The sequence below is a fragment of the Silvimonas amylolytica genome, assembly GCF_014645555.1.
Classification (GTDB): domain Bacteria; phylum Pseudomonadota; class Gammaproteobacteria; order Burkholderiales; family Chitinibacteraceae; genus Silvimonas; species Silvimonas amylolytica.
In genome coordinates, this window is record NZ_BMLY01000001.1 from 171,318 (window position 1) to 228,988 (window position 57,671).

Below are 57,671 nucleotides of genomic sequence, written 5' to 3' on the forward strand. Positions count from 1 at the left end.
TTTTCATATCAGGCAATGCGATCCGGTCTTGCGGGCGCTTGGGCCCGGCCAGACTGGGCGTGACGTCATGCAGGTTCAGTTTGACCACCCGGGTGTAATCGATCTGCCCGTGCAGGGGCACACCAAATAAACCCTGTGCTTTGAAATAGGCTTCAAAGGTGGCAATTTCCTGTTCGGTTCGACCCGTACCCTTGAGATAAGCAATGGTTTTCTCATCAACGGGAAAGAACCCCATGGTTGCACCGTACTCTGGCGCCATATTGCCAATAGTGGCCCGGTCTACAACCGACAGACTGGCAGTGCCTTCGCCAAAGAACTCGACAAATTTGCCAACCACTTTTTCTTTGCGCAGTAACTCGGTGACAGTCAGCACCAGATCCGTCGCCGTGACGCCCTCATGTAACTTGCCGGATAGTTCTACGCCAATCACATCTGGTGTGAGGAAGTAAACCGGCTGACCCAGCATGCCCGCCTCGGCCTCAATACCGCCTACGCCCCAGCCCACCACACCAACGCCATTGATCATGGTGGTGTGGCTGTCCGTGCCAACAAGCGTGTCGGGATAAACCAGGCCGTCTTTGATCTGCACGCCGCGGAACAGGTATTCCAGGTTCACCTGATGCACGATACCAATGCCGGGTGGCACCACCTTGAACGTATCAAACGCTTGCATGCCCCACTTCATGAACTGGTAGCGCTCAGTGTTGCGCTTGAACTCCATTTCCATATTCAGACGTAGTGCATTGGGCGTGCCGTAGTAGTCGACCTGCACGGAGTGATCAACCACCAGATCCACTGGCACCAGGGGCTCGATCACCTTGGGGTCTTTGCCCAGTTTGTCTGCAACGTTGCGCATGGCGGCCAGGTCAGCCAGCAATGGCACACCAGTAAAGTCTTGCAGCACGACACGCGCTACCACAAAAGGGATTTCCTCAGTGCGCTGCGCGGTCGGGCCCCAATTGGCTAACTGCCGGACGTGTTCTGGCGTGATTTTTTGGTCATCGCAATTGCGCAAGACGGATTCCAGTACGACGCGAATCGATACGGGGAGGCGGCTGATCGGGCCAATACCAGCACTTTCCAGGGCCGGCAGGCTGTAATACTGCAATTGGCGGCCATCCATGGTTTTTAGGGACTTGAGCGTGTGATGCAGGTCATGCGGCATGAGAAAACTCCAGGGGCAGCAGGCACAGCGCCAGTACGAATGCGACCGTCATTTATGCTGCAGGTTCGACGTGGTTACAAACCATCTTTGTCGATGCCGCCGCAAAACCCAAGCCCTGACCGGCAACCCGGCCAGATGACCGAGCAGACAGAACGCCTGATGATCAATAACGACCCGCGCCCACGGGTGTTTCGGCCTCAAGGTCGGCCAGGCGGGTGGCCCATTCCTGCAGCCAGGCCTGTCGCTGCGTTTGATCCACCTTCGATGCGGAGTAGTAAATCTGTGGCCTGAGCACCTCAAAACCCACAAATTCCAGCATGCCGCGCTGGATCGGCCGCAATACGGCGTTGATATCACCGTTAGAGCCGTCCGGTTTGTAGGCGTCTGCGCCAGCGCCGGTGGTGACAGAAAGCAGCGCTCGCTTGCCCCGCAACATACCGTCTTCGTACATGTGGCCATAACCGTAGACGCTGCCCATGGCAAACACGCGATCCACCCAGCCCTTGAGAATGGCCGGCACGCTGAACCACCAGAGCGGAAACTGCCAGATCATCAGATCTGCCCACTTCAGTTTGGCAATCTCACTGGCCACGTCAGGGGCGAAACCTTCGTGTTCTGTGGCATGCATTTCTTCGAACTGCAGCTTGAGAAAGTCCGGATTCTTGACTGTGGTGAAATTGCGGCGACTGGAGACAGGGTCGAACTGCATGGCATACAGATCGCTGACTTTGACTTCGTGACCCAGTTCGGTCAGCGTTTTGACGGTGATGTCGCGCAGCGCACCATTGAAGCTATCGGCCTCCGGGTGGGCGTAAACCAGCAGGATTTTCATGATATTTCCTTTCTCTTGATTGGGTGACCTATCGCGCGCCCGATGCAAAAACGGGCGCGCGATTCGTTGTGGTTAGCGCGCGCCGCCATCGATATCGATCAGTGCGCCGGCCGTAAACCCGTTGGTGACCACAAATTCGATGGCTTGCGCCACTTCATCAGAGGTGCCCACGCGCCCGACATGCAGACCCTTCGCAATGCTGTCGAACAAACCGTTTTTGGCTTCTGGCGCAAAGTCGTCATACACCGGGGTGTCAATCAAGCCCGGGGAGATGACATTAACCCGGATCGGCGCCAGTTCCTTGGCTAGCGCCTGCCCCATCTGGGTGATTGCGCCATTGACTGCCGCCAGACCTGCAGTGCCTGCAATAGCGACGCGAGACGCCGCGCCTGCGAGCAGGGTGATCGATCCGTCCTTGCGCAGGTGTGGCAATGCTGCGCGGATGGAACGCCAATAGCCGAGCGCCTTTTGTTCAAACGCCTTGGCAAGTGCCGTGCCATCAATGTCGCGAATGGATCCCCATGCGGCACTGCTGGATGCGGTAATGATCAAGTGATCGATATGCCCCAGTGTGGCGAAGAGGCGTTTGAGGGATTCCTCGTCAGAGAAATCAACGGTATAAGCGCCGGCCTTGCCGTTGATGTGTTTCAGGGCGGCATCCAGCCTGGTCTGTGAACGGCCAGCGACAATCACTTCGGCGCCCAATAGGGCTAGCCGCTGCGCCGCTGCCAGACCCATTCCGTTGCTACCACCAATAATCAGAACACGTTGATTTTGCAGGTTTTCCATCATGACCTCCGGTGAGTGGCCCCGCGACTGGGGGAGTGAGGTCAGCATAAAATTCCGTCATGAATTCGTGAAATGGATTATCGTTATTTAAGGTATTCATCCAGTAAATAGTATGGAGCAGACATGAACCTTGCCCGCCTTGATCTCAATCTGCTGACATCACTGGATGTCTTGCTGGCGGAGTGCAATGTCACACGCGCGGCAGGGCGGTTAAATTTGTCGCAACCCGCGCTATCGAACCAGCTCAAGCAACTACGCGCCTTGTTTGATGATCCGCTACTGGTGCCAGGTGGTCCGCGCGGCATGTTGCCGACACCCCGGGCGCTAGCCCTGCAAGAGCCGCTGCGTGACTATCTGGCGCAACTGATTGCTCTGGTGGCCGAGCAGAAGGGATTTGATCCAGCCGCCGCAACCCGCACCTGGCGGCTGGCGGCTTCTGATGCCGTACATTCGGTGGTCATCCCCGGGCTGTTGCGGCGCCTGCGGGCCAAGGCCCCCGGGTGCCGGTTGGCCTTGTTGCAGCCCACGCCCAATCTGTTACTGGAAATGGCCAGCACCAATGAGGTTGATCTGGTGCTGGCCTCGCAGCCCTCCATGCCAGATCAACTAAAACACCGCGAGCTTTACAAGGAGCGCTTTGTTTGTGTGATGCGCAAAGATCACCCTTTGGCGGGTGCGCCGCTAGATCTGGATTCCTTCTGCGCAGCATCGCATCTGTTGTCATCCACTTCAGGTGGCAAATTTGAAGGTATTGTGGACGATACGCTGGCCGCGCTCGGGCGTACCCGCCACGTCATGCTGTCTGTGCCCAGCTTCTTGCTGGTGCCCTCGTTGCTGGCCAATAGCGATTTGATCTCAACCGTGCCCTTGCGGATGGCTCGCACCTGGCAAGACCGCGTCACCTTGCTGGCACCGCCTTGCGAAATTGCCGGGTTCTCAATGGAAATGGGGTGGCATCCGCGCAATCATGCCGATCCGGCTTTGCGTTGGTTGCGCGAACAAATCATGGAAGTAGTGAGCGAAGAACTGGTTGCCTAAGCCGTTGCCACAAGTTCCAGCCATTGGCAAAACGCGCCAATGGCGGGGTCGTCCATCATCAGTCGCGGCACAATCCAGCAAAACCCGCGTACTGGCACCACCGGCGCGGGCAGGGCGATCATGAGTTCGCCGCTGTCAATTTCAGACTGCATCATGGGGAGCGGGCCCAGTGTGACGCCCAGGCCGTTCATGGCGGCCTGCAAGGTAAAGTGAAAATGGTCGAACTGTAATGTGGCGGCAGGCTTGAGGTCTGGCACGCCTGCCAGCGTCAGCCAGCGTTGCCAGGCGGTTGGGCGTGCATCTGCATACAACAGGGTGTGACGCGCCAGGTCAGCCGGGCGATGGATGGGTGACTGTTTATACAGCGCCGGACTGCAGAGCAAAACTTCGCGCTCTTCCAGAAAAGGTTTGGCGACAAAACCCGGCCAGTCACCCGGGCCCCGGCGAATCGCCAGGTCAAACGGGGTATCGATCCGGCTGATGTCGCGATCGGAAGTCATGATGCGCAAGTCGATGTCCGGGTGTGCCGCTCTAAAACCGGCCAGCCGCGGCAGCAGCCAGTGCAAGGCAAACGTGGGTGTCGAGTTGATGGTGAGCCGGCGCTGCCGGTCTGGCTGTAGTAATTGCGCCGTGGCGCTGGAGATCAGATCCAGCCCGTCTTGCACCTGCACGAGGTACCGCCAGCCGGCGTCGGTCAGCTTGACACGACCACCGGCACGCTCAAACAACTGCACATTCAGCCATTCTTCGAGTTGTTTGATCTGCTTGCTCACAGCGCCATGCGTCACAAACAGTTCGTTGGCAGCGGCGGAAAAGCTTTCCAGGCGGGCTGCAGACTCGAATGCGCGCAATGCGTTCAGGGGAGGGAGGGCTTGACTCATGCTGTGAGTATATCTCACAAGCCGTGTAGCGATTACTCGTTTGAACAGCAGGGTTATTGCGCGTATTCTGCCACGCAGAACGGTTGTCAGAGCCTGCAGGAATATTGGCGGCAACCGTGCCACGTCTGGTTTTTGCGGCACCTTTACACTCAGGAAGAACACCATGCTTGAAGCCTACCGTCAGCACGTCGCAGAACGCGCCGCGCTCGGCATTCCGCCGTTGCCTTTGACCGCCCAGCAAACCGCCGACCTGGTGGCTCTGCTGCAAAACCCGCCCGCCGGCGAAGAAGAATTTCTGGTTGACCTGATTACTCACCGTGTTCCGCCAGGCGTGGATGACGCCGCCAAGGTCAAGGCCGCATTCCTGGCCGCCGTGGCGCAAGGCAAGGATTCCTGTTCGCTGATCAGCCGCGCCAAGGCCGTTGAACTCCTGGGCACCATGCTGGGTGGCTTTAACATCAAGCCGATGATCGATCTCCTCGGTGACGCTGAAGTGGGTACCGTCGCTGCAGAAGGCCTGAAGAAAACCCTCTTGATGTTCGATTATTTCCACGACGTCAAAGAGTTGGCTGACGCGGGGAATGCAAACGCCAAAGCTGTCATTCAGAGCTGGGCCGATGCCGAGTGGTTTACCAGTCGCCCGGAAGTGCCGCAATCGGTCACATTGACTGTCTTCAAGGTCACTGGCGAAACCAATACGGATGATCTGTCGCCAGCGCCGGACGCCTGGTCGCGCCCGGATATTCCGCTGCACGCTCTGGCCATGCTCAAGAACACCCGTGATGGCATCACGCCGGAAGAAGATGGCAAGCGTGGCCCGATCGCCTTCTTGCAAGACCTGGCCGCCAAGGGTCACCCGGTTGCCTATGTGGGCGACGTGGTCGGCACCGGCTCCAGCCGCAAGTCAGCCACCAACTCGGTACTGTGGTGGACTGGCGAAGACATCCCGTTTGTTCCGAACAAGCGTTTTGGTGGTTACTGCCTGGGCGGCAAGATCGCCCCGATCTTCTTCAACACGCAAGAAGACTCCGGCGCGCTGCCGATTGAAGTTGATGTCTCGCAACTGAATATGGGCGACGTGATTGAACTGCGCCCGTACGAAGGCAAAGTTCTGAAGAACGGCGCATCGGTTGCCGAGTTCAAGCTCAAGTCTGACGTGCTGTTTGACGAAGTGCGCGCTGGTGGCCGTATCAACCTGATTATCGGTCGCGGTCTGACTGCCAAGGCTCGCGAGGCATTGGGCCTGCCAGCCTCCACCTTGTTCCGTCTGCCACAAGCGCCGGCTGTTTCGACCAAAGGCTTCACTCAAGCCCAGAAAATGGTTGGTCGCGCTTGCGGTCTGCCGGAAGGTCAGGGCGTGCGCCCGGGCACCTACTGCGAACCGCGCATGACGTCGGTTGGCTCGCAAGACACCACCGGGCCGATGACCCGTGACGAACTGAAAGATCTGGCCTGCCTGGGCTTTAGTGCCGATCTGGTCATGCAGTCGTTCTGCCATACCGCAGCGTATCCAAAGCCGGTTGACGTCAAGACTCACCATGAGCTGCCGGAGTTTATCCGCAATCGTGGCGGTGTCTCGCTGCGCCCGGGTGATGGCGTGATTCACAGCTGGCTCAACCGCATGCTGCTGCCTGATACCGTCGGCACCGGCGGCGATAGTCACACCCGTTTCCCGATTGGCATTTCCTTCCCGGCTGGCTCTGGTCTGGTCGCGTTTGGTGCAGCTACTGGCGTGATGCCGCTGGATATGCCGGAATCCGTTCTGGTGCGCTTCAAGGGTGAACTGCAACCGGGCGTTACCCTGCGTGACCTTGTTAACGCGATCCCGTTGTACGCGATCAAGGCAGGCCTGCTGACCGTAGCCAAGGCTGGCAAAAAGAATATCTTCTCGGGTCGCATCCTGGAAATTGAAGGCTTGCCGAACCTGAAGGTCGAGCAAGCGTTTGAACTGACCGACGCTTCGGCAGAGCGTTCCGCCGCGGGTTGCTCGGTGCGCCTGGACAAAGCCCCGATCATCGAATATCTCAATTCGAATATCGTACTGCTCAAGTCCATGATCACCAACGGCTATGGCGATGCCAAGACGCTGGGTCGTCGCATCAAGGCCATGGAAGCCTGGCTGGCCAATCCGTCGCTGATCGAGCCGGACGCCGATGCGGAGTACGCTGCGGTCATCGAGATTGATCTGGCTGACGTCAAAGAACCGATTCTGGCCTGCCCGAACGATCCGGATGACGTGAAGGTGCTGTCTGAAGTCGCCGGCACAAAGATCGATGAAGTGTTCATCGGTTCATGCATGACCAACATCGGCCATTTCCGCGCCGCCGGCAAGTTGCTGGAAGGCAAGCGCGATATTCCGGTCAAGTTGTGGATTGCCCCGCCCACCAAGATGGATGCCCAGCAACTGACGGAAGAAGGCTATTACGGCACGTTTGGCACCGCTGGCGCCCGTACTGAAATGCCGGGCTGCTCGTTGTGCATGGGTAATCAGGCGCAAGTGCGTGAAGGTGCGACCGTGGTTTCGACCTCGACCCGCAACTTCCCCAACCGTCTGGGCAAGAACACCAACGTGTTCCTGTCGTCCGCCGAACTGGCCGCCATTGCTTCGCGTCTGGGCCGCCTGCCGACCGTGGCGGAATATATGGCCGACATGGGCGTGATCAGCGAGAAGGGTGCTGAGGTGTATCGCTACCTCAACTTCGATCAGATCGACACCTACCAGGCTGAAGCGGAAAAAGCTGCAGTTTGAGTGGTTTTGAGTTGAAAAAAAGCCGGCTGATTTAGCCGGCTTTTTTGTTGATGGTACACATCATGCTATTGCGTTGAGTTGGCTGTTTTCAGATTCACCGGAACAACCTCCTGCTCAGCGTGTTCAATACTGAGCGCTTTCATGAACTGGCGCACAGACTCTACGGTTGCAACATCAATCAGCCCTGCGGCACGCCGATCGCCAGGTTGCCCATCAAATGCAATATTGGCTTTGAACATGCGGCCACCCAGACGAGTCAGCATGCCAATTTTAATCGTGCCAGGTTGATAGCCATTTGCACGTAACCACGCCTGCGCCCTGTCTCTATTTACAATCCGTTCTCCGCCCAAAGCCTCTGCCAGCAATTCCAAAGGCCACTGGTTAGAGTTCTGATGCAGGGTAGAGAACGGGTATGAGACCACGCTGTAGCTGGGCTCATGCATACGTTGGAGCACAAGTGGATCGTGAAGCATTGGCCACAGTGCTTGCTGGGTTTTCTCGTCAGGAATCAGAATCAGTGAATCGAACGAGAACATGTCATCCAGGAAAAAATTACCCAGACCTTCATGCCAGAGCCGCGAAGTTGCCAAACCGCAATCGTTGAGCAGGTGTGTGATCCGCCATGGTTGGCCAGGCGCCTCCTGCGAAACAAAGCCCATGTGTGAATAGCGCAAGCCATACTGTGACAAGTCCTGACCGATGCGTGCGATCAGCGCAACACGAGGTTGCAGCTTGTCCAGTTGCTGAGACACCTGGAGCCCCGTTTCCAGTGCGTTTCGCACCACCACGCCATCAAGTGGCTTGTCACTGCAACTCTGTCCAGCCCAGGCAGCACTGCAAAATAAAGCTGTAGCAAGAATAGTTGTTGCTCTGAATAACCATAAACCCGCACGCATGGGGTTATTTTCCTGCCGTCGCTGGGGCGCTGGCATCGGCTGAAACAGGTGTGTGTTCCAGCAGGGAGGTGCCTACCGCATTGGGGACGAAGGCCAGAATCTGCCCAGAGTAGACCAGCGAGTACCCTGTGGCTTCAGAAACTGCAGTAATGGTCTGCCCAGTAACGACGCCAAGTTTTTTAACTGCACTAGCTGATACGGCGATCGTCGCTTTGCTGCCGTTTGCTGCATTTTCCACCGACATCTCCACGAGATCGTCCACGCCCATCACTAGTCCGACTAGGACCAGCACCGCGCCCCCTGCGCTGTCGGCGGAGGCCTCAAACGGCCTTCCACTTACCGATGTAACGGAGCCCTCTACGCTGGCCTTTGCACCGGAGGTGATGGCATCAGAGGCATCTTTGGCATTTGCTGCTGCAGCCAGACCCAATATGCTGATCGCAATTACCATCGCTTTCTTTATCATCATCGATTTCCCCTCTTGAAAAGAAAGCAAATCGTCAGCCTGTTGTCGTTGCTTTCCAAGGCAAATAACACAGATAGACAAGCCCCGTTTGGCAGTAGAAATGCTTTAGAAAAGGACATTTCTTTTTTCGAAATTGAATTGATCCTTTTGCAGACGAGGAGTACATTCCGCCCCGGAAATATCCAAATATTCAAACGGGTCCGCCCTTTACGTGGGCGACCACCTGGAGTTTTGCAATGACTGAACAATCCGCGCAGCCGATCGTGGTGGCGGCGCTCTATAAATTTGTCACCCTGACTGATTACGAAGCACTGCGCGAACCACTGCGCCAGTGCATGGAAGACCTTGGCGTGAAGGGCACGCTGCTGCTGGCCGAAGAGGGTATCAACGGCACAGTCTCAGGCACGCGTGAAGCCATTGACGGCTTGCTGGTCTGGCTGAAAAAAGATCCACGCATGCTGGGGCTGGATCATAAAGAGTCGTACTGCGACGAGCAGCCGTTTTACCGCACCAAGGTCAAGCTCAAGAAAGAGATCGTGACGCTCGGCGTGCCAGGCGTAGACCCGAACAAACGCGTCGGGACTTATGTCGAAGCGCAGGACTGGAACGCCATCATCTCTGACCCGGAAGTGCTGGTCATTGATACCCGTAACGATTACGAAGTCGCAGTGGGCACTTTTGAGCGCGCCATGGACCCGGCCACGAAGAGTTTTGGCGAGTTTCCTGACTACGTCAAAGCCAACTTTGACCCTGCAAAACACAAAAAAGTCGCCATGTTTTGCACCGGGGGCATCCGCTGTGAAAAAGCGTCCAGTTACATGTTGGGCGAGGGGTTTGAAGAGGTTTATCACCTCAAGGGTGGCATCCTCAAATACCTGGAGACGGTGCCGGAAGAAGAATCGCTCTGGAAGGGCGAGTGTTTTGTGTTCGACAACCGTGTCACCGTGCGACATGACCTCTCTGAGGGCGACTACGAACTGTGCCACGCCTGCCGTGAGCCCGTATCGGTTGAAGAGCGCGCTTCAGCCCACTATGTGCCAGGCATTAGCTGCCCGCACTGCTGGGATACATTGAGCGAGAAAACCCGTGCCGGTGCCCGTGAACGCCAGAAACAGATCGAGCTGGCTAAAAAACGCAATCAACCCAACCCGCTCGGTCGCAAAGTGGTGCGTGAGGAAGAGTGAATCACAAAGAACCAACAAAAAGCCCGTCTGATGACGGGCTTTTTGTTGGTCGCTCACATTTACTCTTCAGCATGCCTGACTGGCGCCGGTGGATTGGTGCGCACCCACTGCGTCAACCCGCGCAAGAAGTTGCGCAACAACTGGTCGCCGCATGCACGGTAATTTTTCTGACCTTCTTTGCGAAATAACGCAGACAACTCAGGACGCGAGACTTCAAAGTCAGCCAGCTTAAGAACTGCGTGCATGTCCTCTTCCTTCAGTTCAAAGGCCACGCGCAGTTTTTTGAGTACGATGTTATTGGTGACGGAGGGCTCCAGGGGCTGTGGCGGGCGGGCGTCATCACGGCCGCGACGGTAAATCACCAGACCATTCAGAAAGTGCGCCATGGGTAGGTCAGGGCAGGGTGTAAAACCCTCTTCGTCTTCTTTTAATAGCCACAGCGATATCTTGTCCAGAGTGACTTTCATGCCGCCCATATCAAAAATGGCAGCCAGTTGGGGCTCGCTCAGATCCAGCATGTAGCGCACGCCGCGCAGGATATCGTTGTGATTCATGTCTGGATTATTCCTTCAAAACAGTGATCTGCGCCGCCGCACATTGCCGCAGTGCGTTCAGGTAAACGCCGCATTGTACCCCCTTGGTGGTGACAAGCATGCACTTTGGGTGCGGTGAAGTCATGCCGGGCGACCTAGAAAAATTGACTTTCGTCCAACAAATTCCTGATTTTTCTTGCGTTTTTGGCGCAATGACACTTGCGTAACACCCCTGTTACGGGCAGAATCGCCCCTCTTGTGGCTCGGGGCGGACTTGCCTCGAATTTTTCAATGCTTGATGGCTTGCCCACCCATCCGCTGCGCACTTTGCGTCAGCAAAGTGGCAAGACGTCTTAGACCTTCTAGCCCAGGGGGTGTGGGATATTATGAATATTCTGGCTACGGCTGCGTCCATGCAGCTGGATATGTCCTCTCAATTGCCGATCTCGGCATATTTCGACGAAACCCTGTACCAGCGCGAGCTTGAACTTCTGTTCGAGCGCGGCCCCAAGTACATCGGTCATGAGCTTATGGCGCCGGAAGTGGGTGATTACCACGTCCTGGAAAGCACCAATGGCGCGCGTTACCTCAAACGTACGGCCAATAACGTCAAGGCGCTATCCAACGTCTGCCGGCACCGCCAGGCATTGATGCTGGAAGGACGCGGCAATGGCTCGCATACCGTGTGCCCGCTGCACCGCTGGACGTACAACAATGACGGTCATTTGCTGGGCGCACCGCATTTTGACGGCAACCCTTGCCTGCACCTGCCGGAGACGGAACTGGTGAACTGGAATGGTCTGCTGTTTGAAAAAAATGGCCGCGACATCGAGGGCGACCTTAAAAATCTGGGTGTCGCCAAAGACCTGGATTTCTCTAACTACGTATTCCACAGCGTCTCGGTCGACGAATATGAAGGCAACTGGAAAACCTTCATTGAAGTCTACCTGGAGGACTACCACGTCGAGCCATTCCACCCCGGGCTGGGCAAGTTCGTCACCTGTGATGACTTGAAGTGGGAGTTTGGCGATTGGTACTCCGTGCAGACCGTTGGAGTGCATAACGCACTAGCCAAGCCGGGCTCTCACACGTATCAAAAATGGCACGAGGAAGTCCTGCGTTACAACAACGGCAAACAACCGCCGTATGGTGCGATCTGGTTAACGTACTACCCGAACGTGATGGTGGAGTGGTATCCACATACCCTGGTGATCTCGACACTGATTCCGACGGGCCCGCGCAGTTACAAGAACGTGGTGGAGTTTTATTACCCGGAAGATATCGCGTACTTCGAACCGGAGTTTGTCGAGGCCGAGCAAGCTGCCTACCAGGAAACTGCGGTAGAAGATGGCGAGATCATTCGCCGCATGGAGCAAGGCCGCGAAGCGCTTTACACGGCCGGGCGCAACGAAGTGGGGCCGTACCAGTCCCCGATGGAAGACGGCATGCAGCATTTTCACCGTTTTTTGCGTCGCGAACTGGGCATGTAACTTGCCAATTGCACAAAGAAAAACCCGCCTGATGGCGGGTTTTTCTTTGTCGTCGCCACGCCGACGCGGGGTCATCCAGCCCCCACACGGACATATTGATCACGCTGACATGCAGGCTTGCTCTGGGCGAGTACGGTAAACCCACGGTCATCAAGACCACTCGTTTTTACCGTTGAACAGTAAAGGATTGCATCATGAAAAAAAGTGATCATCACGCTGTGCATGTCGGCCGCCACGTTGCTCGCCGGCACCGCGCTGGCTACCGACAACTCATCCGTTACCTCGCATCACGACTACAACAGTGACAACAACGCCAACATCAGCAGCCCGGCTGGCACCAACGTTCAAGACTTGAACAGCACAGATGCACCAAATATGGATTCGGCAACTCCTGGTGAGCAATCGCGCGCGCAGGCGCACGGCAGTTAACGGATATTGCAGTCAATATTGTCTGACATGTAATTATCTTCCGTCTGTCATGCCATCTGTGCAGACACCTGCACCAGTACGCAAAACAGAGGGGTAAAGTGTGAGTGTGTCCTCATAAAGGGCGCATTTGACGTCACAACATAAAGGAGATCGTCATGAAAAAGGCAATCATCACAGCCTGCACAATCGCCGCTGCCCTGGTGGCTGGCTCTGCCATGGCGGGTGCGACAGGCGAACACCCGTACCGCAACGGTGTTCTGGATAATTCGCCAGCGTTCTACAAGCATATGCAAGATGGAACCACCAATAACAACATGGGCCTGACCCAGCCGACCGCAACCGGCACCGACTCTTCGTCCAGCATGGATTCATCCAGCTCGACGAACTAATACATAAAATTGCTGTATCGATGACCCGGCCGAGCCATTTGCCGGGTCATCGTCGTTATAACGGCCGGATAGCGCGCTCACGCCTTGTGATTCAACGCCTGCGGCCATATGTTGTGCTGGTCAAACCCGGTACACATACATGAAACCTGACTCGCAACCTGTCGCACCCCGCAACGACTGGCAAACGCTTGGCACTCTGCTGCCCTATTTGCTGAAGTATAAAACCCGCGTGATTGCGGCCATGGTGCTACTGATTGCCGCCAAAGTGGCCAACGTGGGCGTACCGTTGGTCCTCAAAGGGATTGTTGATCACCTGGACGGCCACAAGGGGCCACTGGTGTTGCCGCTCGCCCTCGTTGGTGCGTACGGCCTGCTGCGCCTGTGTTCTTCCGTTTTTGGCGAAATGCGTGACGCGGTTTTTGCCAAGGTGACTCAAGGCGCAATCCGCCGTGTCGCCCTGCAAGTGTTCGATCATCTACATGCTTTGTCTTTGCGTTTTCATCTGGAGCGCCAAACCGGCGGCATGAGTCGCGACATTGATCGTGGCACCAAGGGCATCGCCTTTCTACTCAACTTCACGCTGTTCAACATCCTGCCCACGCTGGTGGAAATCTTCCTGGTGGCAGGCGTGCTGTTGAAGAAATACGACTGGTATTTCGCTGCGATTACCTTTGGCACCATCGTGATCTACATCGCCTTCACGCTGGGCGTGACCGAATGGCGCATGGTGTTTCGCCGCACCATGAACAATATGGATTCCGAGGCCAGTACGCGCGCCGTAGACAGCCTGCTGAATTACGAAACAGTCAAATATTTTGGCAACGAACGCTGGGAATCAGAGCGCTACGATAAAAGCCTGATGAAGTGGGAGGCCGCTGCCGTCAAAAATCAGGTTTCGCTCTCGTTCCTCAACGCAGGCCAGGCCGGGATTATTGCGATCGGGGTGTCCGCACTGGTCGGTCTGGCCGCACAAGAAGTCGTTACCGGCAAAATGACGCTGGGTGACCTGGTGCTGGTCAACGCGTTCTTGTTGCAACTCTATGCCCCACTGAACTTCCTGGGTTTTGTGTACCGGGAAATCAAGCATTCGCTGGCCGATATGGAGAAAATGTTCACCTTGTTGGGGCAGAACGCAGAAATCAAAGACAGCGCCGACGCTTTGCCGCTGCAGGCTCAGCGTGCCAACGTCCGCTTTGAGAATGTGGACTTCGGCTACGAAAACAACCGGCAGATCTTGCACGGCGTGTCGTTTGAAGTGCCTGCTGGCCATACGGTGGCTGTGGTGGGTAGTTCTGGCGCCGGCAAATCCACGCTGTCGCGCCTGCTGTACCGCTTTTATGACGTGAGCAGTGGCAGCATCAGCATTAACGGGCACGACTTGCGTGCACTGACACAAGGCTCGTTGCGCCAGCACATTGGCATCGTTCCGCAAGATACCGTGCTGTTTAACGACACCATTTATTACAACATTGCTTATGGCCAACCTGATGCCTCGCGTGAAGAGGTGATTGATGCGGCACGGTCGGCGCACATCTACGACTTCATCATGAGTCTGCCCGATGGCTTTGACACCATGGTGGGAGAGCGGGGCCTTAAGTTGTCAGGTGGGGAAAAGCAACGGGTGGCCATTGCCAGAACCATTCTCAAGAACCCACCCATTTTGATCTTTGACGAAGCCACTTCAGCGCTTGATTCAAAAACCGAGCGTAGCATCCAGGCTGAACTCAAAGAGATTTCCGCCAACCGTACCACGCTGGTGATCGCGCACCGCTTATCAACCATTGCCGATGCCGATGAAATCCTGGTGATGGAGGCCGGGCGAGTGGTCGAGCGCGGCCATCATCGGGCCTTGCTGGCGGCAAACGGCGTTTATGCCCGTTTGTGGTCCATGCAGCAGCATGAGGCTGAACACGCGCCAGGCGACAAACCCGTCGACGCCATCTGAGGTTTTTAGCTAACAAAAAACGGCGCCAGGCTACTGCTGGCGCCGTTTTTCATGTTGCGGCACACCATTGACGTTGCGCCAATGCGTGCATATAGATAAGGACAAGGTTGCCCAAAGTGCACACGTGATCAGCCGGGCTGCCTTGATAAACCCAGAAGCCACTGGAAACCCGGTTACGACCCTGCACGCGGCAAAACCTGTAGATGCCAGATTGTCACGGCACTGCATTTGCCGTTATCAGACACCGCCTTTCCATGCCTTTCGCTCTGGCAACGCCAACTTGTGGAGTGATATCGGTATGACTACGCGCAGAACCCTTCTGAAACTGTCTGTTGCCACCATGGCCGCCGGCCTCGTTGCCGCGCACGTCTGGGCGGACGCAACCAAACCCGTGATCGCGCTCTTGCCCGGCGTGGTGGACCCGTTTTATTTCACCATGCACCGTGGCGCGGAAAAAGCGGCCAAGGAAGAGGGCGTGGAACTGTTGTTCCAGGTGCCCAAGTCCTGGAATACCACTGAACAAGTACCGATCCTGAAAGCGTTCATTGCCAAGAAACCGGATGTGCTGCTGGTTTCTCCGGTCGATAAACAGCAGTTGATCCAGCCTCTGAAAGAGGCCGCCGACGCGGGCATCAAGGTGATTACGGTCGATACGTATATCGGCGACGGCAAGTATCAGACCGGCAAGGGCGATGCGGACTTCCCGTTGTCGTATATCGCATCCGACAATACCGAAGGCGGCCGCATCGCAGCACGTGCACTGGCCAAGGCCATTGGCGACAAGGGCGAGGTCTACTGTGAGGACAATAAACCCGGCATTTCCAGTACCGATGCACGCGTAGACGGGTTTCTGGAAGAAATGAAAAAGCACCCGAACATCAAGGTGCTGGACACCCAATACAACGAGGATGACGCCAACAAGGCCGCTGCGCACATTGCAGCCATCCTGGCGCGCAACCCGAATCTGGCAGGGGTCTTTGGCGCCAACACGTTTTCGGGCAAGGGCGCGGCCGAAGGGGTGAAGAAGGCGGGCAAGAGCGGCAAGATCAAGGTGGTGGTCTTTGATGCCGTGCCCGGCATTGATCAGGACATCAAGAGTGGCCTCGTTGATATTGCCATTGCGCAAAAACCGGCCGAAATGGGTTATTACGGGGTGAAATACGGCGCTGACGCTGCCCGGGGAAAGAAAATTCCGGCTCAAAAGGGTACGGGCTTTGTGGTGCTGGATAAATCCAATATTGATGGCGACGGCAAGCAGTACATCTACTCTAATTAGTCACGCCTGATTTGCACCTGTTGCTGGCGTCAAAACTGGCGCCAGCCCCGTCTGTCTTGATGGAACCCGCTCATGGAAGAATCCGGCAAACGGATGGATCGACTGGCCTTGATTACCAAGGTCTGGCCCTGGTTGTTTCTGGCCGCGCTTCTGGTGTTTTTTGAGGTCTGGGCGCAAATCGTGGCGCGCAGATCGTTCGTCTTTAATCTGTATAACGTGCAGTCAATCATGCTGGCTGCCAGCGCCCCCTTGTTACTCGCTATTGGCCAGACCTTTGTCATCATCACCGCGGGCATTGATCTGTCGGTTGGCTTTGTCATGGGTTTGTCTGCGGTATGCGTGGCCCAATTTGCGTTACTTGGTGGGCAATCGGCAGGCTCATTGGTGCTGGCCTCCGTCGGCACCCTACTGGTTTGCCTGATTCCGGGTTACGTCAACGGCGTACTCATTGCCCGTATGGGGGTGCCTGCTTTTATTGGCACGCTGGGTATGTACGGCGTGGCACGCGGCGCGGGTTTTCTGGCGGCAGGCAGTGGCATGACGGTCTCGGTGAATCATCCCGGGCTTGCCTGGCTAGGTACTGGCTGGGTGCCGATCGGGGTTACGGGCGTCTTGTTGTTGATCATGCATTTTGTTCTGTCGAAAACGCGCTTTGGCCAATACACCTATGCGATCGGCGGCAATCTGCAATCCGCTGCGCGTGCAGGGATCAACGTCAAGCGCCACCTCACGGTGGTTTATATGCTGGCGGCGTTATTCGCAGCCATTGGCGGCATTGTGTATACGGCGCGATTTGCCGCCGGCGCGGCCAACGCTGGCGAATCCATGCTGCTTGATTCGATTGCCGCCGTAGTCATTGGCGGTGCCAGCCTGTTCGGGGGTACTGGCAATGTCATTGGTACGCTGATTGGGTCGCTGATTATCGCGGTTATCCAGTTCGGGCTCATTTTCATTGATATCAACGCGTTCTGGCAGTTCATTGCCGTTGGCGTGGTCATTATTCTGTCGGTACTGATTGATCAGTACAAAGAACGGCTGGGGAGGGAGGGCTGATGGCCGTGACGCCGCTACTGGAAGTGCGCAACGTATCAATCCATTTTGGCGGGGTACAGGCACTGAAGAATGTATCGCTAAGCATCGTGCCTGGTGAGGTCGTCGCTCTGGCGGGTGACAATGGCGCGGGCAAATCCACGCTGATCAAGATTATTTCAGGTGTTTACAAAGCGACCGCCGGCGAGTTGTTTTTTGACGGCCAGCCACTGGTATCGCGTGATCCCCAGGATGCCCGCAGCAAGGGGGTCGAGACCATCTACCAGGATTTGGCGCTGGCTGACAATCTGGACGTTGGTGGCAATATTTTTCTGGGGCGAGAACCCATGCGGCGCTGGTTGGGTTTATCGGTTATTGATCGTGAACACATGCACAAAGTGGCGCGGGAAGTGCTGGACCGGCTGGATATTGTCATTCCCGAGCGCAAACTGACAGGGCCCGTGCAGATGCTCTCTGGCGGCCAACGCCAGGCCATCGCCATCGGCCGCGCCATTTACTGGAATGCACGCTTGCTGATCATGGACGAGCCCACGGCCGCACTCGGGGTGCCAGAGCAGCGCAAGGTCATGTCACTGATTCAGACGCTCAAGGCGCAAGGTGTTGCCATTTTGCTGGTGTCGCACAACTTGCATGATATTTTCGCTGTGGCAGATCGCATTGTGGTGTTGCGGCGCGGGGAGGCCGTAGGGGAGCGGCGTGTGGCGGATACACACGGCGAAGAAATTGTCGGACTAATGGTGGGGAGTGAGTACGCCAGCGCCGTGCCGTAACTCTGGATCTGACGCAAACAGAAATTGATATATCAAAATGTATGAGCTGCGGCGTAACTCGGGATAAAATGGATTGGATAGTCCAATCCAGGTTTATCTGTGTCAGCGAGTACGAGCTTCATGACCTCCGATATCAGCAATCATGATTGCGCCGAGCGCGTGCTGGAAGCCGCCATGCAGGTGTTTTGCGAATCCGGCTATCGCGCCAGCATTGATCTCGTCGCCAGCCGGGCCGGCGTGGCACGCCAGACGGTTTACAACCGTTTTGGCAGTAAACAGACGTTGTTTGAATCTGCCTTGTCAGCAAAAGTGGAAGAAATGCTGTCCATTTTTGAGAACGGGAAGGGCAATTTACGAGACCGGTTGATTGAATTTGGTGTGAGTTTCCGGGAGCGGGCACTGACACCGGAATCCGTGAACCTCCACCGGGTATTGATCAGTGAAGCGTCGCGCTTCCCTGAGCTGGGTCGTCACTTTTATCAAAATTGCGTACAGCGCTGCACAACACAAATTGCGGCTGAGCTTGCCCGTTCGATGCAAGCCGGCGACCTGCGCCACGAGGACCCGGCGCGCACTGCCAACATGTTGCTGGATTTACTGGCGAGCCGAGAGAAACTGGCCATGATATTTGGCGAAAATCCGCCGGCGCTTGAGCGAGAGACTGAGGCCGTCACCGAAACGATCGATTTTTTTCTACGGGCACTCAAACCGTTGTGAGTTTTCATTAGAAACAATGGCTTATGGAAAACCATGGTCTGACCCATAAAAAACGGCGCCTCATACGGGCGCCGTTTTTGTCTGCCAATCTGGCACGATCAGCAGGTGTGTTGTCCACCATTCATGGCAATGTTGGCGCCCGTCATAAAGCCGGATAAATCAGACGCCAGGTAAGCAATCAGGCTGGCGACTTCCTCTGGTTTGCCCAGGCGGCCAACCGGAATCTGCGCGACAATCTTGCCTCGCACCTCTTCGGGCACCGCCATCACCATCTCAGTCGCGATGTAACCTGGACTGATCGTGTTTACGGTGACGCCTTTTTTTGCCACTTCTTGCGCCAGCGCCATGGTGAAACCATGCATGCCGGCCTTGGCAGCCGAGTAGTTGGTCTGACCAAACTGACCTTTCTGCCCGTTGATCGAAGAAATATTGATCACCCGACCCCAACCGCGCTCGGACATGCTGTCCACAAATTGTTTGGTGACGTTGAACAAAGAGTCCAGATTGGTTGCCATGACGACATCCCAATCCACCTGGGTGAGCTTGCGAAAGCTGGCGTCGCGGGTAATGCCTGCGTTGTTGACCAGCACATCCACATCGCCTACCGCCTCCCGGATGCGCGTAGCCAGATTGACGCAAGCGTCATAACTGGCGACATCGCATTCGAAGGCATGAAACGCATATCCCGCATCGCGGGTTTCGCTGAGCCATTTCTGTTCTTTGCCGGGCCGGGAATAGGTGGTCACTACCGTAAAACCACCATCCGCGAGTGTCTTGCAAATGGCGGTGCCAATCCCGCCCATGCCGCCAGTGACCAGTGCGACTTTGGCCATGAGAGTCTCCTCGTTATTTTAAGACCGGAATTCTTTGCCAGATTCCGGCACAATCCTGTTCCTGTGGTCGCACCCTTGCCGGATACAACCAATTCAATAATAAAACCTCTTTTGGAAAAGGGAATTACGAATGAGCCAAGATAGTGAATTGACAAGGAAAGTTCGTGCGATTCTGGTTTCCGGCGCTTCAACGGGCATTGGCTATTGTGCAGCGCACGAATTAAGAAACCTGGGTTGGCGGGTATTTGCCACGGCAAGACAAGCCGATGATGTTGCCAGATTGGCGTCGGAAGGGCTTGAAGCACTACAGCTGGATATCGCAGACAGCGCATCCATCAAGGCTTGTACCAATGAAATACTGATGCGCACTGGCGGTACGCTGGATGCGCTGTTCAATAACGCAGGTTTTGGTCTACCCGGCGCAGTGGAAGACCTCACGCGTGATGCAATGCGTCATCAATTCGAAACCAATGTATTCGGCACAATTGAATTGACCAATGCCATTCTGCCCGCCATGCGCCGGCAAAAATACGGCCGGGTGGTGATCAATAGTTCAATTCTGGGTTATGCCGCCATGCCGTATCGCGGCGCCTATAACGCCAGCAAATTTGCGCTGGAAGGTTTTGCCGATACCTTGCGCCAGGAACTCAAGGGAAGCGGTGTGTTTGTTTCGTTGATCGAACCCGGTCCGATCACCAGCCGCTTCCGGCCCAATGCGCAGCAGCAGTTTTCCCGCTGGATCAATCCTGAGATGAGTTTTCACAGGCCATCTTATGAGGCCATGCAGGCACGACTGGCCAAACCCGGCCCCGCCGCACCTTTTACACTTCCTCCGCAAGCAGTGGTCAAAGCGCTTTTACGGGCGCTTGATCAATCGCAACCACCCGCACGCCAACCGGTGACAGTTCCGGCCGTCGTGTTCTGGTATCTGAAAAAATGGTTGCCAATCAATTTGCTGGACAGACTTTTACTGGCAGCAAGTGGCGACGAACCGGGCTACAGTTACGGCAGAAAACGCAGATAACGCGTTTATGCATCCGTCAAAATCACAAGTTTGCGGCCTTGTCCAGAATTGAGGGACAAGGGGTGTTCGTATAGAATACGGAATTCCAATCTGTACCCACTGCCATGACCAAGTACATCTTCGTTACCGGTGGCGTTGTTTCCTCCCTGGGGAAAGGCATCGCCGCCGCGTCTCTGGCCGCTATTCTTGAGTCACGCGGTCTCAAAGTCACCATGATGAAGCTCGATCCATACATCAACGTGGATCCGGGCACCATGAGCCCCATGCAGCACGGCGAGGTCTTCGTGACCGAAGACGGCGCCGAAACCGACCTGGACCTGGGTCACTATGAGCGCTTCATCCATTCCAAGATGAAGAAGCGCAACAACTTCACCACGGGTCAGATCTACGAATCGGTCATCAAGAAAGAGCGCCGCGGCGACTATCTTGGCAAGACCGTTCAGGTCATTCCGCACATCACCGACGAAATCAAATCTTTCATCGACGCAGGCGCCAATGATGCGCAACTGGCGGTGATTGAAGTCGGCGGTACGGTTGGGGACATTGAATCCCTGCCGTTCCTTGAAGCCATCCGCCAGATGGGCGTGAACCTGGGTAAGGAAAACACCTGTTTCGTCCATCTGTCCTACGTGCCGTACATCGCGGCCGCAGGCGAGATCAAAACCAAGCCGACACAACACAGCGTGAAGGAATTGCGTGAAATCGGCATTCAGCCTGACGTGCTGATTTGCCGTGCCGACCGCATTGTGCCGGACGACGAACGCAAGAAGATCGCACTGTTCACTAACGTGTCCGAACGTGCCGTGATTTCCTGCCCGGACATGCCGTCGATCTACCAGATCCCGAGCGTGCTCTCCAATCAGGGCATCGACGAGATCATCTGCAAGCAACTGCAACTGGATCTGCCGCCGGCCAATCTGGCGACCTGGGACAAGATTGTTCACGCCATCCAGAACCCGCAGCAAACCGTGCACGTTGCCATGGTTGGCAAGTATGTTGATCTGACCGAATCATACAAATCGTTGATCGAAGCACTGAAGCACGCGGGCATTCATACCGGCTCTGAGGTGAAGATCGACTTCATTGACTCCGAAAGCCTCGAAACTGAAGGTGTTGACGTTCTTAAGAACGTGGACGCCATTCTGGTGCCAGGTGGCTTTGGCAAACGCGGCGTGGAAGGCAAGATTCGCGCCGTGAAGTACGCCCGCGAAAACAATGTGCCGTACCTGGGTATTTGTCTGGGCATGCAGATTGCGCTCATTGAATACGCTCGCGACAAAGCGGGGATGAGTGGCGCCAACTCAACCGAGTTCGATCTCGAAACAGACTTCCCGGTTGTCGCCCTGATTGATGAGTGGGTTAACCACGACGGCAAGATTGAAAAGCGCGATGAGAATTCCAACATGGGTGGCACCATGCGCCTTGGCGCGCAAGAGTGCCGTCTGGATGAGGGTTCTCTGGCGGCAAAAATTTACGGCGCCAACGCAATTACCGAACGTCATCGTCATCGCTATGAAGTGAACAACCACTATCTGCCACGCCTCGAGGCGGCCGGACTGAAGATCAGCGGCAAGTCCACGGGCGCAGAACAACTGGTTGAAACCATCGAACTGCCAGAACATCGCTGGTTCTTTGCTTGTCAGTTCCACCCGGAGTTCACCTCCACGCCACGCGATGGCCACCCTCTGTTCAAGGCATACATCGAAGCTGCCATTGCCAACGCCCGTGAACACGGCCGCGAAGGCGTAAGCTGCTGATCAACCGATCAATGACTTGTCTGTGAAAAATGAGGCGCTCGCCAGTCTGGCGAGCGCTTGCTCACCGACACCTCACTGGAGCAAACCATGAAACTGTGCGGATTTGAAGTCGGGCTCAATCAGCCCTTTTTTCTGATTGCCGGCCCCTGCGTCATCGAAGGCGAGCAGTTCTCTATTGATGTTGCCGGTCAACTCAAAGAGCTCACGACCGAGCTGGGCATCAATTTCATTTTCAAGTCCAGCTTTGACAAAGCCAACCGCTCTTCGGGCAAAACCTTCCGTGGCTACGGCATGGAAGAGGGCTTGCGCATTCTGGCCAAGGTCAAAGAACAGATTGGCGTGCCTGTACTGACAGACATCCATGAAATCGATCAGATCAAGCCTGTATCTGAAGTGGTGGATGTCTTGCAAACTCCGGCCTTCCTGTGCCGCCAGACCGACTTCATTCGCGCCTGCGCCCAATCGGGCCGGCCAGTGAATATCAAGAAAGGCCAGTTCCTGGCCCCCGGCGACATGAAGAACGTCATCGACAAAGCGCGCGATGCCGCACGCGATGCCGGCCTGCCAGAAGACCTGTTCATGGCCTGTGAGCGTGGTGTTTCGTTCGGCTACAACAACCTTGTCAGCGACATGCGCAGCCTGTCGATCATGCGCGAGACCGGTGCGCCGGTCGTGTTTGATGCCACTCACTCCGTGCAACTCCCTGGCGGCCAGGGCACAAGCTCCGGCGGTCAACGCGAGTTCGTGCCGGTACTGGCACGTGCGGCCGTTGCCGTGGGTGTCGCCGGTGTTTTTGCCGAAACTCACCCGAACCCCGCCTGCGCAATGTCCGATGGTCCAAATGCATGGCCTCTGGGGCGCATGAAGGAACTCTTGACCACGCTCAAAACCATTGATGCCGCCGTCAAGGGCACGCCTTTTATCGAACAAACTTTGTAATTCAAATGGGCTATTCTGATAGCCGCACCGACCACTGGGTTTGAAAGAAGCAGCAGTACCAAGATCAATCACCTACAGAGGTAAAGCCAATGAGCGCTATTGTTGAAGTCATTGCGCGCGAGATTCTGGATTCTCGCGGCAATCCGACCGTTGAAGCTGACGTTCTGCTGGAATCCGGCGTGATGGGCCGTGCTGCAGTGCCGTCTGGTGCATCCACCGGCGAACGTGAAGCACTTGAACTGCGCGATGGTGACAAGAGCCGCTACGGTGGCAAGGGCGTGCTGAAGGCTGTTGAGAACATCAACACCGAAATCTGTGAAGCCATCATCGGCCTCGATGCTGCCGACCAGGCCTTCATCGACAAGACCATGCTGGATCTGGATGGCACCGAAGACAAGAGCAAGCTGGGCGCCAACGCCGTGCTGGCCGTGTCTCTGGCTGTTGCCAAGGCTGCCGCCGATGAAGCTGGCCTGCCGCTGTACCGCTACGTGGGTGGCTCGGGCCCGATGGCTCTGCCGGTGCCGATGATGAACGTGATCAACGGTGGCGAGCACGCCAGCAATAGCCTGGACTTCCAGGAAATCATGCTGATCCCGGCTGGCGCAACGAGCTTTCGCGAAGCCCTGCGCTGGGGTGCAGAGATTTTCCATACACTGAAGAAAATCCTGCACGACAAGCATCTGCCGACACAAGTGGGCGACGAAGGTGGCTTTGCGCCGGACGTCGCTAACGCTGACGAAGCGCTGGAATTGTTGATGCAAGCCATCGACAAGGCCGGCTACAAGGCTGGCGAACAAATCCTGATCGCACTGGATTGCGCTGCTTCCGAGTTCTTTGACAAAAGCACCGGCAAGTACGTCTACAAGAAGAGCGACAAGCGCGAACTGACCAGCGAACAGCAAGTTGACTACCTGGAAAGCCTGGTCAACAAGTTCCCGATCATCTCGATCGAGGACGGCATGGGCGAGCGTGACTGGGACGGCTGGAAAGTGCTGACCGATCGCCTGGGCAAGCGCGTCCAACTGGTGGGCGATGACCTCTTTGTGACCAACACCAAGATTTTGGCCGAAGGCATCAAGAAGGGCATTTGCAACTCCATCCTGATCAAGGTCAACCAGATCGGTTCCTTGTCTGAAACCCTGGCTGCGGTCGATCTGGCCAAGCGCTTTGGCTACACCTCGGTAATGAGTCATCGTTCGGGCGAAACCGAAGACAGCACCATCGCTGATCTGGCTGTTGCAACCAACTGCATGCAGATCAAGACTGGCTCGTTGTCCCGTTCTGACCGAATCGCCAAGTACAACCAGCTTCTGCGTATCGAAGAAGAACTGGGTGATGCTGCGTACTACCCAGGCTTTGACGCCTTCTACCAGGTGCGCAAGTAACATCACGCTCCGACAGTCGCCCGCAAAAAATGACGCATTGCGTAATGCCTCATTAGGTTTTGCGGTGCGGCTGTAGTAACATCCCAACCGGAGCAAATTGCTCCGGTTTTTATTTCTACACGCCCAAAATACATGCGGACACTCGCGATCGCTCTTGCCTTGCTGATTCTGTTGCTGCAATGGCCGCTCTGGATAGGCAAGGGCAGTTGGCTGCGCGTCTGGCAGCTAGACACCCAGCTCTCCACGCAACGCGACAAAAACGAAAAGCTCAAAGAGCGCAATGCTGCGCTTGAAGCTGACGTGGTGGATCTGAAAACAGGCACCACCGCTATCGAAGAGCGTGCCCGTAATGAGCTAGGCATGGTTCGACAGGATGAAGTGTTCTTTCAGATCCTGGATAGCCGCAAACCAGCACCATCCACCGCCAGTTCCAGTCTGGACGCCCCCATGGCCAGTACCGTCGCTACGGCATCGGCCGCACAATAAACAACCCGGATACAGAACAGAACGGGCGCCGCATTTGGCCAAACTGTTATCCTTTCATCTGTTTATTTTTAGTTTCCTGCAAAACTGTTCTGTTTTTGATCCAGGCACGATATAGTGCATTGACCTCCTTGCGGACGCGATGCCATGAACGACCTGAGCTTTGCCGCTGGCCGGCGCAAACCGGACACCCTCTACCACCAATTGGCGGAGGATCTCGCGCAAGCCATTCTGGCCGGCATGCTCAAATGCGGCGAGAAACTACCCTCTGTGCGCAAAATGTCAGCGCAGCGCCAGTTGAGTCTTTCCACCGTCATGGAGGCCTATCGTGAACTGGAAGATCGCGGTCTGATTGAGGCCCGACCGCAAAGCGGGTTCTACGTCCGCAGCGCAATGGCCTTTGCCGCGCCCGCTCTGACTCAGCCCCCGAAAACCCCTTCCAACGTAGTAACCCAGGCGGAGTACTGGCCGTATCAGTCCAACCAGTTTGCGGATGTCAAAGTTGATTTTGGTCTGGCGATTCTCAATCCGGAACATTTTCCGCTCCAGCCCCTGCAACGCCTGCTGTCACAGATCTCCCGGCACGAGCCTGAACTACTGGCCGACTATGGCACGCCCCCTGGAGACCCTGAACTACGTCGGCACATTGCGCGCCGGGCACTGGCATGGGGAGGGCACTTTGAAGCGGACGACGTCATTGTCACGCACGGGTGTCTCGAGGCGATCAACCTGTGTTTGCGCGCGGTCACCCGACCAGGCGATGTGGTCGCCATAGAGTCGCCAGCGTATTTTGGCGTCTTGCAGATGCTGGAGAGCTATCAACTCAAGGCGCTTGAAATCCCGACCCACCCGCAAACCGGCATCTCGGTCGAAGCACTGGAACTGGCTACGCGCAACGGTCAGGTCAAGGCCGCCTTGTTGCTGCCCAATTTCTCCAATCCGATCGGCAGCTTGATGCCCGACGAAAACAAGCGTCGGCTCGTCGAATTGCTGGCTGAGCGAAATATCCCGCTGATTGAAGACGACCTGTACGGTGAGTTTTTTCACCATGGCGAACGTCCGCGCCCGGCCAAGGCCTTCGATAAAACCGGCAACGTAATGCTGTGTTCGTCGTTTACCAAAACGCTGGTACCCGGTTTTCGGATTGGCTGGGTGGTTGCGGGGCGCTGGCGCAGAGAACTGGAAAAACTCAAGTTCATCAACACCTATTCGACTTCCACGCTACTCCAGAAAACAGTGGCCCGGTTCCTGGAAAATGGCGGCTACGATCATCACCTGCGCAAGTTGCGGCGCGCGGTGGCGGACCAGTTAAATTGTGGCGCAGCCGCAATTCAGCGCTACTTTCCGGCTGAGACGCGCCTGAACGTACCGCAGGGCGGCTTTGTACTTTGGGTGGAGCTACCGGCAGGGATCAACACCCAGACACTCCTGCAGCGCTCAATCGAGGAAGGCATTGTCTTTGCGCCTGGCGAATTGTTCTCACCCAGTCGCAGTTATCGCAATTGCTTGCGCATTTGCTGTGTCGAGACATGGACGACACGACACGAGCGCGCCATCCAGCGCCTCGGGCAATTGGCGCAAGCATTACTGGACGAGCAATCCACCGAAGAACTCGCCATCCCTGCCGCCTGATGCATCACAGTTGTTGTGGTGCGGCGGCCAGAAGGTCAGGGCTGTCTGTTGATGATCCGTCGGCATCAACATCTGTACCCATAACCAACGGGCAGCTCTCCGGACCATTAGTCTGGATTTCTTCGCAGTAGGGCGAGTAACTCATCATGCACGGCGGGATTTTATGATCCTGGTCGACCCAGACCACCTCAAACCGCTGGCCACACACACTATCCAGAATGGCTTCCAGCGTACCCACGTCGTCAACCATGTCGGCGCAGACGGGAGAGATGAGGCCCGCACTTAGCAGGCCCGCGAGGGAAAGACGGCGTAGCATACGGCCTCCTTCACCGGCCCGGGGTGTTAGTCGGGCGCGTCAGGATAAGACCGTAATGACAATGTCAAGTTCTGGCCAGGGTTCGCATTTTTCAGCTTGTTCTTACACGCCACGACGAACGGAAGACCGGCCAGCGCCATGCACCAGGCCAGTGCAATCGCCACCCGCTGCTCGACGTCACCAGGCTGAATCTCGCATCATCAATACCTTCGATCAAAACGGTCGACCTGCAGTTGATTCGCCAGGATTCGCCGCAACGCAGCACAATGTCTTCACCCGGCACGGAGATCCATATCTGGCCTTGTTCGCAACGAACCACCGTGTACTCAGCTTTTTTCAAGCTAACCAGCGAGGAACAGGCAATCAGGGTGGTTTTCATGGCAAAGACTCCGCATCAGCTTCAGACACGGCCAGAATACGGTGCCGACAAATACCCTGGTAGCTGCATCAATCAGTACAGTTCACCTTCGCAGTTGCACTAAAAAGCAGACTGTTATGCTGAACAGCAATGAAAGCTGTTATGCACTTCGCATCCAGCTTTAGTCCTCCTCTGCCTCTTGGGCATCTTGCTGCGGCCACGGCAACCCCTTGCGCAGGGCTCGCAGCAAAAATCTAGCCGGATCAATGGCTTGTGCGAGATCACGCTCCACCGGCAGGGGTTCGCCATTGAGTTGTGCTGCCAGCAACTCTGCCGCCAGGGGCGCAAAAGTCAGCCCTCGCGACCCCAAACCCAACAAACAATACAAATGAGGATGACGCCGGATGTGGAATAACTGATGCGCCTTGCCTTGTTCAAGGCCTGGAAGCGGCAGGGCGCCAACCAGCGGTAAACGATCAGCCGAACCCGGACGCACGCATAGACGCGTAGCGCCCGTTTGCTCTGGCGCAATAACACAATCAGCAAACAGCAACTGACTGCGCAGGACGTTCTCGGCTTCGGCCTGAGTTTCCTGGCCGGCTTGCGCAGGTGCTGCGCCGGTTGTGTGCCAGCCACCCAGTGCAGGTGTCACGTAACCCGCGCCTGATATGCCTGTTCGCACTTCAGGCAGCGCCCCTTCAGCGATCAATGTTGTACTGCGTTGCGACGCGGTGAGTGGCAACTCCGCCGCTTGCGACAACAGTTTTGCCGCAAATGCATTGGCCAGAACCACCACGGGCGCGCGCGCCAGCAATTGGCCATCCACACCCAACGCATGCCACTCGCTTTCAACATATTCGAGCCGCGCAACAAATTGATTGCCAGCAAACTGAATGGCATCGGGATGCCGCGCCAGGCTGGCTTCACAGAAGCTGCGTGGCTGCACCCAGGCGCCCCGTTCAAACCACCAGGCGCCCCAGTCAGTAGCCAGATTAAACTGCTGCGCCACCTCAGCCGGCTCTAGCCAGCGCAATATGGCCGCCGGCCATTCACCACTCGCGGCAATGGAGCGAAAGGTAAGCGCCTGGTCGGCCGTCCGCGCCAACTGCACCAACCCGGGCGTGCCCCATACAGGCCGACTGGATGCACTGGCAAAACCAGCCAGGTGCCGCAAGGTGTATTCGCTACCCGCGCGGGTTAGGCGCGCCAGCAGGTTGTCGTCACGAGTAAAGTGCGCGTGCATCAGCCCGACGTGATTGCCAGACGCGCCTTGAGCTGGCGCATCCGCCTGATCCAGCACTTTGACCTGCCACCCCCGAGCTGCCAATCGCTCTGCCACAGCACAACCCGCCATGCCGGCACCAATCACCAATGCCTGTCGCTTGCCGGCATAGACCGGACGCGAATGCGGTGGACGCGCCACCGTGCCGGCGAGCCGCAGCCGTTTGCTGCCATAACCAGTTTCTTTGCGCGCAGAAAACCCCGCCTCAGTCAGGGTATCGCGCACCGATCGGGCAACGGTATACGTGGCCAGCGTGGTATCGGATGTGCTGTTGCGCCACAACGCGCGCAATACGTCAGTCGACCAGATGTCCGTGTTTTTGCTGGGAGAAAAACCATCCAGGTAGATGGCGTCGAAGCGTGCATCAAGCTGATTAAGCAGAGTGATCGCCTCTCCCAGCAACAGCGTGAGCGTAACGCGGCCACCATCAAGGTGCAGACGATGAAACCCCGGCGTGAGTTGTGGCCATTGCTCACGCAATGCTGCCGACAACTCCGCCAGTGCAGGGTATCGCTGATGCAGAACGGCCAGATCTTCGACCCGGAAAGGGTGCTTTTCAACCGACACAAAATGCAGCTGGCGTGACCGTTTCGGGTCCGCCCGCCAGGCCTGCCAGGTCACCAGGAAGCTCAGCCCCTGACCGAAACCGGTTTCTGCAACGGTAAATGTCTCACGGTCGCGCCAACGCTCCGGCAAACCATTGCCCGCCATAAATACCTGGTGCACCTGACCTTCGCCACCTTCGTCCGAGTGGTAAATGTCGTCGTAAATACTGGACCAGGGAATATGGTCTTTTGAAAAGGCAAGCTCAGCCGGAACAATCGGTGGGTAGGGCATGGCGACGGTGCTGGTTTATTCGGTGGGGACCGGCGGAAGCGGCTGACCGGGTTTATCCCAACCCATGAAATGGCGCAGTGTTATCACAAAAGCCAACCCCGTCAATACGAAGGTGCCAGCAAACCAGCCCTCGCCACCCGCGCGGTAGATAGCCTTGAATATCTCGATCCCGACCGCGTAAATGCCCATCATGATCAGACCCAGCGTCGCCGAAACGGTCCCCTTGGCCACATCGCTGGCAAACAGGGTGAGCCGGAAAATGCCGGCATTACCCAGACCAAGACCAAAAGCATACAAACCCAGGCCGATTGCCATGCCTTTGAAATGGGTTTCGAACAGCAGAGTCAAGGACAGGGCCAGCACAGTACCTGCAAACACCAGTGTGCCGCCGACGCCAATCACCCGGTGAATTGGGAACCGATCACCAAGGGTCGCCAATGCAATGTTGCCTGCGATCAGTGCGCCAAATACGGGCAACTGCCACAAACCGTAATCCAGGGACGAATAATGTTCGCCCTCCATGATGATGACCGGCGACTGACCAATCCACGCCAGCAGTGGCAACCCAGCCATGGAGATCGCCATGACGCCAGACATGAAGCGGCGATTGGTCAGCACGGCTTTGTAATCCAGCCAGACCGAATGATAAGAGAATGGCGTTTTGCTGCGCGGTGCGGTCTCTGGCATGGTGAAATACAGACCAACACCCGCCACTGCGGCCAGACAGGCAATGGCTACAAAGATCATGCGCCACGTGGTAAATGCCATCAGCGCCGCGCCCGTCAGCGGACCAATCAGTGGCGCAAGGAGCGCCACATTGGCCATCATGGCCGTTACCTTGATGGCTGTTTTTTCTTCAAAGGCCTCCTGAATGGCCGCGTAACCGACGGCAACCAGGAAGCACATGCCCATTCCTTGCAAGAAACGCAACGCAAGGAACACGCCCATGTTATTGGCAATCAAGGCCGCCAGACACAACGACACAAACCAGACGACACCGCCCAGCATCACAGGTCGCCGACCAATGCGATCCGACAACGGCCCCAACAGCCATTGCAAAGATGCGCCACCAATCATGTACAGCGTCATGGAGGTGGGCACCCATGCTGAGCTAACGCCAAACTCCTGCGTTACGTGCAGCATGCCCGGCAAGATCATGTCGTTGGCAATGTAAGTGGAGAACTCATACAGCACGAGGCACAGCGGGAACAGCATGGCCCCGATATGCAGGCGGGAGATAGGCTTGTGTTGCATTTGTCATTATCTTTGGCCGGGTGCGAACCCGCCGGTAAAAAAGCAAAAGGCCCGCAATGCGCGGGCCTCTCTGGCTCAATCAAACCAGTGGATCTCGGTACACAAAACCCAGCGAAGCCGTGCCGGCAAGGCGTGCAAAGCGCAGTCAGCAGAGTTTTGCAGGCCGAGATCAGTCTTCGCGGCGCATTTGGGGAAACAAGATCACATCACGGATACTCGGCGAGTCTGTCAGCAGCATCACCAGACGATCAATGCCGATACCGCAGCCACCAGTCGGGGGCAGGCCATATTCCAGTGCACGGATGTAATCGGCATCGAAATGCATGGCTTCATCATCACCCTTGTCTTTGAGTGCCACTTGCGCCTGGAAGCGAGCGGCTTGATCTTCCGGATCATTCAACTCGGAATAACCGTTGGCGTGCTCACGACCGACCATGAAGAGCTCAAAACGTTCCGTAATGCCGGCCTTGGTATCACTGGCGCGTGCCAGCGGCGAGACTTCGGCCGGATAGTCGATAATGAACGTCGGCTCCCACAGTTTTTCTTCGGTGGTTTCGTCAAACAGCGACAACTGCAGGCCGCCAATGCCATCGGTCAACACCGGCTTGGCGCCGAGGCGCGCCAGTTCCGCCTTGAGGAACGCGCGATCGTGCAGTTGTTCCTCTGTGTATTGAGGGTTGTAGTGGCAAATGGCCTGCGCAATGGTGAAGCGCGCAAACGGCTTGGACAGATCAACTGTCTTGCCTTGATATTCGATCACGGTATGACCGCACACTTCTTTGGCGGCAAAGCGGATCACGCCTTCGGTCATCTCGATCATGCGATGGTAGTCGGCGTACGCCTCGTAGAACTCCATCATGGTGAACTCGGGATTGTGCCGCGTGCTCATGCCTTCGTTACGGAAGTTGCGGTTGATCTCGAATACACGCTCCATGCCACCCACCACCAGACGCTTGAGGTAAAGCTCGGGCGCAATGCGCAGGTACAGCGGCATATCCAGTGCGTTGTGATGCGTCACAAACGGCTTGGCCGTGGCGCCACCCGGGATCGGGTGCATCATCGGCGTTTCAACTTCCAGATACTGCTCACCGGTCATGTATTCACGGATCTTCTGGACAATGCGCGAGCGTTTGATGAAGGTGTCACGTGCCTGTTCGTTGGTGATCAGGTCAACATAGCGTTGACGATATTTCTGCTCTTGATCGGCCAGACCGTGAAACTTGTCCGGCAGCGGGCGCAGCGACTTGGTCAACAGACGCAGCTCGGTCACCTGAACCGACAATTCGCCCGTTTTGGTTTTCATCAGCGTGCCCTTGGCACCCAGAATGTCGCCCATGTCCCAGGTCTTGAACGCCGCGTAAACGTCTTCACCGACGCTGTCACGGCTGATGTAGAACTGGATACGACCAGACACGTCTTGTACGGTGGCAAAGCTGGCCTTGCCCATGACACGCTTCAGCATCATGCGACCAGCCACACTCACGATCACGTTCTGCGCTTCGAGTTCTTCTTTTTCTACGCCATCGAACTTGGCGTGCAGGTCGCCAGCGACGTCCGCACGTTTGAAATCATTCGGAAAGGCCGGACCTTTTTCGCGCAGGGCAGCAAGCTTGGCGCGGCGCTCGGCCATGATCTGGTTTTCGTCCTGGACAACCACTTGTTCTTGTTGATCGCTCATTTTCTTTTCCGTTATGTCTATGCGCCCGCTGGCGCGACCAAGAGTGAGGTGAGGGCGCTTAAACGCCTTGCTTCAGGCTGGCTTCGATAAAGGCATCGATGTCACCGTCCATCACACCCTTGAGGTTGCCCACTTCGTAACCGGTACGCAGATCCTTGATGCGGCTCTGGTCGAACACGTAGGAACGAATCTGATGGCCCCAGCCAATATCAGATTTGCCGGCTTCCAGCTGCTGCTGCGCTTCCATGCGTTTGCGCAGTTCAAGCTCATACAGCTTGGCGCGGAGCATTTGCCATGCTTCATCACGATTGCGGTGTTGCGAGCGGTCGTTCTGGCACTGCACCACAATGCCGGTCGGAACGTGCGTCAAGCGGACGGCGGAATCGGTCTTGTTAATGTGCTGACCACCCGCGCCAGACGCCCGATAAGTGTCGGTGCGAACGTCCGCCGGATTGATTTCGATTTCGAAACTGTCATCCACTTCAGGATAGACAAACACCGAGCAGAAAGAGGTGTGGCGGCGAGCATTGGAGTCGAACGGCGACACGCGAACCAATCGGTGCACGCCAGTTTCAGTGCGCAGAAAACCGAACGCGTAATCGCCCGTCAACTTGATAGTGGCACTGGTAATGCCGGCCACTTCACCTTCAGACACTTCCATGACTTCAACATTGAAGCCCTTGCGCTCACCATACCGCACGTACATCCGCAGCAGCATGGATGCCCAGTCTTGCGCCTCTGTCCCGCCTGCACCGGACTGGATATCAACAAAGCACGGCTGCGGGTCCATCGGGTTGGAGAACATCCGGCGGAATTCGAGCGTCGCGATTTCCGCCTCCAGCTCAGCCACGTCGTCAGACACGGCATTGATGGTGTCCCAGTCTTCTTCGCCCCGGCCCATGTCAAATAATTCTTTGGCGTCGGCTACGCCGTTGACCACTTTATCCAGCACCAGTACGACGGCTTCCAGCGCCTTGCGCTCGCGGCCGATTTCCTGGGCTTTCTTGGGATCGTTCCAGATTTCTGGCGACTCAGACAGGCGCACCACTTCTTCCAGCCGGTCCACTTTGGACGGGTAGTCGAGGTAACGTTTGAGTTCGTTGGCGCGTTCACCCAGATTGGTGAAGCGATTTTCGATCTGGTTAAGCTGTTCGGCTTCCATGCTCGATCAATTCATTCGGTTCGGGAAACCTGACATTCTAGCAGGGATGCACCCCAAATCAGACGCACTAGACGTGAAAAATAAAAAAATCCGGCAGCGAACCACCGGATCAAAAGGGTGTGGGCCACCCGTAAGCCACATGCCGAGCACCGAAATCCGGTGCTCGCGACTGGCAAAAGCGTCATTCATCCATCAATCGGTGACGGGCTTCTCGCAGTGCCGCCGAAATCATCGCCAGATCAGTTGTGCTTGCCTTCAACTCTTGCAGCATGCGCTGCCAGGCCAGCACGGCGCCGTCATGCGCAGCTTGCCAGGCCTGCAGTCGATCCTCGACCATCCCGCCATCCCCTAGCCATGCCTGATCAACCAGTCTGGCATGAAGTCGCTGCAGGTCATCCCGCGCAGCCAGCCGGGCCAAGGCTTGCCATCGGTTTTCACGTGGCAGCCCTTCAATGGCTGCAGTCATCCAGTCAAAGCCCAGCAAAGCGTCCAGCTGCAAATACAATTGCAAACGTTCAGTCAATGCGCCACGCAATCCATCGTCACGCCCCAACTCCAGCAATGGACCGGCATACTCTACGGCCAGCACGCGCGCAGCCAGGTCAAGCGGTACACCTTGCGCCACCCAATCATCACGCCGGGCGTGCGCCCGCTCCGGGTTGGCCAGCCACTGCGTGAGTCCCGCTAGCGCATTGCGTACGGCATCAGCAAAAGCCGGATCTTCTGCAACCTCAGGCGCTTGCAGTACCCAGCGTGTCGCTCGCTCGGTCTGGCGTCGCACAATTTGCAGCAAGGCATATTGCGTCACGGCAGAAACCGAACCCGGCAGTGCTTCAGCAGCTAGCGCGAGGCACTCACTACCCAGCAAGGACTCTGTCACGGCCAACGCCTTGATGACCTGAGCCGGATGACGTTCTGCCTCTTCGCTCAAACGAAACGCAAAGGTAATGCCCTGGCGATTCACTGCATGATTGGTCAGCACAGTGGCGACAATTTCGCGACGCAACGGATGATCAGCGAGACGACTACCAAAGCGCTCGACCAGCAACCCCGGGAAATACTCTCTCAGCAACCCGTCCCACTGCGCGTCGTCTGGCAATTCACTGTTGAGCAAATCTTCGCTCAGCACCATCTTGGCATAAGCCAGCAACACCGCCAGCTCTGGCCCGGTCAAACCACCGCCAGCCTGCTGTCGATCGAGACACTGACTGTCGGTGGGCAGGTACTCCAGCCGGCGCGAGAGCTTGCCACGCCCCTCCAGTTGCTGCATGAAGCGCTGGTGTACCGTCAGCAACGACGCAGCCTGCTCAGCCTCCAGCGACAATGCCAGTGTTTGCAACTCATTGTCGCGCAACACCAATTGGCCGACGTCGTCCGTCATCTCAGCCAGCAGGGCGTTGCGCTGCTTGAGCGTCAGATCGCCCGCACTCATGATCCGGCCCAGCAAGATCTTGATGTTGACCTCGTGATCGGAACAATCCACGCCAGCCGAATTATCAATGGCATCGGTAAATACGCGGCCGCCAGCCAACGCATACTCAATCCGGCCCAACTGGGTCATACCCAGGTTGCCGCCCTCACCGAACACTTTGCAGCGCAGGTCACGACCATCCACCCGCAAGATGTCATTGCCACGATCATTTGCCTCCGCCTGCGATTGCGTCGACGCCTTCACATACGTGCCAATGCCACCGTTGTAAATCAGGTCAACCGGGGCACGCAGGAGCATATGAATGAGCGCAGTGGGCTCGAGTGCAGATACATCCACCTGCAACAGATTTTTGATCTGGGCGGAGAGCGGAATACTCTTGGCAGAGCGTGACCAGACGCCACCACCTTCTGAAATCAGACTCGCATCGTAATCCGCCCAGGATGAGCGGGGCAGGCCGTAAAGCCGCTCACGCTCTTTGAAAGAGGCTTCCGGGTCCGGTTCGGGATCGATAAAAATGTGGCGATGATCAAACGCCGCCACGAGCCGCGTCGCCCGTGATCGCAACATGCCGTTACCGAACACATCCCCCGACATATCGCCAATGCCGATGACCGTAAACGGATGCGTTGCCACGTCGATACCCAGCTCGCGGAAGTGACGCACAACAGAAACCCATGCACCTCTTGCGGTAATGCCCATCTTTTTGTGGTCATAACCCACAGAGCCACCACTGGCAAAAGCATCATCCAGCCAGAAGCCATATTCCTGCGCCAGCCCGTTGGCCACGTCAGAGAACGTCGCAGTCCCCTTGTCTGCGGCGACCACCAGATAAGGATCATCCTCATCCCGACGGTGTGTGTGCGTTGGCGGTACCACTTTGCCATCGACCAGGTTGTCGGTCAGATCCAGCAATCCGCGAATAAAGCCCTTGTAGCATTCAACGCCACGCGCCAGCCACGCCTCACGATCTGTCGGCGGGTTTTTGACGATAAAACCACCCTTGGAGCCCACAGGCACAATCACCGTATTCTTGACCATCTGCGCCTTGACCAGTCCCAGCACCTCAGTCCGGAAATCATCTCGCCGATCAGACCAGCGCAGCCCGCCGCGCGCCACCTTGCCGCCACGCAGATGCACACCTTCTACTTCTGTGGAGTAAACAAAAATCTCGAACAACGGCGCTGGCTGCGGCATGCCCGGCACGCGCGCAGAAGCGATTTTCAGTGAAAGATGGCCGCGGGGCGAACCGTCTGCGGTTGACTGGAAGTGACTGGTGCGCACCGTCGCTTCGATCGCGCCCCGGAAAGCACCAAGTGCTTTTTCATCATCAGCTACGGGCAGGGCGCTGATGGTGCTCGCCAATCGCTCACTGAGCGCATCAGCGGCGACATCATCAAGCGCCGATGGGTCGTGTCGAAGGTAAAACAGCCGTACGAGATCGCGCGCAATAGCGTTGTGGGCCAGCAGGCAATCTGCAAGTGTATCGACGGCGTTGCGCAAATTCAGTTGCTTGAGCCAGCGGGCGTAGGCACGCAGTACCAGCACTTCTCGCCATGCCAGCCCGGCATGCAGCACAAGGCGGTTAAAGCTGTCGTTCTCACTGCGGTTGTTGAATACGGCGCGGAAGGCGTCCAGAAAACGCTGGCGTGCGGTTGCATCCTCAAGGGCGCCGGCAACCGGCAACTGAATGCCAATATCAATAATCCAGCGCGCCCCATCGTCCAGTTGCAAAATATACGGGCGTTCATCCAGTACGCGCACAGCCAGGTTTTCCAGCAGCGGAATGTAATCCGAGATGGCGATATCCTTGCCGTGAAACAGCTTGATGCGCCAGAGCCGGGTGTCGGTATGGCTCGCTGGCGTCAGTGTTGCAGCGAGCGGATTGAGTTCTGATATCTCTTCCAGCGCATCAATGTCATACACAGCAACCCGGGCGCCAAAGTCACTGGTGTAAGCCGGCGGGAAAGCCCGCTGATAGCGCTGATAGCGGGCAGCCCCCAACTCCTCTCCACCATGCTGCAGCAAGCTGCTACGCAACTCATCCTGCCAGCGCTGCGCGATCTGGGCGATTTCCGCCTCGATTTCATGTGCGCTATAAACCGGGCAAATGCCGTGCGGCAACCGCACAATAAAGTGAATGCGCGCCAGCGGCGAGTCGGATAGCCAGACATTAAAATCGCAACTCTCGCCACCCATACGCTCCAGCAACAACTGCTGGATGCGCGTGCGCACTTCAGTGGTGTAGTTGTCCCGCGGCACGTAAAACATGACCGAAACATACCGACGATAAATGTCATCACGGAACAATACCCGCACGCGATTGCGCTCATGCAGGCCAACAACGGCAGAAACAATCCGCGTCAGATCATCCACGCCGGTTTCCATCAATTCATCGCGCGGCCAGGTATCCAGCACATTGAGCATGGCCTTGCCACGATGACCGGACAAATCGACACCGCTTCGTTGCAGTACTGCTTCGATTTTCCGGCGGGCCACGGGCACTTCACGCGGCGGTTGTGTGTACGCACTGGCCGTGTACAGCCCCAGCAGGCGCAACTCGCCAAGAACCTTGCCAGCGGCATCAACACGCTTGACGATCACCACATCCAGGTAGGCCGGACGGTGGATGGTCGATCGTGAGTCAGACTTGGTCAGAATCAACAGCGTCTGCGGGTTGTAGGCGAGGGCGCGCAATTCTGGTGCCAACTGGGCAAACGCGTGAGAGGGCGCCGAGACATTGCCATTGCGCAACAAACCGAACCCGGAATGGGGCTCGCTCATCAGCGCCTCGCCGTCGGCACTGAGTTGATAGTCTCGCGTACCCAGGATGACGAAATGATCATCCAGCAACCACGCAAGAAAGGCTTGCGTCTCGTGGCGCTCTTCTGCATCAACGGACGGCGGATTGACCGCAAGATCATCACGGCACGCCGCGATGCGCGCCTTCATCCGGGGCCAGTCTGCAATCACAGACGCAAGTGTCGTCAACACTTCTTCAATACTGGCCTGCAGGGCACGCAATGCGGCCGGATCGGTCTCTCGATCGATTTCAAAGTGCATCCAGGATTCGGCCGTACCCTCTGCACTCAGGCCAGTCAGCTCGCCTTGCGCATCACGCATCACATGCAAAACCGGGTGCAGTACCAGGTGCACCGTATAGCCCGCCCGGGCCAGCGCCATACTGACGGTATCCACGAGGAAGGGCAGGTTGGGGACGACCAGTTCAATAACTGTGTGTGACGACTGCCAACCGTGCTCTGGTGGCGTGGGATTGTAGATGCGCAGAAGTGGCTGTTCGGGCAACCGGACCTGGCCCAGTCGCTGATGCGCCTGAGCGGCACCCAGCCAGTCTTCGGCCAGATGGGTAGAGAAGTCTTCTTCTGGCAGGTCGGCACACCAGGCCTGCAGGAAAGCCCTGAGACCGCTGTCATTACCGGCCATCAAGAGTACACTTTCGAGAATGCCGGTGGCATGCGTCGGACGGGTTTTGTTTTGAATCATTGCAGCCATCCTTGATCAAAAGCAGGACTGTCATCGAATCGGTACCTGCGGCTGGATAACCGCCACAGATCTGTAGCGACTGTATACGTGGCGTAAAACAGCCGCCAACGGGGTTTCCCGCATTGGGAATAGTCCTGATTCGACAGGGATTCAAGGCTGCGTGATAGTGGCCGACCCGCGCACAACCAACTGGCAGTGAGTTTGTTTCCATCCGTTCTCATAATCGACAGGTGTTCCTTACGAGGCGCTGAGCGGTCGAACGGATATATATAACAATGCGCTAATATGCCTACCATTGCCTGAAACTGTCATTGGAGTGCCTGATGAATTCCGCCCAAGAGGTCCGGGGTAGCCCGACGCCAAACGACACGCTGGTTGCGTGCCGCGACATGGCGCTCAAGCTGCTCACGCAGTCCATGGAGGGGTTCTTTACCCAGTTGGAAGAGACCTTCTTCACGCTGGCTGAAAACACGCACGACAACAAGCTGCGTGATTCGTATTTTGCCGCCCGTTACGAGCTGCAATCGAAACGCACAACCATCCTGACAGCGTTCCGCCAACAGTTTCTGGAAACCTTCGCTCAACGCCTCGAAGGCAAAACCAATAACGGCACCTTTTTCAAGGTCACCCAGTCGCTGGGCGAACTGTCTTTGGTCGCCAATGACGATTACGAAGAAAGCCTGACCGCCAGCGGCGTCGCCAATGCACTGAAAAACTCAGGCGGCGACACACTGCAACAACTGGAACAGCGCCTGGCCCGCCTGATGCCACTGTCGGAAGATGCCGCCGCATCCAACCCGCTCAGCCCCGATGTCATCTGCGAAGCAGTAATGGCTGCATGTCGTGTATTTGAAAGTGGCATTGGCGCACGTCTGGCTGCCATGAAGGCTTTCGAAACCAATCTGTCCGGCCAGATTTCCAAGGTCTACACCGACCTCAACCAGTTTCTGATTCAGCGCAACGTACACCCAGCCCCCTTGCGTGGCGGACAAAGCCGTGCGCCGTCTCGCGCGCCCTATATGGGCGATCGCCAACCCGATGCAGCCGGCGGCGCCCCACAAGGCGGATTTGACCAGGGGCAGTATCAAGGCGGCTACGGCAACCAACCGCAATACGGCGGTTACAGCCAGCCCATGCAGAACTATGCCGTAACCCCGGAACTGGTTGCGCACTTGCACCAACTGGCCGCCGGCAATATGCAACCGCAAGCGCAAAGCTCGTTGCGCCCGGAGTGGTTCGGCTTTCTGAATAATCTGCAGCGTGATCCACCCAATGGCGGCCTGACCGCGAATGGGCAACCGGAAAACCTGCTGAGCGTATTACGCACCACACGCTGGGTAAATGAACTCAACCGCGTTGACACCATGACGTTTGATCTGGTGTCCATGCTGTTCGATCGCCTGTTTGCCGATCAACGCCTGCCCAATGCTGCGAAGGGTCTGCTGGCCCGCTTGCAGATTCCGGTATTGAAAGTATCGATGCTGGATGGCAGCTTTTTTGCCCGCAAAGCACATCCGGCCCGTCAGCTAATTGACTTGCTGGAAGAAGCCTTCCTGGATTACGACGGCGAACCGGACGACACCGATCCGAAATTCGCCAAGTTCAGTGGCGTTGTCGCGTGGATTGCCGACCACTTTGAAGATGAAGTCGGCGTATTTGACACCGCACTGGCCGACATCAAACGCTTCCTGGCCGAAGAAGCCGCCGCACTGGAGCAAAAAGCCAGTGCAGCCGCTGACGATCTATTGCAAACCGAAGTCGCTGAAATTGCCAGCGCTACGGCGACGACGCTGGTACAGAGCCGTCTGGCCCGGGCCGGCGAGGTGCCGCCTCTGGTTGCAGACTTCCTGACGCAATGGTGGGCACCCGCCATGGCCAAATCCTGGGGGCCGAACGGCGAAGCCGACCCGGTCTTTGCCCAGCGCCAGAAAGCACTGGACGACCTCTTGTGGAGCTTGCAAGCCAAGCGTGGCCCGGAAGAACGCCTGCAACTGGTTAACTTGCTACCAGGCATGCTCAAAGTGCTTGAGCAAGGCGTGACCGACGTCGGCATGGATCAAACTTCTTCACGCGCGTTTTTCTCCGAACTGGTGAATTGCCACGCTTCTGCCATTCGCACCGGCTTGCGTCAGTCCGCCATGGAGCCGGTTGCGGCACCTGTACTACCACCGCCGTCAGCACCACAGGGCGTGGGCGCCAGCGTGACCATGCACGCCATGCCGCAGGCCATCGAAACCGCCCCGGCTGTTCATATCGAGCCGGCGATTTCGTTCGCTGCAGCAGTGGCCGAAGCAGCCGCGCCAGCCACGGACGACAATAATTCCCTGCCCAAGCGGGGAGAGTGGCTGTCATGGACAACGGATGACGGCGAAGAGCGCCGGCTGCGTCTATCCTGGGTTAGCCCGCTGGGAACACGTTATTTGTTCACCAATCGCACAGGCGAAAATGGCCTGACCCTGACCCGCAGCGACCTGGAAATGCATCTCGCCAGTGGCCGTTTGCAACGTTTGCAACGCGATGGCTCCGCCACCGAACGGGCACTTAACCAGCTCAAGGAACAACTGGTCGCGTAAGTCAGCGAGCACCCTGATAAAAGCCCGGCCATGCCGGGCTTTTTGTTGGGCGGCATCTGGTAAAATGCGCCGATGATCCGACTCAAATCCCTGACACTGCGGCGCGGCACCAAGGTTCTGCTTGATCGCGCCGAGCTAACTCTTTATCCCGGCAGCAAAGTGGGTGTTGTAGGCGCCAATGGCGCTGGCAAATCCAGCTTCTTCAGCCTGCTGCGCGGCGAGTTGCATCCTGACTCTGGCGATCTGGAACTCCCGCCACGCCTGACCATCGGCCACGTTGCACAAGAAACGCCGGCTCTGGCGTGCAGCGCACTGGACTACGTTCTGGATGGCGACACAGAACTACGCGACATCCAGCGCGAACTCGCGGCGCATGAAGGCGACGGTCTGCAGCATGGCGAACTTCTCGCACGCCTTGACGCCGTTGACGGCTACACCGCACAAGCGCGCGCAGCCCGCCTGCTATCCGGCCTCGGCTTCTCGCAAGACGAGATGAGCCGGCCAGTCTCGGATTTCTCCGGCGGCTGGCGCATGCGCCTGAACCTGGCCCAGGCATTGATGTGCCGTTCCGACATCCTGCTACTGGACGAACCCACCAACCACCTGGATCTGGAAACCGTGGTCTGGCTGGAGAACTGGCTACGCAGCTATCAGGGTCTGCTGTTGATCATCTCGCACGACCGGGACTTCCTGGATTCCACCATCAATGCCATCCTGCATGTGGGTGACGCAGCGCTGACGCTGTACACCGGTAATTACGAAGATTTCGAGAATCAGCGCGCACAAAAACTGGCACAACAACAACAAGCGTTCGACAAGCAACAGCGCGAGATCGCGCACCTGCAAAAGTTTGTTGACCGCTTCAAAGCCAAAGCTTCCAAAGCCCGCCAGGCGCAAAGTCGCGTCAAAGCACTGGAACGCATGGAGCGCATCGCCGCCGCACACGTCGATTCACCGTTCACTTTCACGTTCCGGGAACCGGAATCCAGCCCGAACCCTCTGGTGCGACTGGAAAACGTCAATGCCGGTTATGCCGTGGAGTCACCGATTCTGCGCAACCTGAATCTGAGCCTGCAGAACACCGCACGATTGGGTTTGCTAGGCGTGAATGGCGCAGGCAAATCGACCCTGATCAAGACATTGGCAGCGGAACAAGAACTGCTCGACGGCAAGCGCATTGAAGGAAAGGGCCTGAAGATCGGCTATTTTGCGCAGCACCAGGTTGACGCGCTCCGCCTGGATGAATCCCCGCTGTGGCACATGCAAAAACTTGATCCGGATACCCGTGAACAAGAATTGCGCAACTTCCTGGGTGGCTTTGACTTCCGGGGCAACATGGCCTCCGATCCGGTCGGGCCATTTTCTGGCGGCGAAAAAGCACGCCTGGCGCTGGCACTCCTGATCTGGCAACGCCCCAATCTCTTGCTGCTGGACGAGCCGACCAACCACCTGGACATTGAAATGCGCCAGGCGCTGACGCAGGCGCTGCAAGACTTTGAGGGTGCAATCATCGTGGTTTCTCACGATCGCCACTTGTTGCGTGCCACCGTCGATGATTTCTGGCTTATCGAAAGCGGCACCGTACGCGCGTTCGATGGCGACCTTGACGACTACACGCGTTACAGCCAGGAAGTGCGCGCCAGCCAGCAAACGCTCAGCGAGACGCAGTCTGCCAGCACAGACGGTGAAATCAAGGTGGATCGCAAGGCGCAAAAACGTGCCGAAGCAGAAAACCGCCAGCGGCTTGCTGTGCTCCGAAAACCGTTGGAGCAACAGCTGGCCAGGATCGAAAAGCAGATGGGTACGTTAACTGCGGAGAACGAAGAGTTGACCGCAAAACTGGCCGACGAAGCCATTTACGACCCGGCCAGCAAAGACGCCCTGCAAACCGCGCTAAGGCGCAAGGCAGAAGTCGACGCCCAGCTTGAAGAGGTGGAAATGAACTGGCTGGACATCTCGGGAAAACTTGAAGAAATCACTATTGATTAGCAGCACAAATCATTGTTTTAAATGCACTTTTAAATGAAAAATGGCGACCCTTCAAGGGTCGCCGTTTTCACATTTGGTTGCATGATTGTGACATCGCTTACTGTATTGCCATCAACGCAGCCCTCATTCTGGCCGTTAATCAAGTATGCACGCCCGCAAAAAGAGGACTGCCAAAATGATCCGATCTCACTTGTTGTGCAGCCTGGCACTCATCGCAAGCCTGCTTGTCGGCCAAGCCCTGGCAGATGATGCGCCTACTGAAGTTGCCCGACTCAACGACGCAGAAGGCAACGTAACCTTTGCGCCCGCTGGCAGCAATGACTGGGCATATGCCCCCATCAATCGCCCAATGACCACTGGTGACCAGCTCTGGGTTGATCGTGGTGGCCGGGCCGAATTACACGCGGGCTCAACCGCTTTGCGTCTTGGCGACCAGACCAGCATGTCTTTTCTGGCACTGGACGACAACAACACCCAATTAAAGGTTACCCAAGGCACGCTTGGTCTGCGGGTACGTTCCCTCTACAGCGGGCAGCGCATTGAAGTCGACACCCCAAATCTGGCCTTCACCATCAACACACCTGGCGACTACCGTCTGGACATCAACCCCAACGACAACACCACCAGGGTCACTGTGCGGCAGGGCAATGGCACCGCGCTGGGCAGTAATGGCAACAGTTTCAACCTGCATGACGGGGACCAGGTGAGCTGGGGTGGCACTGAACTGCAAGAGTTGTCTGCCACGGTCAATCCACCCCACGATCAGTTCGATCAGTGGGCACAGGGGCGCGACCGCCATGAAGACACCTCAATCAGCGCACGCTATGTGCCACGCGAAGTAACTGGCTACGAAAGTCTGGACGACAACGGCACTTGGCAAACTGTTGCCGACTACGGGCCGGTTTGGGTGCCGCGCACAACCATCGTCGGCTGGGCGCCATATCGCTTCGGCCATTGGGTATGGATTGCACCGTGGGGCTGGACATGGGTGGATGACGCACCGTGGGGGTTTGCACCATTCCACTATGGGCGCTGGGCCTATCTGGGCAGTAGTTGGTGCTGGGTTCCGGGCCGTCCAGTACCGCGTCCGGTCTATGCACCCGCCCTGGTCGCATTTGCCGGTGGCATTAACGCCTCGGTTCATATCACCATTGGTGGAGGGCCCGGCGTCGCCTGGCTACCGCTAGGCCCTGGCGAGGCATACCACCCAGCCTATGTCAGCAGCCCGACTTACATTACCAATATCAACCGGACAACGGTCATCAATAACGTAACGGTGAACAAAACGGTATACGTCAATCAGGCCGCGCCCAACGCCATCAATGGCATGGCAGCCAATAATTTTGTCCGCGGCCAACCCGTACAGGCTGCCGTAGCCAACTTCAAACCGCAGCAATTCACTCATGCGCAGTTCAACAATGCGCCGGGTGTAGCACCCGTCGCACAGAGCGTGATCGGCAACGCCAGGCCGGCACCGTCCGTGCATGACATCAATGTCAATCGGCCAGTCATCAGTACGCGCACGCCACCACAGCCGTTTGCCTCTCGTGACGACCTGGCCAACCGCTATGCCGCGCACGCCGCCGTACCAGGTGCAGGCCCTGCGCTAGCGAGCCGTGCAAACACACCAGCAGCGCAGGTCAATATTGTGAAGGGCGGAGATGCCCGACCAACAAATACCACACCAGCCCAGCCGCAGCGTGGTCAGCCGCAAGAGCAGCGTCCGGCGCCCGCACCAATCAATAACGTGCCACACCCGCCCACCAATCTGCACGATCAACCGACCGTACAAAACCATCCAGTGGCAGCAGCGCAAGCGCACGAGCGCGGCAACCCGCTTCAACAACAAACAGAACAGTCGCGGCCGCAGGAACGCACGCAGCAACCCCAGCAGTCCCAGCAGCCACAACCCCGGCAGCAAGACGACGCGCCTCGGCCACCCCAGGCAACAACCGGGCAGCCGACAGCCCATGAGAACCGACCAACCCCGCAAACCAAACCCCAGCAAGGTCATGCCGAAGGCCACCACCAGCCCTCACAACAACATCGACCACCGCCCAAAGAAGAGACGCAACAACACAAGGACCAATGACGGTCATTCCGGCAGGACAGTTCGGCCCCTTACACGGGCCGAACCAAGCCAGACACCTGCCGCAGCAACCGCCATACCCAACCACATCAGCGCTGACACATCTTCACCAAAGACCAGCCAGGCGATCAGAGCAGTTGTTGGTGGCACCAGAAAAAACAGCCCTGACACCTGACCGGCTTCACCATGGCGCAATAGCCACAGCAAAATGCCGATCGCGCCAATCGAAACAACTAGCGACACCCAAAGAAGGGCGAAGACAAAGGCGCCATTCCAGACAATGGCACCTGGCTCCGTGAGGGCGACCGGCACAAGAATCACCAAAGACACTGCATAATGCACAAAGGAAGTCGCCGTAACATCCACGCCAGCGCAGAATCGTTTTTGATAAACCGTACCCAGACTGATGCTAAGTAGCGCCATGAGACAGAACGCCACACCAGCGACCGTAATCACGCCCTGACCCAACTTTCGCTCGACCACCAACAACACACCGGCCACACCCAGCAGCAATCCAAACCACTGACGCAGATCACGCTTTTCATTCAGCACTGCACTCGCCGCCACACCAACCACGACAGGCTGCAAGCCGGCAATCAACGCCACCATGCCCGCAGAAAGTCCATGATGCATGGCCTCGAATACCCCGGCAAAATACCCGGTTTGCACCAGCAAGCCGGCAGCGATGACGTGACGCAATACGCCACCCCGCGGCCATTGCACTCGCAGGAACGGGGCAGCCAGAGCCAGCAGTATCAGCACAAGCGCAAAACGCACCACCAGAAAATGCATGGGTGGCGCCCATGGAATACCAAAGCGCGCTCCGACAAAACCGCTACACCAGAGCAATACAAACAAGGCGGGGGCAACACGGGCGAAACGATGCGTAGTCACGGTGCAGCAAAATCAACTGGTCGAGAGGGCGTTGATCGTACCCGCTCATTGCCCCACGTGCCGTACAGTCAGCGCCCGCACAGCAAAAAAGAAACACCGGCCAATAAAAAGCCCCGGCAACCCGGGGCTTTTTTCTTGCCAACAGCAAAACAAATTATTTGGAAGCCGCCTTGGCAGAGGCTTGTGCCTTGGCAACAACCTCTTCCACAACGACGTCACGCTCATAAGCTTCCACATATGGGCGGCCATAGTAGCTATCCAGCAGCACTTGCTTGAGTTCAGAGATCAGCGGATACCGAGGATTGGCGCCGGTACACTGATCATCAAATGCTTCTTCGGCCACTTCTTCCAGCTTGGACAGGAACAAGGCCTCCGGTACACCGGCAGCTTGAATCGAAGCCGGGATACCCAATACACCCTTGAGTTCCTCGATCCAGGCGATCAGTGCCTCCACCTTTTCATCGTCGTTCTTGCCGGTAAAGCCCAGATGCTCGGCGATGTCGGCGTAACGGCACTTGGCCATCGGGCGATCATATTGACTGAACGCGGCTTGCTTGGTCGGGATATCCACCGAGTTATAACGCACCACATTAGAGATCAGCAGCGCGTTGGCCAAACCGTGGGCCAGACCAAATTCAGCACCAATCTTGTGAGCCATGGAGTGACAAACCCCCAGGAACGCGTTGGCAAAGGCAATACCGGCAATCGTCGCAGCATTGTGAACTTCTTCCCGCGCCTTCGGATCCTGTGCACCATTGGAGTACGCCGAAGGCAGATACTGCTTGAGCAGTTTCAGCGCTTGCAGACCTTGCGCATCCGAATACTCGTTTGCCATCACCGACACATACGCTTCCAGTGCGTGAGTCACGGCATCGATACCACCAAAAGCAGTCAGGCTCTTGGGCATATCCATGATCAGGTTGGCATCCACAATGGCCATATTCGGGGTGAGTTCGTAGTCGGCAATCGGGTACTTGATGCCGGTTTTCTCATCCGTCACCACAGCAAACGGCGTCACTTCAGAGCCGGTACCGGAGGTGGTCGGGATCGCTACAAGCTCGGCCTTGATCCCCATTTTCGGGAACTTGTAGATACGCTTGCGGATATCCATAAAGCGCAGCGCCAGATCCTCGAAGTGGACTTCCGGGTGCTCGTACATCACCCACATGATCTTGGCCGCATCCATCGGGCTACCACCACCCAATGCAATGATGACATCCGGCTTGAACACGTTCAGCGCATGAACACCCTTGCGGACCACTTCAAGCGTCGGGTCAGCTTCAACCTCATAAAACACTTCAACTTCCATGCCCATCTGCTTGAGTGTGCGAATGGTTTCGTCGCAATGGCCATTATTGAAGAGATACGGGCCCGTCACGATCGATGCACGCTTTTTGCCAGCGAGGTCTTCCAGCGCAAAAGGCAAGCAACCACGACGGAAATAGATGCTCTTCGGGACCTTGTGCCACAGCATGTTCTCGGCTCTCTTGGCGACGGTTTTCTTGTTGATCAAATGCTTGGGGCCGACGTTTTCAGAAATCGAGTTACCACCCCATGAACCACAACCGAGCGTCAGGGACGGCGCCAGCTTGAAGTTATACAAGTCACCGATACCGCCTTGAGACGAAGGTGTGTTGATCAAAATACGGGCGGTTTTCATCTTGTCGCCAAAGTATTTGATCCGTTCTTCCTGTAAATCCTGATCGGTATACAGGGCAGAGGTGTGTCCGATGCCGCCCAGCGCTACAAGCGCTTCGGCTTTTTCAACCGCATCGTGGAAATCTTTGGCGCGATACATAGCCAGCGTCGGCGAGAGTTTTTCGTGTGCAAAGGCCTCTTCTTCGCCCACGGACGCCACTTCACCAATCAGCACCTTGGTGTATGGCGGCACTTTGACCCCGGCCATCTCTGCAATCTTCACTGCAGACTGGCCGACGATCCCGGCATTCAGACCGCCGTCAATCAAGATGACTTTGCGGACCGCTTCGGTTTCTTTCTTGTTGAGGATATAACCGCCGGATTTGGCAAAGCGGTCACGTGCAGCATCGTAGACTTCATCCACAATGATGACGGACTGTTCAGAAGCGCAGACCACCCCGTTATCGAACGTCTTGGACATCAAAATGGAGGCCACCATCCGCTTGATGTCGGCGGTTTCATCGACCACCACTGGCGTATTGCCTGCGCCCACGCCAATAGCAGGTTTGCCGGATGAATAAGCAGCACGCACCATGCCCGGGCCACCCGTGGCCAGGATCAGGTTCACGTCTTTGTGATGCATCAGCGCGTTGGACAACTCCACGGACGGCGCATCGATCCAGCCGATAATGTCTTTCGGCGCACCAGCGGCGACCGCGGCTTCCAGCACCAGTCGGGCAGCTTCACACGTGGCTTTTTTGGCGCGCGGGTGAGGGCTGAAGATAATGCCGTTACGTGTCTTGAGGGAAATCAGCGCCTTGAAAATGGCGGTGGAGGTCGGGTTGGTGGTGGGCACAATCCCGCAGATAATGCCGATCGGCTCTGCAATGGTCATGGTGCCGTACACATCATCTACAGACAGTACGCCGCAGGTTTTTTCGTCCTTGTAAGCGTTGTAGATGTACTCGGAGGCGAAATGGTTCTTGATTACCTTGTCTTCCAGCACACCCATACCCGTTTCCGTGACGGCCATGCGGGCCAGCGGGATGCGGGCATCGGCGATCGCCAGTGCGGCACTGCGGAAGATTTCGTCTACCTGTTCTTGCGAATAGGTAGCAAACTTCTGCTGAGCTTTCTTGACCCGCGCGACCAGTGCATCAAGTTCCTGAATGTTGGTTACAGCCATTGTGAACCTCCTTGAATGAATTCCCTTTGCAGCACTTGCAGCTATGGTGCGCTTTATGCAAAAAGCATGCTGCCAACTATTTACCGGCATCCATATTGAATAGTTGCATCAGGCCTAAACAGCCAGTTCCGGGCGATAAATAGTCATTTCGGCGTATACGATATCGTCATTGCGCATCGCAAAATTTGATCTGTCTCAGTACTTGATCAACTTACGAGAAAGAACTAAATATCCACAGCGCGGTAAGACACACCTGGTCATATACTGGAAAATTTTTCAGGAAAAACACGGGTACGGCAGGTTTGCCGAAAGTCGTGCAGACAGCACGGGCAAGGCGGGAAAGAGGCGGGATTGTGGATGAGTATTGGCGCAATTTTGTAATAAAACAACGCTAAAAATGCCGTAGTCACAGCGAGTTTTGTTTCATTTTTCTCAAGCAAGGCATGTCAGGCTTGCGCAGGCAAATGAGGGAGTAGCTTGTCGAGCGTCACTGGATAGTCCCGAACCCTTACACCGCAGGCGTTGTAAACGGCATTCGCCACAGCCGCGCCAGCCCCGCAAATACCGAGTTCACCAATACCTTTGATCTTGAGCGGATTCGCCTTGTCATCCACCTCGGGCAAGAACACAACCTCCAGTGGAGGTACATCCGCATGAGCCGGGACGTGATACTGCGCCAGGTCATGATTGCTGAAAACGCCCGTCTGAAGATCTGGCGCAGCATCTTCCATCAAAGCCGCGCCAATACCGAAAGTCATGCCACCCAAGGCCTGCGAACGCGCGGTCTTTTCGTTCAGGATACGGCCCGCCGCAAATACCGACAGCATGCGCCGAACGCGAATTTCACCAGTGTCCGTATCGACGCCGACCTCAACAAAATGAGCCCCAAAGGCATGCTGGGAGAACGCCTTGCCCGTTTCTCCCGGGCCGATGTCGCCGGTCGCCTCGACACCTTCCGCCCCCGCCAACGATGCCAGACTACGGCTTTGCCCCGCGTCACTGACCATGCCATTGGCGAAAATCGCTTTGTCCGGGTCATAGCCGGCCAGGGCAATCAGCTTCTGCCGCAACGCCTCGCAGGCTTCAAATGCGGCGGAACCGCCACTTGCAGCGCCAAATGATCCACCTGAACCCGCCGCAGCAGGAAACTCCGTATCGCCCAGCAGCATCTTCACGCGATGCGGCGGAACGCCCAGCATTTCTGCCGCGATCTGGGTAAAAACGGTGTAGCTACCCGTACCAATATCGGTCATCGCCATTTTCACGGTAACCACGCCATCTGCATCGATGCGAGCAAGAGCGTGAGAAGGGCGCAAAAAATTACTACGGATTGCTGCCGCCATGCCCAGCCCGACCAGCCAACGGCCGTCCCGCACCTGACCGGGTTTGACCTTGCGCCGATCCCAGCCAAATCTGCGCGCACCCTCATCCATGCACGGAATCAGTTGTCGCACGGAATAAGGCACGTGCCGCTCAGGGTCTTGCGTCGGCTCATTGCGACGTCGCAATTCAACGGGATCAAGACCGAGTTTTTCTGCCAGTTCGTCCATGGCGCATTCCAGCGCCAGCAAACCGACCGCCTCGCCGGGCGCTCGCATGGCGGCGGCGACCGGCAAATCCAGCGTCGAGAGTCGGTGCGCGGTTTTGCGATCAGGTGCGGCATACAGTGCACGCGTTTGTGTTGCAGCAGCTTCGTAGCTATTTTCGCCTTCCGTATTGCCACTCCAGCTTTCATGCGCAATGGCCAGTAAATGGCCATGTTGATCAGCCGCCAGCCGCACCCGCTGGATCGTCGCCGAGCGGTGCGTCGTAACATGAAAAACCTGTTGTCGCGTTAGTGCCAGCTTCACGGGTCTTTGCAGGCGTCGCGCAGCGGTAGCCGCCAGAATGGCATCGGCCTGCACCTGCAACTTCGCACCAAAGCCGCCGCCGATATAACGACTTACTACTCGCACCTGGCTTGGGTCGACCAGGAAAGTGTGCGCGATGGTTGCTTGCGCCTGGGTCAGCATCTGATTGGACGTATACAGGGTGAGCTGATCACCATGCCAGACCGCCAGCGTGGCATGCGGCTCCATCATGGCGTGAGACTGATGCGGCGTGGTCCAGGTCTGATCGACCCGCACCGGCGCACCGGCAAAAGCCTGATCAAAGTCTCCCAGCGTCGAATCAGGCGGCTGCAAGCCGGGGCGGGGCATGCGTGCGGCAGGGCGGGCCGCTGCCAGATCATAGACACCGTGCACCGGCTCATAATCCACTTGCACCAGCGCAGCGCCAGCACGGGCAGCCTCGAAGCTTTCCGCTACAACCAGTGCCACTGGCTGGCCAAAATGCAGAATTTTGTCATCCACCAATTGTGGCGCGGCGCCCACCTCTTTTTTGCCTTGCTGCGGCATATCTCGCCAGGTCATCACCAGCTTCACGCCTGACAAACGTTCGGCGGCGCGGCTATCAATATTGCGGATGCGCCCCTTGCCCGTAGTAGATGTCACGACGAAACCATACAAGGGCGGGCCTGCCTCGGTGTACTCATAGGCATAAGTCGCCTGACCAGTCACCTTGAGATGACCATCAACGCGATCCAGCGGCTTGCCAATCAACCCCTGGCGGTTATCGTCAATCGGGTTGCGGCCGGCAGGACTGGACATTTGCATGATGGGCTCCCGACTCAGACCTGGGTCAATACCGCATGCAACGTGCGGCGTGCGAGATCAATCTTGAAATCATTGCCGCCGTGGCCTTGCGCACCGGCAAGCAGCGCATCTGCAGCCTGATGGATATCGCCGCCTGACAGCGCTTGTTCGGCCGCTGCGACGCGCCATGGCTTGGGCGCAACCCCGCCCAATGCAAACTTCGCCGAAGCAATCTGGCCGTTCTGTTTATCGACAATTGCGGCGACTGCCACCAGCGCAAACGCATAAGACGCACGATCACGCACTTTGCGATAGATCTGCACGCCTTTCACGGGTGGCGGCAGCACCACACTGGTGATCAATTCGCCGGGCACCAGATTATGGTCCTGCTGCGGAGTATTACCTGGCAGGCGATGAAAGTCCGCAATCGGGATCACCCGACGCTGGCCATCGGCATTGATCGTTTCGACTTGCGCGTCCAGCACACGCATGGCGACAGCCATATCCGAGGGATGCACGGCAATACATTGCTCGCTACCGCCCAGTACGGCATTCATCCGGTTTTGGCCATTCAGGGCGGCACAGCCGGAGCCTGGCTCGCGTTTGTTACAGGGCAAGCCAGGCGTATAGAAGTAATTGCAGCGCGTACGTTGCAACAGATTGCCACCGGTCGTGGCCATATTGCGCAGTTGCCCGGACGCCCCGGCCAGCAGCGCCCGGCTGAGTACCGCGTAATCACGCCGGATCCGCATATCGGCAGCCAGATCACTGTTACGCACCATGGCGCCAATGCGCACACCACCTTCCTGCGTCGCTTCAATCTGGTTTAGCGGCAAGCGGGACACATCAACGAGATGCACCGGCTTTTCGATCTGCAATTTCATCAGATCAAGCAAGTTGGTGCCGCCCGCAATAAAGCGGGCACCTGGTTGCGCTGCAGCGCGGGCAGCAGCAGCGGGGTCGGCAGCGCGCTCATAGGTAAAGGGGGTCATCCAGCGCCTCCTGCCACTTCCTGAATCGCCGCAACAATATTTGGATAGGCTGAGCAGCGGCAGATATTGCCACTCATGCGTTCGCGCACTTCGGCATCGCTCAAGACCGTACCCGCAACGAGATCCGCAGAGACGTGGCTTGGCATGCCGGCGCGCACCTCAGCCAGCATGCCCACTGCCGAGCAAATCTGACCACAGGTGCAATAACCACACTGAAAGCCATCATGCCTGATAAAAGCCGCTTGCAACGGATGCAATTGCCCGCCGTGCGCCAATCCTTCAATCGTGGTGATTTCATCACCGTCATGCATGATGGCCAATGCCAGACAACTATTGATACGCCGTCCGTTCACCAGCACTGTACAGGCGCCACACTGGCCGTGGTCACACCCTTTTTTTGTGCCAGTCAAATGCAGATGCTCTCGCAACAAATCCAGCAGTGTAGTGCGGGTATCGACGGTGGCATCCATACGATGCCCGTTGATGACAAAACGGGCAGGGCGCGTTGGGGGCGGGGCGATCGGCACGCGCTGGTCGGCTGCCAACGCATTCACGGAGACCGGAACACCCAGGGACGCCAGCGCCGCACTGGCTTTGAGTAGATTGCGGCGAACCGGATCAGCCGGACGATCTGGCTGGTTCATCTCCGCGCCCCGGACCATGAGCTGACCCGTGCATCGTCACGCCAGCGCGACGCATTGGCGGGAATGCGCGTCCGGTCCATGCGTGCCAGATCGTCTCGTGTGTCGATATCCAGATGCACGCCAGGGTCGGTTACTGGCAAGAACTGAGCGGCTGCGGCATCACGCTCGATAATGAACCGGGCACCGGCATCACCCTGCAAGACACTCAACTGATTGAAGTAGTGCCCCGCGAACCCGACCGGATGACCACACTGACCGTTAAAAGTCGGCACCACCAACGCACTACCAGCAGCCAGCCGCCGCACGACTTGCCGTATCGTCCCGGGTTGAATAAACGGCATATCGGCGAGCGCCACCACCCAGCCTGCAGCATGTGACGTTTGCTGGACGGCATGCGCCAGACTATCGCCCATACCTGTTTCATCATCACCATAGACCAGCACATGCATGCCAGCCGCTTCCAGTAGATATCGCAGCAAGGCATGGCGGGGCGATACGACGGCCACTGAATACGGCACAGCGTCGATCAGATTGACCGCGCTACGCACCCCAAGCCGACTACCGTCTCCCAGCGGGTGCAACAATTTGGGCGACCCGAACCGACTCGCGCGGCCCGCTGCGAGCAGCACCCCGACCAGACCATGTTGATTGGCAGGCTGGTGGGCCGCGTCTTCATGATGCTCTAGATGTTTCATAATGGAGTTTCCACGACAGCGTCGCGATGAATGGCACCCTCACGGGCATGCAATTTACCGCCCGCATAGCCACCGAGCGCGGCTTTGATTTCGGCCAGAATGGCCAGTGCAACTTCCTGCGGATTTTCTGCCCCGATATCCAGGCCGACCGGATAATGCAATACACCTGCATCGACCAGTTTCTCTGCCTTGCCCCGTGCCCCGATCTCTTCCAGCAGCCGTTCTGTCCTTGCGCGCGGGCCAAGCTGACCCAGATAGCACGGAGGCACCTCAAGAAGCTGCTCCAGGATGCGCCGATCTTGCTCGTAACTATGGGTCATGATGACGGCAACACTGCCGGGCGTGATACCGGCCGAGGCAATCACATCATCCAGATCGAGGACATTCACCTGATCCACACGGGCAAACCGGCTGCGGCGAGCAAAATGGCTGCGGCCATCCGTCACGACAGTCACCCAACCCAGATCGGTCGCCATGTGCGCCAGCGGCACAGCATCATGCCCGGCACCAAAGATCACCAGATGCGGCGGAGGGGCCAACACCTCCAGAAAAAACTCGACTTCGCCGCCATTGACCAGATAACTACTCAGGCGAGACGCATTTTCATCCAGCGCCGCTTGCAAATCCGTGAAGACGCGCTCTTGCAGATTGCTATCGCCCAGATCGCCAGAACGGATCCCGTCCGGCGCGATAAACAGGCGCTGCCCCACATCCAGAAAGCTCACACCACTGCGGCCAATCACCACCGCACAAACAGCTGACTGTCGTTGCATGGCGATGGACTGCAGCCATTGCCACTGTGGTGAGCGTTCGCTGAGGTGTTCCAGCAAAACGTAAACGGCCCCGTTACAGCCCAAACCGAAGGCCCATTCGGCCTCAGCGCCGGCACTCGTGTCATAGCGGCACACCACAGGTGCGCCACCGGAAGTTAGCCACCAGGCCTTGCGGACAATCTCGGCCTCCAGACAGCCACCACTGACGGTGCCGGCATGCTGACCATCGGCACATACCAGCATGCGCGCACCCGGCCGGCGATAGGCAGAGTTTTCTACCTTCACCACTGTCGCCAACACCACGTCTTCACCCCGCGCAAAGGCTGCGCCAATGGTTTCGACCATCTCTGGAACCGTGTTCACAATGACCTCCGCACGCCAGCCCGTATGACACTCTGAACCACGCGCCCCCTTGCGGCCGTCAGTCCTGTCCCGCACTTCTTGCAGGATTTGTCTGACATGTTTGCCAGCATCCGCTGTAGGCCCTGGCGCACAGCAAAACCGAGGCCAAACCGACAGAAGTTATTGGTCGACACGCTCAGACTGGTTGCATGTCCACGCCGCCTGCAGGTCGGAGCCATCATGCATTTTCGTCGCCGGTTTTCGCGCTCGTACCTCCTGGCCTTGCTATGCCTTGCCCTGGGAACACCATTGATACTCTTGACTGCCCCGGCCATGAGCCAGACCAGCGAAGGCAGCGCGGCGAGCAGTGCCGCAGAACACATACCACTGCGACCCGCTGACGCCACGTTTGTCGATAGCGCCGCGCGTGCCAATCTGGCCGAAATCAGGCTCGGGCAACTCATGCTGCAGCGAAGCACAGTGCCCGAGGTGAAATTTTTTGCGCAGCGCATGGTGCAAGAGCACCAGACCAATCTGGATGGACTGAATCAACTGGCTGCCCAAAAGGGTTTCCGCCTACCCGATGATCTGACCGTGGCCGACAAAGAGCTATACGATCGCCTTAGCAAATTGCAGCCCCCACAACTTGAGCATGACTACCTTGGCATTGCCGGCCTGAAGGGGCATCTGGATGCCCAAAAGCTGTTCCAGACGTATTTGAAAGAAGGCAAAGACAAGGATTTGATCAGCTACGCACAGATGACCCTTCCCACAGTAAACGACCACCTGGATATGGCGCGACATTTGCTGGCCAACTCAAAGAGCGAATAACACGCACCGGGATTGCGCTCGTCGGATGGGGAAGACCACCACACGGGTCTCTGAATGATTTCTGATACCATACAGAACGATCGTTCTCATTTACGCTACAACCCACCATCACCCGCCTGTAATGAATGCTGTCATGCCCGCCAGCCGCACACTGGCCGATCCGTTTTATTACCTGAACAATTTCCGGCTGGTGCTGGACTGGGTGGGTGCGCGCTATGACGATCTGTTAAATGATGACGAGCGCACCTTCCTGCGCGGCTTTGCCGCACTGCCTGAAGCTGCACAGGCACTCTTGGTACGCATGGTCATGCGTAAGGGCGTGTTGTTTCGTGCAAGCAAACTTGATTACGCCGAGATTGGTGACACGCGTGACGCGGTTGCACCATTGCTGACTCAAGGCTGGATTACAGCCACGCCCAGGTTTTCAGTCGACCAGTTGTTTGCACTGTTCAACAAGACTGATCTCATCGCACTGACATCCGCTGCACCGCCTGAAATCACCCGCAAACCCGAGCTACTGGCATGGGCTCAAACCCGATACACGCAAGCCTGCTCGTTGCATGAATGGTTACCTGATAGCACCGATACGGTTTACGGGCTTGAAGTCGATGCACTGGCCGAGCGATTGCGTTTGATGTTCTTTGGCAACCTTAGCCAGGATTGGTCCGAATTCGTCCTGACCAATCTAGGCATTTATACCTTCGAACAAGTTGCATTCAGTACCGGCAGCCGGGCGTTTCAGCAACGGGCAGACATCGACACCTATTTGCATCTGGCCCAATGCCGCGATGCGCTGGAACAAGGCACAGCACCACAAGACGTACTGAACAACCTGCCTGGCGTGCGGGAAGACAACCCCTGGCTGGCGCGTCGCCATGCACGGCTCGTATTCCAGATTGCCCAGCAACTGGAACGTTCGGGCCATCTAAAAGAGGCCATACCCCTTTACGCCAGTTGCAGCGCACCAGGTGCACGCCAGCGGCACATCCGGACACTGGAAAAGCTAACGCAAACAGCCGAGGCCTACGCACTGGCACAACTTGCGGAGCAGCATCCGGAAAGCGAAGCGGAATGGCAGCAGATTCAACGCATGTTGCCGCGCTTGCGTCGCGCCCTGGGTCTACCCAAAACCCCGGCCAGTAAAACGGCGCCAACGGAAGAGTGGCATTTGTGCCTGACACAAAGCGCCAGCAGTGTTGAATTGATCACCCGGGACCATCTCTCGACGAATGACGGGCCCGTTGCCTACGTCGAAAACACGCTCTTCAACGCCTTGTTTGGCTTGTTGTGCTGGCCCGCTATTTTCAGTCCGGTGCCCGGTGCGTTTTTTCACCCGTTCCATCACAGCCCGGCTGATCTTGCCAGCGCCGATTTCCAGTCCCGCCGGCAGTCGTCTTTTGACGCGTGCCTGGGCGAAATCGCCAGCGGCACATACCGTCAGACGATCCTGGCGCGCTTTACCGAGAAACAAGGCATCCAGTGCAGTTTCGTAAACTGGGCGACCATCAGCGAACCATTACTGCAACTGGCCTTGCATTGCATTCCAGGAGGGCATCTCACCGCGATCTTTCAACGTCTTCTGGCAGACATCATGACTCACCGTGCGGGGCTGCCGGACCTGATCCGCTTCTGGCCTGCCGAGCAACGCTACCAGCTCATTGAAGTCAAAGGCCCAGGTGATCGCCTGCAAGACAACCAGCTGCGCTGGATGGCTTACTTTGCCGAACACGACATCCCCGTTGCGGTGTGTTACGTCACCTGGTCTGAAACGGCATGAAATACAGCGTGGCGGTACGTGAACTGTGTGAGTTTGTCGCCAAGCGTGGCGATCTGGACTTGCGTTTTACCCCGGCCCCCTCAGCCCAGGAAGGCATTGCCGGTCACCAGACTGTCACGCTGCGCCGCGGAGCAAAGTATCTG

The 57,671-nt window shown here is 57.0% G+C and carries 45 protein-coding genes (2 of these 45 cut by a window edge); 23 read left to right on the top strand and 22 right to left on the bottom strand.

Annotation, left to right across the window (positions count from 1 at the left end; translation table 11 throughout):
• From acnA to IEX44_RS00810, 3 genes are all read right to left on the bottom strand, one after another.
• Positions 1-1,165, bottom strand: the start of a protein-coding gene (gene acnA, locus IEX44_RS00800) for an aconitate hydratase AcnA (protein ID WP_188687736.1). It extends 1,649 nt beyond the left edge of the window; the window shows 1,165 of its 2,814 coding nt (coding positions 1-1,165); the start codon lies at positions 1,163-1,165; the stop codon falls past the left edge of the window.
• 163 nt (positions 1,166-1,328) lie between these two features.
• Positions 1,329-1,997, bottom strand: coding sequence for an NAD(P)H-dependent oxidoreductase (locus tag IEX44_RS00805; RefSeq protein WP_188687738.1), 669 nt, complete (start codon positions 1,995-1,997; stop codon positions 1,329-1,331).
• A 72-nt stretch (positions 1,998-2,069) separates the two neighbouring features.
• Complete coding sequence (locus IEX44_RS00810) at positions 2,070-2,786, bottom strand: SDR family oxidoreductase (RefSeq protein ID WP_188687739.1); 717 nt, start codon at positions 2,784-2,786, stop codon at positions 2,070-2,072.
• A gap of 123 nt (positions 2,787-2,909) precedes the next feature.
• Between IEX44_RS00810 and IEX44_RS00815 the strand changes: the two genes are divergently transcribed.
• Entirely contained in the window at positions 2,910-3,824 is a 915-nt protein-coding gene (locus IEX44_RS00815) for a LysR family transcriptional regulator (protein ID WP_188687741.1), read from the top strand.
• Here IEX44_RS00815 and gcvA read toward each other — a convergent pair.
• Positions 3,821-4,705, bottom strand: coding sequence for a transcriptional regulator GcvA (gene gcvA, locus IEX44_RS00820; RefSeq protein ID WP_188687743.1), 885 nt, complete (start codon positions 4,703-4,705; stop codon positions 3,821-3,823). The genes IEX44_RS00815 and gcvA overlap by 4 nt on opposite strands.
• A 163-nt stretch (positions 4,706-4,868) precedes the next feature.
• Here gcvA and acnB point away from each other — a divergent pair, with 163 nt between their 5' ends.
• Positions 4,869-7,454, top strand: a complete 2,586-nt coding sequence (gene acnB / locus IEX44_RS00825; RefSeq protein WP_188687745.1) for a bifunctional aconitate hydratase 2/2-methylisocitrate dehydratase — start codon at positions 4,869-4,871, stop codon at positions 7,452-7,454.
• Between the two features lie 65 nt (positions 7,455-7,519).
• Here the strand turns inward: acnB and IEX44_RS00830 are convergent, their stop codons facing one another.
• Both IEX44_RS00830 and IEX44_RS00835 read right to left on the bottom strand, forming a co-directional pair.
• Positions 7,520-8,350 carry a DUF2145 domain-containing protein gene (locus IEX44_RS00830; RefSeq protein WP_188687747.1) on the bottom strand — a complete coding sequence of 277 codons (831 nt, stop codon included), beginning with the start codon at positions 8,348-8,350 and terminating at the stop codon, positions 7,520-7,522.
• 4 nt (positions 8,351-8,354) lie between these two features.
• Complete coding sequence (locus tag IEX44_RS00835) at positions 8,355-8,897, bottom strand: hypothetical protein (RefSeq protein ID WP_188687749.1); 543 nt, start codon at positions 8,895-8,897, stop codon at positions 8,355-8,357.
• A gap of 155 nt (positions 8,898-9,052) precedes the next feature.
• On the opposite strand from IEX44_RS00835, the gene trhO reads away from it, so the two are divergent.
• Positions 9,053-10,000, top strand: a complete 948-nt coding sequence (gene trhO, locus IEX44_RS00840) for an oxygen-dependent tRNA uridine(34) hydroxylase TrhO (protein ID WP_188687751.1) — start codon at positions 9,053-9,055, stop codon at positions 9,998-10,000.
• Positions 10,001-10,059: 59 nt separating this feature from the next.
• On the opposite strand, the gene IEX44_RS00845 is transcribed toward trhO, so the two are convergent.
• The gene (locus IEX44_RS00845; RefSeq protein ID WP_188687752.1) at positions 10,060-10,554 is read right to left on the bottom strand and encodes a YehS family protein; all 495 of its coding nucleotides are present in this window, start codon (positions 10,552-10,554) and stop codon (positions 10,060-10,062) included.
• Positions 10,555-10,919: 365 nt separating this feature from the next.
• On the opposite strand from IEX44_RS00845, the gene IEX44_RS00850 reads away from it, so the two are divergent.
• From IEX44_RS00850 to IEX44_RS00885, 8 genes are all read left to right on the top strand, one after another.
• Positions 10,920-12,023, top strand: coding sequence for an aromatic ring-hydroxylating oxygenase subunit alpha (locus IEX44_RS00850; protein ID WP_188687754.1), 1,104 nt, complete (start codon positions 10,920-10,922; stop codon positions 12,021-12,023).
• Positions 12,024-12,227: 204 nt separating this feature from the next.
• Positions 12,228-12,452, top strand: coding sequence for a hypothetical protein (locus IEX44_RS00855; protein WP_188687756.1), 225 nt, complete (start codon positions 12,228-12,230; stop codon positions 12,450-12,452).
• Positions 12,453-12,607: 155 nt separating this feature from the next.
• Positions 12,608-12,841 (top strand): hypothetical protein, encoded by a 234-nt coding sequence (locus tag IEX44_RS00860; protein ID WP_188687758.1) that lies wholly within the window; start codon positions 12,608-12,610, stop codon positions 12,839-12,841.
• A gap of 139 nt (positions 12,842-12,980) precedes the next feature.
• A complete protein-coding gene (locus tag IEX44_RS00865) occupies positions 12,981-14,786 on the top strand; it encodes an ABCB family ABC transporter ATP-binding protein/permease (protein WP_188687760.1) in 1,806 nt (601 codons plus the stop codon).
• Between the two features lie 298 nt (positions 14,787-15,084).
• Entirely contained in the window at positions 15,085-16,062 is a 978-nt protein-coding gene (locus IEX44_RS00870) for an ABC transporter substrate-binding protein (RefSeq protein WP_188687762.1), read from the top strand.
• 72 nt (positions 16,063-16,134) lie between these two features.
• Positions 16,135-17,115 (top strand): ABC transporter permease subunit, encoded by a 981-nt coding sequence (locus IEX44_RS00875; protein ID WP_188687764.1) that lies wholly within the window; start codon positions 16,135-16,137, stop codon positions 17,113-17,115.
• A complete protein-coding gene (locus IEX44_RS00880) occupies positions 17,115-17,882 on the top strand; it encodes an ATP-binding cassette domain-containing protein (RefSeq protein WP_188687766.1) in 768 nt (255 codons plus the stop codon). The genes IEX44_RS00875 and IEX44_RS00880 overlap by 1 nt, the downstream gene beginning before the upstream one ends.
• Positions 17,883-18,002: 120 nt before the next feature.
• Entirely contained in the window at positions 18,003-18,599 is a 597-nt protein-coding gene (locus IEX44_RS00885; protein WP_188687768.1) for a TetR/AcrR family transcriptional regulator, read from the top strand.
• Positions 18,600-18,697: 98 nt separating this feature from the next.
• Here IEX44_RS00885 and phbB read toward each other — a convergent pair whose 3' ends face one another.
• Complete coding sequence (gene phbB, locus IEX44_RS00890) at positions 18,698-19,432, bottom strand: acetoacetyl-CoA reductase (protein ID WP_188687770.1); 735 nt, start codon at positions 19,430-19,432, stop codon at positions 18,698-18,700.
• Between the two features lie 130 nt (positions 19,433-19,562).
• On the opposite strand from phbB, the gene IEX44_RS00895 reads away from it, so the two are divergent.
• From IEX44_RS00895 to IEX44_RS00920, 6 genes are all read left to right on the top strand, one after another.
• Complete coding sequence (locus IEX44_RS00895; RefSeq protein WP_188687772.1) at positions 19,563-20,456, top strand: SDR family NAD(P)-dependent oxidoreductase; 894 nt, start codon at positions 19,563-19,565, stop codon at positions 20,454-20,456.
• A 104-nt stretch (positions 20,457-20,560) separates the two neighbouring features.
• The gene (gene pyrG, locus IEX44_RS00900) at positions 20,561-22,213 is read left to right on the top strand and encodes a CTP synthase (RefSeq protein ID WP_188687774.1); all 1,653 of its coding nucleotides are present in this window, start codon (positions 20,561-20,563) and stop codon (positions 22,211-22,213) included.
• A gap of 87 nt (positions 22,214-22,300) precedes the next feature.
• Positions 22,301-23,152: a 3-deoxy-8-phosphooctulonate synthase gene (gene kdsA, locus IEX44_RS00905; RefSeq protein ID WP_188687775.1), complete on the top strand. Its 852-nt coding sequence runs from the start codon at positions 22,301-22,303 to the stop codon at positions 23,150-23,152.
• A gap of 89 nt (positions 23,153-23,241) precedes the next feature.
• The gene (gene eno, locus IEX44_RS00910; RefSeq protein WP_188687777.1) at positions 23,242-24,537 is read left to right on the top strand and encodes a phosphopyruvate hydratase; all 1,296 of its coding nucleotides are present in this window, start codon (positions 23,242-23,244) and stop codon (positions 24,535-24,537) included.
• Positions 24,538-24,669: 132 nt separating this feature from the next.
• Positions 24,670-25,023, top strand: coding sequence for a cell division protein FtsB (gene ftsB / locus IEX44_RS00915; RefSeq protein ID WP_188687779.1), 354 nt, complete (start codon positions 24,670-24,672; stop codon positions 25,021-25,023).
• A 144-nt stretch (positions 25,024-25,167) separates the two neighbouring features.
• Complete coding sequence (locus tag IEX44_RS00920; protein ID WP_188687781.1) at positions 25,168-26,652, top strand: aminotransferase-like domain-containing protein; 1,485 nt, start codon at positions 25,168-25,170, stop codon at positions 26,650-26,652.
• Positions 26,653-26,656: 4 nt separating this feature from the next.
• Here IEX44_RS00920 and IEX44_RS00925 read toward each other — a convergent pair whose 3' ends face one another.
• The 7 genes from IEX44_RS00925 to IEX44_RS00955 all read right to left on the bottom strand — a co-directional run bounded on the left by IEX44_RS00925 (position 26,657) and on the right by IEX44_RS00955 (position 38,472).
• Complete coding sequence (locus tag IEX44_RS00925; RefSeq protein ID WP_188687783.1) at positions 26,657-26,968, bottom strand: hypothetical protein; 312 nt, start codon at positions 26,966-26,968, stop codon at positions 26,657-26,659.
• 91 nt (positions 26,969-27,059) lie between these two features.
• Entirely contained in the window at positions 27,060-27,347 is a 288-nt protein-coding gene (locus IEX44_RS00930; RefSeq protein WP_188687785.1) for a DUF2917 domain-containing protein, read from the bottom strand.
• 160 nt (positions 27,348-27,507) lie between these two features.
• Positions 27,508-29,445 carry a bifunctional tRNA (5-methylaminomethyl-2-thiouridine)(34)-methyltransferase MnmC2/FAD-dependent 5-carboxymethylaminomethyl-2-thiouridine(34) oxidoreductase MnmC1 gene (gene mnmC / locus IEX44_RS00935; protein WP_188687787.1) on the bottom strand — a complete coding sequence of 646 codons (1,938 nt, stop codon included), beginning with the start codon at positions 29,443-29,445 and terminating at the stop codon, positions 27,508-27,510.
• Positions 29,446-29,460: 15 nt separating this feature from the next.
• The gene (locus IEX44_RS00940; RefSeq protein WP_188687789.1) at positions 29,461-30,699 is read right to left on the bottom strand and encodes an MFS transporter; all 1,239 of its coding nucleotides are present in this window, start codon (positions 30,697-30,699) and stop codon (positions 29,461-29,463) included.
• Positions 30,700-30,868: 169 nt separating this feature from the next.
• On the bottom strand, positions 30,869-32,377 hold the full coding sequence (lysS, locus tag IEX44_RS00945) for a lysine--tRNA ligase (protein WP_188687791.1): 1,509 nt from the start codon (positions 32,375-32,377) through the stop codon (positions 30,869-30,871).
• 58 nt (positions 32,378-32,435) lie between these two features.
• Complete coding sequence (gene prfB, locus IEX44_RS00950) at positions 32,436-33,539, bottom strand: peptide chain release factor 2 (RefSeq protein WP_188687793.1); 1,104 nt, start codon at positions 33,537-33,539, stop codon at positions 32,436-32,438.
• A gap of 181 nt (positions 33,540-33,720) precedes the next feature.
• Positions 33,721-38,472, bottom strand: coding sequence for an NAD-glutamate dehydrogenase (locus tag IEX44_RS00955; RefSeq protein ID WP_188687795.1), 4,752 nt, complete (start codon positions 38,470-38,472; stop codon positions 33,721-33,723).
• Between the two features lie 323 nt (positions 38,473-38,795).
• Between IEX44_RS00955 and IEX44_RS00960 the strand changes: the two genes are divergently transcribed.
• From IEX44_RS00960 to IEX44_RS00970, 3 genes are all read left to right on the top strand, one after another.
• A complete protein-coding gene (locus tag IEX44_RS00960) occupies positions 38,796-41,045 on the top strand; it encodes a DUF1631 family protein (protein WP_188687797.1) in 2,250 nt (749 codons plus the stop codon).
• Between the two features lie 72 nt (positions 41,046-41,117).
• Positions 41,118-43,034: an ATP-binding cassette domain-containing protein gene (locus tag IEX44_RS00965; RefSeq protein ID WP_188687799.1), complete on the top strand. Its 1,917-nt coding sequence runs from the start codon at positions 41,118-41,120 to the stop codon at positions 43,032-43,034.
• A gap of 175 nt (positions 43,035-43,209) precedes the next feature.
• Positions 43,210-45,126 carry a DUF6600 domain-containing protein gene (locus IEX44_RS00970; protein ID WP_188687801.1) on the top strand — a complete coding sequence of 639 codons (1,917 nt, stop codon included), beginning with the start codon at positions 43,210-43,212 and terminating at the stop codon, positions 45,124-45,126.
• 3 nt (positions 45,127-45,129) lie between these two features.
• On the opposite strand, the gene IEX44_RS00975 is transcribed toward IEX44_RS00970, so the two are convergent.
• The 7 genes from IEX44_RS00975 to IEX44_RS01005 all read right to left on the bottom strand — a co-directional run bounded on the left by IEX44_RS00975 (position 45,130) and on the right by IEX44_RS01005 (position 54,941).
• Positions 45,130-46,017 carry a DMT family transporter gene (locus IEX44_RS00975; protein ID WP_188687803.1) on the bottom strand — a complete coding sequence of 296 codons (888 nt, stop codon included), beginning with the start codon at positions 46,015-46,017 and terminating at the stop codon, positions 45,130-45,132.
• Between the two features lie 154 nt (positions 46,018-46,171).
• Positions 46,172-48,841, bottom strand: coding sequence for a bifunctional acetaldehyde-CoA/alcohol dehydrogenase (gene adhE / locus IEX44_RS00980; RefSeq protein ID WP_188687805.1), 2,670 nt, complete (start codon positions 48,839-48,841; stop codon positions 46,172-46,174).
• A gap of 446 nt (positions 48,842-49,287) precedes the next feature.
• On the bottom strand, positions 49,288-51,495 hold the full coding sequence (locus IEX44_RS00985; RefSeq protein ID WP_188687808.1) for a xanthine dehydrogenase family protein molybdopterin-binding subunit: 2,208 nt from the start codon (positions 51,493-51,495) through the stop codon (positions 49,288-49,290).
• 14 nt (positions 51,496-51,509) lie between these two features.
• Positions 51,510-52,466, bottom strand: coding sequence for an FAD binding domain-containing protein (locus IEX44_RS00990; RefSeq protein WP_188687810.1), 957 nt, complete (start codon positions 52,464-52,466; stop codon positions 51,510-51,512).
• Positions 52,463-53,110, bottom strand: a complete 648-nt coding sequence (gene paoA / locus IEX44_RS00995; protein WP_188687812.1) for an aldehyde dehydrogenase iron-sulfur subunit PaoA — start codon at positions 53,108-53,110, stop codon at positions 52,463-52,465. Before paoA ends, IEX44_RS00990 begins: the two co-directional genes overlap by 4 nt.
• Positions 53,107-53,805: a nucleotidyltransferase family protein gene (locus IEX44_RS01000; RefSeq protein WP_188687814.1), complete on the bottom strand. Its 699-nt coding sequence runs from the start codon at positions 53,803-53,805 to the stop codon at positions 53,107-53,109. Before IEX44_RS01000 ends, paoA begins: the two co-directional genes overlap by 4 nt.
• Positions 53,802-54,941 carry an XdhC family protein gene (locus tag IEX44_RS01005; protein WP_188687816.1) on the bottom strand — a complete coding sequence of 380 codons (1,140 nt, stop codon included), beginning with the start codon at positions 54,939-54,941 and terminating at the stop codon, positions 53,802-53,804. Before IEX44_RS01005 ends, IEX44_RS01000 begins: the two co-directional genes overlap by 4 nt.
• A gap of 219 nt (positions 54,942-55,160) precedes the next feature.
• Here IEX44_RS01005 and IEX44_RS01010 point away from each other — a divergent pair, with 219 nt between their 5' ends.
• The 3 genes from IEX44_RS01010 to IEX44_RS01020 all read left to right on the top strand — a co-directional run.
• Positions 55,161-55,751, top strand: a complete 591-nt coding sequence (locus IEX44_RS01010) for a DUF4142 domain-containing protein (protein WP_188687818.1) — start codon at positions 55,161-55,163, stop codon at positions 55,749-55,751.
• A 133-nt stretch (positions 55,752-55,884) separates the two neighbouring features.
• The gene (locus IEX44_RS01015) at positions 55,885-57,528 is read left to right on the top strand and encodes a VRR-NUC domain-containing protein (protein WP_188687820.1); all 1,644 of its coding nucleotides are present in this window, start codon (positions 55,885-55,887) and stop codon (positions 57,526-57,528) included.
• On the top strand, positions 57,525-57,671 hold the beginning of the coding sequence (locus IEX44_RS01020) for an ATP-dependent DNA helicase (protein WP_188687822.1). The gene runs 2,157 nt beyond the window's last position; the window shows 147 of its 2,304 coding nt (coding positions 1-147); the start codon lies at positions 57,525-57,527; its stop codon lies off the right edge, out of view. Before IEX44_RS01015 ends, IEX44_RS01020 begins: the two co-directional genes overlap by 4 nt.

Excerpts from the sequence above, each read along its gene's own strand:
- IEX44_RS00805 (WP_188687738.1), bottom strand. The coding sequence starts at position 1,997 with ATGAAAATCCTGCTGGTTTACGCCCACCCGGAGGCCGATAGCTTCAAT.
- IEX44_RS00810 (WP_188687739.1), bottom strand. The coding sequence starts at position 2,786 with ATGGAAAACCTGCAAAATCAACGTGTTCTGATTATTGGTGGTAGCAAC.
- IEX44_RS00815 (WP_188687741.1), top strand. The coding sequence starts at position 2,910 with ATGAACCTTGCCCGCCTTGATCTCAATCTGCTGACATCACTGGATGTC.
- gcvA (WP_188687743.1), bottom strand. The coding sequence starts at position 4,705 with ATGAGTCAAGCCCTCCCTCCCCTGAACGCATTGCGCGCATTCGAGTCT.
- acnB (WP_188687745.1), top strand. The coding sequence starts at position 4,869 with ATGCTTGAAGCCTACCGTCAGCACGTCGCAGAACGCGCCGCGCTCGGC.
- IEX44_RS00830 (WP_188687747.1), bottom strand. The coding sequence starts at position 8,350 with ATGCGTGCGGGTTTATGGTTATTCAGAGCAACAACTATTCTTGCTACA.
- trhO (WP_188687751.1), top strand. The coding sequence starts at position 9,053 with ATGACTGAACAATCCGCGCAGCCGATCGTGGTGGCGGCGCTCTATAAA.
- IEX44_RS00845 (WP_188687752.1), bottom strand. The coding sequence starts at position 10,554 with ATGAATCACAACGATATCCTGCGCGGCGTGCGCTACATGCTGGATCTG.
- IEX44_RS00850 (WP_188687754.1), top strand. The coding sequence starts at position 10,920 with ATGAATATTCTGGCTACGGCTGCGTCCATGCAGCTGGATATGTCCTCT.
- IEX44_RS00860 (WP_188687758.1), top strand. The coding sequence starts at position 12,608 with ATGAAAAAGGCAATCATCACAGCCTGCACAATCGCCGCTGCCCTGGTG.
- IEX44_RS00865 (WP_188687760.1), top strand. The coding sequence starts at position 12,981 with ATGAAACCTGACTCGCAACCTGTCGCACCCCGCAACGACTGGCAAACG.
- IEX44_RS00870 (WP_188687762.1), top strand. The coding sequence starts at position 15,085 with ATGACTACGCGCAGAACCCTTCTGAAACTGTCTGTTGCCACCATGGCC.
- IEX44_RS00875 (WP_188687764.1), top strand. The coding sequence starts at position 16,135 with ATGGAAGAATCCGGCAAACGGATGGATCGACTGGCCTTGATTACCAAG.
- IEX44_RS00880 (WP_188687766.1), top strand. The coding sequence starts at position 17,115 with ATGGCCGTGACGCCGCTACTGGAAGTGCGCAACGTATCAATCCATTTT.
- IEX44_RS00885 (WP_188687768.1), top strand. The coding sequence starts at position 18,003 with ATGACCTCCGATATCAGCAATCATGATTGCGCCGAGCGCGTGCTGGAA.
- phbB (WP_188687770.1), bottom strand. The coding sequence starts at position 19,432 with ATGGCCAAAGTCGCACTGGTCACTGGCGGCATGGGCGGGATTGGCACC.
- IEX44_RS00895 (WP_188687772.1), top strand. The coding sequence starts at position 19,563 with ATGAGCCAAGATAGTGAATTGACAAGGAAAGTTCGTGCGATTCTGGTT.
- pyrG (WP_188687774.1), top strand. The coding sequence starts at position 20,561 with ATGACCAAGTACATCTTCGTTACCGGTGGCGTTGTTTCCTCCCTGGGG.
- kdsA (WP_188687775.1), top strand. The coding sequence starts at position 22,301 with ATGAAACTGTGCGGATTTGAAGTCGGGCTCAATCAGCCCTTTTTTCTG.
- eno (WP_188687777.1), top strand. The coding sequence starts at position 23,242 with ATGAGCGCTATTGTTGAAGTCATTGCGCGCGAGATTCTGGATTCTCGC.
- ftsB (WP_188687779.1), top strand. The coding sequence starts at position 24,670 with ATGCGGACACTCGCGATCGCTCTTGCCTTGCTGATTCTGTTGCTGCAA.
- IEX44_RS00920 (WP_188687781.1), top strand. The coding sequence starts at position 25,168 with ATGAACGACCTGAGCTTTGCCGCTGGCCGGCGCAAACCGGACACCCTC.
- IEX44_RS00925 (WP_188687783.1), bottom strand. The coding sequence starts at position 26,968 with ATGCTACGCCGTCTTTCCCTCGCGGGCCTGCTAAGTGCGGGCCTCATC.
- IEX44_RS00930 (WP_188687785.1), bottom strand. The coding sequence starts at position 27,347 with ATGAAAACCACCCTGATTGCCTGTTCCTCGCTGGTTAGCTTGAAAAAA.
- mnmC (WP_188687787.1), bottom strand. The coding sequence starts at position 29,445 with ATGCCCTACCCACCGATTGTTCCGGCTGAGCTTGCCTTTTCAAAAGAC.
- IEX44_RS00940 (WP_188687789.1), bottom strand. The coding sequence starts at position 30,699 with ATGCAACACAAGCCTATCTCCCGCCTGCATATCGGGGCCATGCTGTTC.
- lysS (WP_188687791.1), bottom strand. The coding sequence starts at position 32,377 with ATGAGCGATCAACAAGAACAAGTGGTTGTCCAGGACGAAAACCAGATC.
- prfB (WP_188687793.1), bottom strand. The coding sequence starts at position 33,539 with ATGGAAGCCGAACAGCTTAACCAGATCGAAAATCGCTTCACCAATCTG.
- IEX44_RS00955 (WP_188687795.1), bottom strand. The coding sequence starts at position 38,472 with ATGATTCAAAACAAAACCCGTCCGACGCATGCCACCGGCATTCTCGAA.
- IEX44_RS00960 (WP_188687797.1), top strand. The coding sequence starts at position 38,796 with ATGAATTCCGCCCAAGAGGTCCGGGGTAGCCCGACGCCAAACGACACG.
- IEX44_RS00965 (WP_188687799.1), top strand. The coding sequence starts at position 41,118 with ATGATCCGACTCAAATCCCTGACACTGCGGCGCGGCACCAAGGTTCTG.
- IEX44_RS00970 (WP_188687801.1), top strand. The coding sequence starts at position 43,210 with ATGATCCGATCTCACTTGTTGTGCAGCCTGGCACTCATCGCAAGCCTG.
- adhE (WP_188687805.1), bottom strand. The coding sequence starts at position 48,841 with ATGGCTGTAACCAACATTCAGGAACTTGATGCACTGGTCGCGCGGGTC.
- IEX44_RS00985 (WP_188687808.1), bottom strand. The coding sequence starts at position 51,495 with ATGCAAATGTCCAGTCCTGCCGGCCGCAACCCGATTGACGATAACCGC.
- IEX44_RS00990 (WP_188687810.1), bottom strand. The coding sequence starts at position 52,466 with ATGACCCCCTTTACCTATGAGCGCGCTGCCGACCCCGCTGCTGCTGCC.
- paoA (WP_188687812.1), bottom strand. The coding sequence starts at position 53,110 with ATGAACCAGCCAGATCGTCCGGCTGATCCGGTTCGCCGCAATCTACTC.
- IEX44_RS01000 (WP_188687814.1), bottom strand. The coding sequence starts at position 53,805 with ATGAAACATCTAGAGCATCATGAAGACGCGGCCCACCAGCCTGCCAAT.
- IEX44_RS01010 (WP_188687818.1), top strand. The coding sequence starts at position 55,161 with ATGCATTTTCGTCGCCGGTTTTCGCGCTCGTACCTCCTGGCCTTGCTA.
- IEX44_RS01015 (WP_188687820.1), top strand. The coding sequence starts at position 55,885 with ATGCCCGCCAGCCGCACACTGGCCGATCCGTTTTATTACCTGAACAAT.